The following is a 41,068-nucleotide window of genomic DNA, read 5'->3' as shown; positions in this document are numbered from 1 at the left end:
GCTTTAATTTGTTGAGCAGCGGCTATTTGGCTAAATAAAATGGCAGAAATAGTCAGACAGAGTGTTGGTAGTGGCTTAGGAAATTTCATTCAGTGGTCTCCAGAAGTCATTAAAACAATAAATAAAAAGGCGATATTTCTCATAGTGGAATAGTTATATAAAGGGCTTTTCCTTTATCCCCAGGGTATTCAACCTAGCTGTTTACATTTGCTTTTAAATTGACCATTGTCACAGAAAAAGAAACGATAGGAACTGCGTTTCAATAATTGTGAAGTTGCATTTCATGATCACATAAACCCTATTAAATGCAGGAGAAAAGAGAGGGTTTATCGGGTAATAAATGTGACGCAACTTGAAATGGCTAACGTTTTAGTCCAAATGGCGGGGTTCTGATATTGTGACAAGCGAGGTTAGCTACTAATATAAAACGCTATAAATCAACATGAATAGGACAACGCGTGACCTCGGTATTTATCCGTAATTTTACCTTTGCTGCACTCCCAGCCGCCGGTTTGAATGACCAACCCCTGTTTCATGGGCTTTTGGCTAAATGTGATTTTGATGTGAATGAATATCGGGATGAGCTATTTGCCGTGTATGGCATCGCGTTTCCTGGCAGTTTACAAAAAGCCGTTGCAAAACGGCGTGCTGAATATCTGGCAGGGCGCTTTGTTGCCAGACAGGTATTGAATATGTTGGAGGCTCGCGATTATCCATTGGCAAATGGTATCGACCGCGCGCCACTGTGGCCGACCGGTTTGATTGGTAGCATCAGCCATAATAACCAACGTGCTTTGTGCACTGCACAGATAATCACACCCGCCGGAGAGCCTATTGAAGCCAGTTCCCGTCGGCATGGTATTGGTCTGGATATCGAAAGTTTAATTGCTGTTGAAAGAGCCGCTAACTTATGGCCGGGTATTCTCAGTGAAGAGGAGCATCATTGTTTCCAGGATGGGCTATTACCTTTTAACCATTTGCTGACATTGGCTTTTTCCGCGAAAGAGAGTTTATTTAAAGCCGTCTATCCGCAGCTTGGGCGTTATTTTGATTTTCTCGAAGCGAAGCTATTGAGTTATTCATTAGACACCGGGCGTTTTGAATTACAGTTGTTGCGAGAATTAAGTGAAGATTTTCCTTCGGGCCGTTGTTTTACCGGATGTTTCACATTAAATGACAGTGATGTACAGACCTTTATTGCTTATTAATCATGGTATTATTACTCTTGTCATTATTTTTAATGTTTTTAAGTTGGAAAGTTCAATGAGAATAGACTAGATATTTAGCTATCTGAAATATTTATTGATAGGAAATCATGAAATATATCGTCTTATTTATTTTCATCTTATGCGTAGTCTATGTGCACTTTCGCGGAAAGGTTCGTTATAAGTTCTGGCGTCAACTCTCAGACCATTCGACATTTGTCTCACCAATCAATGTCTTTATGTATTTATTCTCGCGCGTTCCTGGCACGCCTTATTTAAAACAAGACTTGTTCCCTGAACTTGGCGTACTGCGAGATAACTGGTTAAAAATCAGGGAAGAAGGTAAGGCATTAATGGAAGTCCAGCAAATCAAAGCATCGGATAAATATAATGATGCCGGTTTTAATTCTTTCTTTAAAACGGGGTGGAAGCGTTTTTATTTGAAATGGTATGAAGATAGCCATCCATCAGCAATGACATTGTGCCCCCACACCACCACCTTATTGAAAGGGCTGCCATCGGTGAAAGCGGCGATGTTTGCTGAGTTACCGGACGGCAGCCGTTTGCCTCGCCACCGAGATCCTTATGCGGGTTCCTTACGTTATCATCTTGGTTTAATCACTCCGAATGATGACCGCTGTTTTATTGATGTTGATGGTACAACCTACAGTTGGCGTGATGGCGAGGGTGTATTGTTTGATGAAACTTATATTCATTATGCTGAAAATCAGAGTGGGCAGGATCGGCTGATTCTCTTTTGTGATATTGAACGCCCGATGCGTTATCGTTGGGCGCAATGGGTTAACCATTGGTTGGGGCGCAATTTGATGAGTGCCGCCACTGCCCCCAATGAAGAAGGGGATAGGACTGGTGGGGTTAACCGTGCTTTCAAATATATCTATGCGGTACGTAAGGTAGGTAAGCGCCTGAAAGCCTGGAATCGCAGAATTTATTATTTGATCAAATGGCTATTATTTGGTGGCATTGCCGCATTGATTTTTTATGCGTTGTAGCTCCAGGTAAGTAAAAAAGTGATCAAATAGCAAAAAGCCCGCATATCTTTCTTTAAGCGGGCTTTATCATTAACATCCGATAGCTCCCACTTTTAGTCCTCCAATCGTGTTATTTGACCCAGGTTTAGGCCAAATTGCACGGCAAAATCTCAGCAATGAGCCGTTAAACTTCAAATGCAAATTTTTATTCCATAAAAAATTATTTTTGAAATAAAATGGTTAGCTGGGTCACAAAAGAACCAACTTTCTTTACTACTCCTTCACTAAAAACCTACCCGTTTTGTCATCTACTTATCATTTTTTTTCATTTAATATCAAATGGATATTTTTTATCGGTGCTGTTGAATAGAGTGTTAGTCCTGTTTTTACTCACCTCAAGTTAGAATTTAAGTATCATATTGTGATCGATATAGAATTTTAATTTCAATATGAATGATATGTTATGTCACAGTTAAGTTATTCAGGTGTTGCTGTGAGTTGTCAGGTGGACAGGCAAGAAATCGAAAATGTAAAAGGGGCGTGCTAAATAGAAAAACACATCATAAGTAATATAACGTCACACTCTGTAAGAAAGTTTATTTGGCTTCAATAACTGCATTTATCTAATTAATAAATCAGAGTGTCAAAAAGTTTTTTCACTTTCTCTTTTGAAAGTGCGGAGACGTTTTTTTTTAAAAACCTTTTTGGCATTAAATGGATACTCAAATAAAAGGTAAGGATATGTCGTTAATGATGAATCTCAACGCACAACAGAGAAAACGATTACATCAAATAACATTAGTCGCTACCTTTGGTGGCTTGCTTTTTGGTTACGACACGGGTGTTATTAATGGTGCATTTTCGTCATTGAAAGAAAACATGGCGCTGACACCGACAACAGTCGGCCTGGTAATGAGTGTACTTTTGGTCGGTGCCGCTATTGGTAGTATCTTGGGCGGAAAACTGGCTGACTTCTTTGGCCGAAGAAAATATTTACTCTATCTCTCCTTTGTTTTCTTCATTGGTGCACTATTATGTGCATTGTCCCCTAATATTACCTGCCTGCTAATTGCCCGATTTTTGCTCGGTTACGCAGTCGGTGGTGCATCGGTTACTGCGCCCACATTTATATCCGAAGTTGCACCAACAGAAATGCGGGGCAAATTGACGGGATTAAATGAAGTAGCAATTGTGTTTGGTCAATTAGCGGCATTTGCTGTGAATGCGGTGATTGGTATTGTTTGGGGACATCTTCCTGAAGTCTGGCGCTATATGTTATTGGTTCAGACTATCCCCGCGATTTGTTTATTGGTTGGAATGTGGCGTTCGCCAGAAAGTCCTCGCTGGCTGGTCAGTAAAAATCGCCGTGAAGAAGCATTAGCCATATTAAAACAGATTCGCCCCGAACAGCGTGCGATTAAAGAATTTGAAGATATCGTCACGTTGATTGATGTTGAAAAAGAAAAGCACTTATATGCGAAGAAAGATTGGGCTATTATTTTTCATACACCGTGGATCTTAAAATTAATCTTGGTGGGTATTGTTTGGGCAGCATTGCAGCAAACAACCGGGGTTAATGTGATTATGTATTATGGCACTGAAATACTGAGAACTGCCGGGTTCTCTGAAAGAATGTCATTGATTTGCAATGTGTTAAATGGCGTCTTTTCTGTCGGTGGTATGGTCATTGGGGTGCTTTTCCTGGTTGACCGGTTTAAACGGAAGACATTAATTATTTATGGTTTCGCACTCATGGCAACATTACACCTGATTATCGCCGGTGCAGATTATTATCTGATGGGTGAAATCAAGGCGACTGTCATTTGGTTGCTGGGCGCGTTATTTGTCGGTGTTATGCAAGGGACTATGGGCTTTCTTACCTGGGTGGTATTAGCTGAGCTTTTCCCATTAAAAATTCGTGGATTATCTATGGGGATTTCGGTGTTTTTCATGTGGATCATGAATGCAATAGTTAGTTACTTATTCCCGGTATTACAAGCGAAGTTGGGCCTAGGCCCGGTATTCCTGATTTTTGCACTTATCAACTATCTGGCGATTATCTTTGTGGTCGCAGCCTTGCCAGAAACAGCTAATAAATCATTAGAGCAACTAGAAGAAGAACTGTCTTCCGGTAATTAATAGGTACTGCTTTATATGAGACAAATGAGTCATAGCGCAAAGGGGACAGGTCATGCTAGATAATATTACTGCTGAAAATATCCATTTAGGGCGTCATGCAAAAAATAAGGCTGAAGTTTTATCCATGGTAGGGAAAGAGTTTAAAGCTAAAGGGTATATTAACCAGGATTGTATTGCTTTCCTTAATGAAAGAGAGCAGCAAGTCTCTACGTTTCTGGGCAATGGTATTACCTTACCTCACCTACCAAAATCAGCTACCAATATTATCGTTAAAACAGGTGTTGAGATCTTCCAATTCCCGGATGGTGTTATTTGGGATAGAAGCAATGTAATGTTTATTGCCATTGGCGTTATCGCGAAAGAAAAAGAGCATATCGATGTGCTAAAAGATATTGCCTCGATCTTTAGTGATGAAATTATTGCTAATGCACTTTCGCTGATTTCAAATAAGCAGGATTTTCTACGTATTCTTAATCGAAAATAGCGGTGAGCTTATATCGATAATACTCAAGCCGGAGAAAATTATCAGATAGCCAAAAGCCCGTTTAAGTTTCCTTAAGCGGGCAGCGCCAATTGTAATGCCAAATGGCGTTTATTCTTGTGGGCCATCGCCTGATATTTTCACTTGGCCGGAGGTAATACCATGAATTTCAATGCCCTGGAAAAAAGCCTGCCCTGGCGTCACCTCTACTTTCTGTGGCGGTGAGTTTGCTGTCTGACGATAGATAACATAGGTGTTCCCTGAGTCATCCCTGTGTAGCGCTGCGGGAGGCACCGCAATGCCTTGTTCATTGCGATAGAGAACGACCATGAGTTGGGCGCTCATACCTATTCTTACGCGTTGTGCTGGCTGAATTGATGATGAGTCAACATCAATTGTGACATCAAATTTAGCGCCAGCCTGTTGACTATCACCAACATTCCCTTGCATACCAATGGCGGCGATATGTCCCGTTAACTCCAGCCCGGCAAACCCATCACCGGTGATTTGCACCGGCATACCTTCCCGTAATAGATGTAAATCGATCTCTTCTACGCGCGTTAGTATTCTGAATGTATCTTGATTAATAATATCGATCAGCGGGGTGCCTACGTTGACGGGCATTCCGGATTGTATGAGAAGCGGGCGACTATGTTCTGGGATTATGGGGCTGACAATATAACCTGCTACGGGAGCTTTCACTTCCTTGCGGGAAAAAGCGGCCTGTAATGTATCGTATCTGGCCCGCGCGTTGGTTAGCTCTATATCTGCTATCTGGCGCTCCAGCCCCTGACTATGCGCAAGTGTTGTCATTAATTCATCTTGCGCCGCAATAAGGTCCTGCTGCTGAACTTCCACTTGCTGAGTGAGTGCGTCAACCTCCATACGAGCAACTATTCCTCGTTTAAATAGGGATTGCGTATCCCGCAAACTGTTCAGGCTATTTTTTAGCGTTTGCTGGGCCGTGCTGACAGCTCGTCGTGCGCGGGAAACCTCTGTGCTATGTGTCCAGTTTTGCAGTTGTTGCGTTTCACGCTGCGCCTTCATAAGTTCAGCCTGCGCCTGACGAAGCTGTATTTCAAGTTGTGACGTATCCAGCGTCAGTAGGATTTGGTTTTTTTCGACGTATTGCCCCTCATGTACATTGACCTGTTGCAGGACGCCGTCAAAGGGAGCCGTAATAGCGACTTGAGTTGCCGCCTGAATACGGCCAACCAACCCGAGCTGGTTTTCCAGGGGCTGCGGAACGATGTGCAACCAGTGAGTTACCATATGAGGGGCTGATTGACGGGAAGACCAGGCTGATAACCCTGACATGACACTTAGCACCAATATAAACAGCGCTACGCCACATTTATATTTGTGCAGGATTAACTTATTAAAGTAGCGGGTTATCGCAGACATTATTTTTGTTATTCATCGCCAATATGCATTTTATTAACCACGCTGTAATCACAGTGATTATCTGTTGTAACTGACAGCTTATTTGATGTCAGCCGCCCAAGCGGAAGTGTATTTTTTACTGCTTTCAATGCTATTTGCCATCAACATATCCCAGACAGTTTGGCGCTGCTCTTTGCCGTTACCGGATTCGCCGGTGACAAAGTTGAAATCCATTTTAATCAGATATTGCAGTCTGGTCAGATAATCCTCGGGATACTGAGCCTGTTCTATTTTGGGTAATTCTTCATAATGCTGCAAAACTGATTTAAAGAAATTGGTCTGTTTGAATTCGCCCTGAGCCCATTCTATTTTACTCTGAGCGACGGCCATAACCCGCCAACTCTCTTCTTGGTCATAGGATTCTTGCCACGCGGCCCGACGCTCATTAATGGTAAATGAACCGCTGTCATCGTAGGCAATCAAATCTAATTGCTCCCGCGACATACCCTGAAACGGATTGCTCGCAGCACCATTAGTAAAAGCGGTTGCCTGCTTTGCTCGTGCCAGCCGTTCGGGATTATTGGTATCAGGTACTTCTTGATCGTAAGATTTTCGACTGTTGTAATATCCCATTCCGGTTATTTGATTTAGTAAGGAATTCGACTTTGCGGTTAATTCCTGTCGAGACATTTTTGCATCGCGTTCTTCCGCACGCAAAGCTGCATCGCTTAATTGCTGGGCTAAAGAGGACAAGTTACTATTGGTGGCTGAGCCAGTAGAATTAGGCAGATCTTCCGCCTGAAGGTTTCCACTATTATTTTTAGTATCGCTATTTTTATTTGCATACTGGGTATTGGGTACGGAAGAAAAAACGTTAATTTTAATCACTCTGACCTCCTGGAAGTTAAGCAGAACATGAATTAAACAGAACATAAGTTAAACCGAACACTGATAATTTGAATATCACAACGATAAATAATAAAAGCAGGCACCCATAGAGATGCCTGCTCATTGTTATCTCATGGTAATCTGCACATCTGAATCATAAGTAGTTGGATTAGCATAAGTTACGGTTAGATTACATCTTGCCCCATTGGTAGGGGTGGAGCTTTTAGTCCATTGTGGTACTTTATTCCCCAAGACATATTTCACAGTATATTGCATATCGAACTGGCAAATTTTAGTCCCTATTTTGTAACGAACATGCATTGCGCCAACATCAGCGACAGGGTTGGATATTGTGTAAGTATTTGAACTACCGCCTGGAACTGATGCCTGCGGTTTAGGGGTCGAATTAGCCTGGGACATTATCTCTGCTGTTGTTGTTGGTGAAAATACGGCATCCGGCGCCGTCGCTGCACCCAGATTTTTAAACGTGACATTAAATTTCGGACCGGCATGAGCGGCCGTAGAAATTAAGGCAGTCGAGGTGATGACAGCAAACAAAACAGCTTTATTAAATTTCATTTAAAACTCCATTTTAAATTATTTGGCCGCATTGATAATGCCCAGGAAATATCACCGATATGTTGCAGCCAATGACATAAGAATTTCCTGTGTGAAAGAATATCGGTAGGTCAGGCAATAACTTTATATTTTTCTAACTAAGGAAAGATGTTTTTTTTAAGTTAAATCATCCTAAAGTGAAATTTATAAACCAATGGCGTATTAATTAATAATCGATATGAAATAATATTAAATGATATTATTAGACATATTAGTCATCTAAGGAAATATCCCAGCTTTCTAATGTGGTACCCAAGGTTTGGTCTAGCTCGGCTTGGGCGTTGAGATAGCTAATTTGCGCATTGAGTCTGGCGTTTTCGGCGTTGCGGAGATCGTTTTCAAAGCTGAGCACCTGAAAGTTACTTGAGCGCCCAACGCTGAGTTTTTCTCGCTCAATGTCCAATTTTCGTTTCGAGAGGTCTCGCGCCCGCTGAGCTATTTCGAACTGCCGCCAGCGTACGCCAATATCCCGGACGGCATTGATAACCTCGCGTTCCAACTGCTGTTGTGCCTGCGCGAGCAGTATGTCCTGATTACGCAAGTTAACCTGCATTTGCACTTCCGCCTGACGAGCCGCCAGATCGTTGATGGGGATTTCTACCTGTACTCCGACATAGTTTTCCCAGTTGCGAGATGAGCCGGTTTGCGCATTACGCGCTTGCATCTGATTTGCTCCGCCAACCAGTGATACATCCCACAGACGGCCATTTTGAGCAACCGTCAGGTTAATATCGGCTTGCTCTCGGGCAATAATTTGAGACAAATAGGCCGGTTGTAGCGCTAGCGCCTGCGCCATAGCTTGGGCGGGTTTAATCTCAATACGCTGGGCTTGAATTTTCTCTGTCGCCACAATTGGCGTGTTTAAATCCAGTGCCAACTGTTGCAATAAGGCAAGGCGTGCGGTATCTACCTGGTTCTTCGCTTCTTCATACGACAGTTCCTGTGTGGCGACATCAGCCTCGGTTTGGACAATTTCATATTCAGCCATCCGACCTGCATCAATCATGGCGCGATTGACCTCAACCAGTTTTCTCGATCGCTCAAGAGCATCATAGGCAATTTGCAATTGTTCCTGCGCTTTGAGCAATTCGCGATACCCTGAGATAATTTGAGTAATGCTTTGTGAGACGGTTGACTTAAGTGCCAACAGATTCAGCTGTTCGGTCAAACGAGCCAGACGCACCGGTGCCGTGGCAACTTCGTGTCCAGCCCCACGTAACAAAGGCTGAATGACGGCAATGTTGGCACCATCATTATTTGATTGTCCGGCGACGTTTGCTTTGGTTTGGCGGTAGGTCCAACCCAAACTGACCCTTGTGCCATAGGGTGTCAGTAATGTTGTGGTGGGGGCTATATTTCTTTGTTGATAATTATCTGATTGATTGCGGTTGGACAAATAACTACCACTCACCACCATTTTAGGCGTAAAGCTGTCCTCAGCTACCCGCAAGTCGAATTTTTGTCCAATACGCTCAAGATAGGCACTGCGAATGGTGCGGTTATCGCGCAATCCAAAATAAATGGCATCACTGAGTGTTAAATTGATAGGCTCAGAATCGGTAGGCACATTTTTAAGTGTTACCGAAGGTGCTCCGGGCCTTGAGGCAAAGGCTGGGCTTAGCGATGTCTGCGCTCCATCCGACCGAGAAGCGAGCATCAGGGTGGCCAGTAACATTAGATTTACGCCGTAATTATTCATCCCGCAGCGCCTTTGCCGGTTGCAGCCGTGATGCTGTCAGCGCCGGATATATGCCAAAAAATAGCCCGGTTAGCACCGAACTGACTATGCCTAACGGCAATGATAGCGGAGAAAGCGAAAATGCAGCCCATCCAGAAAAGTAGACAAACAACCAGGCGGCACCGGTGCCACATAGCGCGCCGATCGCCGCACCGGCTAACGTCAGGGTGATGCTTTCAAAAAGAAATAGGTTAGCGATATCACTGGCGCGTGCGCCGAGTGACATGCGCACACCAATTTCTCGCTTGCGCTGTGAGACATTCATTAACATCACGTTCATCACCCCAACGCCTCCCACGAGCAGTGATATGCCGCCAAGCCCTGCCAGCAACCCCGCAAACATACGTGACTGTTGCGCCATACCTGCCAGCAATTGTTGAGGAATATGAATCGCGATATCCCTATCGGGTAGTAGAGCAGCAAGATATTGCTGTAACTCTGAAGCAATGTGCTGTTGGTCATCGCCACCACGGGTTCGCGCCAGCAATATTGTGGGCAGAGAAGAGGGGGTTACGCGATGCATCCCGGCAATGGGGATTAAAATACTGTCATCGATAGATATCGGAATCATTGGGTTTGTCCCCCAGGGATGCAAAATACCGATAACCTGATATAGATATCCTTCTAGTTGTAGCTGAGCGCCGGGGAAAATTTGAATATCGTTGGCTGCCATTTCAGCAACGACATTCGCACCGAGCACCACATAGGTATTTTGATCATCATAACGGCTTAAAAATCGGCCTTGCGCGATCTGTAAATCCAGCACCTGAGCTAATTGTGCATTGACGCCTGCCACCATTAAATTTACCGAACGCCCATGAGTTCTCACTTCAGACGATGCTACGGTGAGAGCAGAGACTGACTGTATTTCTGGTAATGCTTTTCGCAGCAGATATTCATTCAGGGCTGATGATTGATAGCTCAGCGGCTTAGCCGTAGGTGGTAGCTCAATATTAGCGACCAGCAGATCGCTGCCCATTCCTTTAAATACACTCATGGCCTGTACTTCGGCGTTATGACCAATATTAATCAGAGCCACCACAGCGGCGCATCCGACAGCTATCCCTAATAGAGCCAGAAGTGCGCGTCGCCCAAGCAATCGCAGGCTATCAAGAGATTCAATGAGCAGTTGAAGAAGAGTGGGCCCATAACGTGGGATATCACTCATGTGACGCCTCATAAACCTGACCATCCTTGACCTGTAAGCAGCGCTGCATTCTCGCGGCGATGCCCACATCATGCGTCACAATAACCAGCGTCACTGCATGCTCTCGATTGAGAGTTAGCAATAAATCGATGATCTCCTGTGCGGTCTGGCTGTCTAGATTACCGGTAGGTTCGTCGGCCAATAGCAGAGAAGGTTCACCGACCAAGGCTCGAGCAATGGCAACACGCTGGCGTTGACCACCAGATAAATCCGCCGGGTGATAGAGCAGGCGGTCACCTAGCCCCACTTGGATCAATTGCTTTTGGGCCAATTGTCGGGCCATTTGTCGTGAAACACCGCGATAAATCAGCGGTAGCGCTACATTATCCAGTGCATCCAGTCGAGGTAGTAGATTGAAACTTTGAAAGATAAATCCGATGGTTCGGTTACGTGCCATCGCGCGTTGGTTGGCGCTGGCCGCAAACATGTCCTGCCCGTTCAGCAGATAGTGACCAGAGGTTGGTTTATCCAGCAAGCCAAGAATAGTGAGTAGGGTACTTTTACCCGAACCCGATACTCCTACGATGGCGCAATTTTGGCCTTGGGGAATGGAGAACGAGACATTATGCAAAACGGGATGTACGGTTTTTCCTGAGTAGAAGGTGCAGGATATATCTTGTAGACAAATTAAGTCTGTCACTGATGCTTCAATCATCTGCCATCCCTTTCGCTTTTATGCTTTCGACCAATTCCTTGCTGGCCTAATCAGACTGCATGGCCCGGTAAAAAGCCATGCAAGGTGCATCAAATTGATAACCCAAAGTCCCCCGGTTAATTAACGGCTGTAACCGGCTAAAACTTCAGTTTTTTCTGTAATGACTCATTATTGATATTGGGAGAGGGTAGGGAACTCTGGGATGGGTTGAATAGAGGGGGCTGGTGGGGCTTATCTAAATTTGGCTTTCTGGCTGGGTACAGCCTCAAAAATAACAGGTATAATCCCACAAATTATTCAACTGACTTAGAAACGAAGATGACAAAACTTACCTTACAAGAGCAAATGCTAAAAGCTGGATTAGTGAGCAGCAAGAAAATGGCTAAAGTCCAACGAACAGCTAAAAAGTCACGAGTTCAGGCTCGTGAGGCGAGAGAAGCTGTGGAAGAAAATAAAAAAGCACAACTTGAGCGTGATAAACAGCTAAGTGAACAACAAAAACAAGCTGCTTTATCTAAAGAATATAAAGCTCAGGTGAAGCAGCTTATTGAAATGAACAGAATCAACCTTGCAAAAGGCGATATTGGTTTTAACTTCACAGATAATAATTTAATTAAAAAAATAGTTGTGGATAAGATGACGCAAGCTCAGTTGATTAGCGGTCGTCTCGCTATTGCTCGAGTTGTTGCGGATAACAATGGCGAAAGTGAATACGCTATTATCCCCGCGAGTGTCGCCGATAAAATTGCGCAGCGAGATGCGAACAGTATTGTCTTAAATAGTACTCTAAGTCAGGAAGAGCAAGATGAAGAAGATCCGTATGCTGATTTTAAAGTGCCCGATGATTTGATGTGGTAATTAGCCGTTCTCAGAACGGGCTGGCATGACTGATTTTGATCCATTCCTCGCTAATGGGATGAACAAAATGTAACTCACTGGCGTGCAGCATCAGTCGTGGTGTCTGCTCGGTTCCCGGCAGCAAGCGGCCGCCATACAGGTCACAGCCCCAAATCGGGTGGCCCAACTGCTGGCAGTGGATGCGCAGTTGATGGGTACGCCCGGTTTCTGGGATGAACTGTACCCGCGTCAATGGTAGTAACCTTCCGTCTTCCAACTCATGATAAAAACGTTCAACGACCCGATAGCCGGAGCGAGCGGGCTTGCCGTGAGTTGCGCAAATCGACATCAGTGGGAACAGCGCCGGATCTTTGGCAATTGCTGCGTCTATCACCCCTTCGTTGTCATCCAGATGCCCGCAAAGCAAAGCGCTGTACACTTTGGTCACTGTACGCTGGCTGAACTGTTGGCAGAGTGCGGCATTGATAGCTCTATTGCGCGCAATGATCATCAGCCCGGAAGTACCGAAATCGAGGCGGTGGACCAGGGTGCAGCCGGGGAATATCTGAACCAGCCGATGATGCACCGAATCGAGATTTTGCGGATTTTTCCCCGAGAGGCTGAGTAACCCAGTGGGTTTATTGATAAGCACCAGGTGATCGTCCTGATAGAGCGTCTCTATCTTGTCATGGCACAGCGGGGCAATAAAAGTATCGACGATCTTAGACATTATGTAAGTACACCCGTTTAGTTCCACGCATTTTTGAGACTTCCACATTTTCAACCATCAGGTGCTGGCCTTCTGATATCAGGTTATGAGTAAAGCAAAAAGCCCGCTTAAGTTTCCTTAAGCGGGCTTCTCTAATTTGGCTCCTCTGACTGGACTCGAACCAGTGACATACGGATTAACAGTCCGCCGTTCTACCGACTGAACTACAGAGGAATCGTGTGAACGGGGCGCATGATATCTAGCATACCCGATACTGTCAACGCTAAATTAGTACATTTGGGTCGACTGCTCAGCATCTGAGCAAAGAAGGTGTTTATTGCGGTTAAATAAAGCTAGCCTGGTGTTTTTATTCTTCCTCGCATCTTGTATTACCTAAAGTGACGAGTGGATAACTAACCCATTGGAGATGAACTTTCAATATTTTGGCTCTCGTTTTCCCAGCGTTTTAGTCTGGCCAGCGGATCCTGGCGATAGAAAGTACAGAAATGCCGATACACCGCCGGGAAACGGTTTTCTAATAGCTCAGGTGCGCTGAAAAAATATTCAGATAACACAGCAAAACATTCTGCGGGATCACTGGCGGCGTAGGCATCCATACTGGCAGCGTCAACTCCCACCATATCTATCTCATCTTGAATGTTGTCCATCGCCTGGTGTAAGTCATATTCCCATGCTGCAACATCACGCATAGCGATAGGTGGCACGCCGTTTGAGTGCCCGCCGTTGCGCATATCCAACTTATGAGCTGCTTCATGGATAACCAGATTAAAGCCTGATAAATCGAATGAGTCTTGAATATCTTGCCAGTTCAGAACAATAGGCCCTTGCTCCCAGCTTTGGCCGGACTGCACGGTTTGCCCAGAATGAACCAGGCCGGCATCATCTTGCCAGTCGTCGTCAACCACAAAAGGGGAGGGATAAATCAGCACTTCATGAAAGCCATCTAGCCATTTCGCTCCCAGTTCCATAACTGGCAGGGCGAATAGCAGTGTCAGACGGGCCTGCATCAGCGGTGTTAATACTAACCCTTGTAGTGGCACCAGGCGCTTTTGCTGCAACAGGTGACTTGCGACAGAAACCAGCCGCTGTTGTTCCTCCTCATTTAAAGGTGCCAATAGGGGGATATTCAGCGCTTCACGCCACTGTGCAAGCATCTCCGCTTGCGGTTGGTTTGCTTTCCACAGCCACTTAATCATCAGGTTGCTCACAAAGTGATAATTCGAACGTCTAAAGCAGGGAAGTGTTGTTGTAAACATGCCGCAAAAGTGGGCATGAACGCAACCGTTTCATGGAGAGATACCCGAGCACTTGAAAGGGCCGCCTCGAAAACCAGTGAGAAGCTCATCTTGCGGAGGAGTAAAATTTCTCACGCTCTTTCATTATTCAAGCACTTATAGAAAAAAAATTCAGCGATCCTTATCACAGTAAGTGGGTGAAATCAGGCGATATATCTTCGTCATACGTCAAGCTACAACTGTGTTAGCGGCTTTACTGCAACTCGAATAAGTGGCCTGATACACACTATAACCTTCAGCTCGCTGCGACCACTGTGGGCTATTTAAATATTTCTGGTTAATCGATTGTAAAATACAATCCCGCTTTTTAACTTTCCTTTATCACTTTTGTTATTTCGCTTTATCTGACTGCATTGCTAGCTTCTAGGTGCTTTACCAGGGGATTGCACAAAGAAAAAGTGGCAAATAACAAGCAGTGAATAAAAGGATAATAACAAGATGACAAAGAAGAAGACGCTGAATACCGCGATAGCTGCCGGTCTTTCTGGGCTGGTTTTATTGGCGGGTAGTGTCCAGGCACAAGCTGAAGCACTCTCCCTTCAAGGGAAAACAATCGGTGTGGCGGTGGTTGGCACACAACACTTTTGGGATCGCGAAGCCTTTAAAGGGGCATCCAGTGAGGTTGAAAAACTGGGAGGGAAAGTGGTGGCGGTAGATGGTGGGCGTGATAACCAAGTGCATGCCGATAACCATGATATTTTGCTGGCGCGTAAAGTCGATGCGGTTATCAGTATTTTAGGTGACAGCGCAGTTGAGCCTAAATTTAAAGCATTACAGGCAGCAGGTATCCCGATATTCACTGTCGACCATGTGTCACCTTATTCCATCAATAACACCACCTCCGATAATTACACCATCGGCAGCACCATTGGCCGCTATACCGCAGATGCGTTGGGGGGAAAGGGCAATATAGCGGTATTTAATGCTTTCTCTAATTCATTGCGTATTTGTGGTATTCGCTACGATCTGTGGAAATATGTACTGCAGGATTATCCCGGTATTAAAATTATTCAGCCGGAATTGGCGGAGCAATATGCTAACTCGCCGGAAGATGCCCGTAAAAAAACGTTGGAGTTATTGAGTCAACATCCGAAAGGTACCTTGGATGCTATCCATGTTGCCTGCTGGGATCAGCCTGCTATTGGCATTGTGCAGGCATTGGAAGAGAGCGGGCGCGCAGGTGATGTCAAAGTGACGGCGATTGATGCCGGGCCAGAAACGCTGGAAATCATGGCAGAAAAGGGCAGCCCACTGGTTGCCAACGTCGCGCAACAACCTAATCTGATTGGCAAAACTTCTGCGGATAACGTAGCACGCTACTTTGCCGGTGAAAAATTACTGCCACAAACTTTCGTACCGGTGCTGCCAGTTAACGGGCCAGAAGAGGCGAAGGCAGTCTACAAGCAGCTTGGTTACGGCGATTTGAAATAACACCATGACATATTCTGCTTATTCAGGCACCCACGCTGTGGGTGGCCTTGAAATGAACAATATTAGAAAGTCGTTTCCGGGAACTCTGGCACTGGATGGCGCAGTGCTGCGGGTTCTTCCGGGAGAGGTACACGGTCTTATTGGCGAAAATGGTGCTGGCAAATCAACCTTGATCAAAATTCTGGCTGGGGTTTATCAAGCTGATAGCGGAGAAATTCTCGTTGATGATAAACGGCTTAACCCCGTTACAGCTAAAACTGTCCACGCCAGTGGTGTCCGCTTTATCCATCAGGAATTGCACTTAATCCCGCATTTTACTGTGACTGAATCGGTCTTTATGGGACAAGAATTACGTCACCCGTGGCTGGGGCTGGATAAACGTGCGATGCGGCAAAAAACAGAGCAATTTTTCAGGCAAATTCTGAATACCGGGATTGACGGCAATACTTTGATCAGCGAACTGAGTATTGCTGAACGCAAATTAGTACAAATTGCCCGAGCGCTGATTGATGGTCAGGCGCGATTGGTGGTGTTTGACGAGCCGACGGCCCCGCTGGAAGCCAGTGAAGCACAACGGGTGTTTGCCGCTATTAGTGAATTAAAAGCACGCGGTATCGCCATTATTTATATCTCACATTACTTGTCGGAAATAACGGCGTTATGCGACCGCGTAACAGTATTTCGTAACGGGAAGGATATCGAAACCTTATCTCCGGTGACTCAACAGGATATTGTGCCATTAATCCGTTTGATGATTGGCCGAGACCTTGATGCGCTGTTTGCCCCGCGACGCGCTAAAACGGCATTAAAACCCCGACTTGAAGTTAACCAACTACGAGTTAATCGTGCATTTTCTTCTCTGAGTTTTCAGGTTGCTGAAGGTGAAGTCGTCGGGATTGCCGGTCTATTGGGCTCAGGGCGAGACGCGCTCATTGACACCCTTTACGGCCTGCGACGGCCAAGTAGTGGGAACATCACTATCAATGGTAGATCGCAATCAATTCTCTCTCCCGCTGAGGCTATTGCACAGGGCATTGTGCTGGTGCCACGAGATAGGCGCCATCAGGGATTGGTGCTGGAAATGCCAGTGACCGATAACATTAATTTGGCGTCATTATCCGATGTGGCCTTGGCTGGTTGGGAACAACGCGGTAAAGCGGCGGTGCGCGCCGAGGGGTTAGCAAACCGTCTACGTATTCGGCCCAATAATCTTCGCCAGCCGGTTCGCTTCCTCAGCGGCGGTAATCAACAGAAAGTGATTTTAGCCCGTTGGCTGGCAACAGATGCCAATCTGTTTATTTTGGATGAACCAACATTGGGTGTGGATATGGGGGCCAGAGCTGAGATTTATCAATTGGTTGAATCATTGGTGACCAGCGGCAAAAGTGTGTTGGTTTCCTCCAGTGATGCCAGCGAGCTGATCGGATTATGTGACCGAATTTTAGTGATGTTACGCGGTGAGTTGGTGGCAGAAGTCTCAACACAAGACTTAACTCAGGAAGCTTTATTGGCATTAACCACCGGCAGCACGCCCTCTACGTCGCCACTGTCAGAACAGGAGGCACTGATATGAGCCAACTCAGTCACGGGCAGGTAAAAAATAAGCCTTTTGTTGGCAAGCGTTTCTTGCCGAATCAACGGCAATTCATTGATAACATACCGATATTACTGTTCGCGGCTTTATTACTCTTTCTCTGTGTACAGGCACCTTATTTTCTCGGATGGCAAAATATCACCACCATTCTGCGCCAGACGGTGCCACTGGCTATCCTCTGTTTCGGTTTAGTTTGTGTGGTGACCGGCGGCGGAGATGATGTGGTTTCGGGTGGTATCGATATTTCGCTACCCGCAATTGCGGTTTTGGCGGCGGCCATCATCAGTGATGGCCTGACCAATCAAGGTGCAGGTTATTTGACCATCGCTATCTGGGCGGTGGGTGCCTCATTACTGGCGGGCGCAGTCAATGCCGTGTTGGTGGTCTGGGTCAGATTGCCGCCATTACTGGCGACATTGGCCAGCTCCGTCGCCTTTATCGGCATAGCTAACCTAATAACTCAGCAACGACGCATAAGTGTGACCGATAGCGCGATGGTGGCTTTTCGCGATAATCGTTACTGGCAATTGCCGGTTGCCGTTTGGTTTATGTTGCTCATATTTGCCGTATTGCTCTTTGTTCTCTACCGAACTCGCTGGGGGTTACATTTACAGGCGAGTGGTGGCAATCGCGAAGCCGCAGAAATGTCGGGTTTACCGGTTAAACGGCTGGTGGCGCAATCATATATGCTGGCCGCGCTCACCGCCGTGTTGGCCGCATTAGCGCTGGTAGCTCGGGGATCTGGAAGCTCGCCAGGGACTGAAGAGTCATTATTGCTAGAAATGGTTCTTGCTACTTTTATCGGCTCTGCATTTTCACGTCGGCGGGTCGTGACGATTGGCGGCGCATTGCTCGGCGCTTTGCTAGTGAATGCGTTATCGAATGGGTTGGCGTTATTGCGCGTCGACATTTTCTGGGTTGGGGCGATAAAAGGTGCGCTGATATTACTGGTGCTGGCGACCTCGGCATTGAAGTCTGGCGGGCGTTACTGATGAAAAATGTGAACATTCAATACCGTCAACGGGCCTTGCCTGTTCTGAAGTACTTACTCATTCAGTATGGGTTTGTTTTAATATTAGCCGCTTTTTTTATTTTTTTCTCATTGAAAACACAGGCCTTTTTCTCGACTGGTAATCTGCAAAATCTATTACAAGGGAATGCCATCCTACTGATTGTGGCGCTGGCGATGACCTTGGTAGTGACGGCTGGCGGGATAGATCTGTCGGTCGGGGTGGCACTGGATTTTGGTGCAGCTTTTGCGCTTATCGCCCTCAAGCAATACCAATTATCTTGGCAAGTGGCGATATTGGCCGCTCTGGCGGGAGGAGCATTAATTGGTTTACTGAATGCCTTCTTAATTGTTTGGTGTAACGTTAAACCCTTTCTGGCGACATTGGGGACTTATTTCATCGGTAGCAGTGTGGAGCGGATTTATACTGATGGCGGTGGGCCGATCGCTTTCCGGCGTATGGCGCAGGAATATCACAATCTGGCGGTGGGGTCATGGGCCAATATTCCCTTACCGGTGATTTTTGCCGGGGCGCTGTTTCTGCTCTATTTTATCTTTTTTGAACGCACCATCTTTGGTAAGCGCATTCATGCACTGGGGCTGAACAGTCAGGCGGCAAATGCAGCTGGTATTCGGGTAAAACGCTATTTGTTCTGGACATTAATTATTACCTCCGTGACCTGTGCATTAGGCGGGGTGATCTTATCCGCAAACTTGCGCCAGTTTACGCCCCTTGCGGGTCAGGCCTATTTACTGGACGCCATTGCTGCCGTATTTATTGGTACCGCTTTCCATGCTCAGGGGCGGCCGAATGTCCCAGGCACTCTCGTCGGCGTGTTATTTCTTGGTATGGTTGCCAATGGTTTAAATCTATTAGGTCTTGATTTTATTGTTAAAGATGCATTGACTGGCATTATTTTGGTTGGTGCGTTGGCACTGTCATTTATCCAGCGCAATCTTAAACGCTCCCAACGTGCAGTAGCATACGAATAAGGAAATGCAGTGAGTAAATTTGATGCGGTGTTTGTTGGCCTGACCATTTTAGATATTGCCGGGCGTCCGGTCACCGGTATTCCTGAAAAGGGCGGGGTGCATTTTATCGATCAAATTCGTCTTAACCCGGCGGGGACTGCCAGTGGTGCGGCGATGAATGCTGCCAAGTTGGGTATTCATACCGCGACTTCTGCTTGTCTGGGAGAGGATGAGAAAGCCGATTTTATTCTAAGTGTTTATCATAAGCTGGGGATTGATAGCTCACTTATCCAGCGCACTACGCAAGCAGAAACCTCGGCCACAATTTTGACTATTCGACCCGATGGTGAGCGCCCCGCATTGCATTGTCGAGGGGCATCTGACCATTGGTATGTCGACGATATTGATTTTGATAGGGTATGCGATACCCGATTTTTGCACCACGGCGGCAGCGGGTTACTGGCTGCGATGGACAAAGGCCAAAGCGCGCGGCTTTTGCATCATGCAAAAAGCAAAGGCGTGGTCACCAGTTTTGACCTCATCGCGCCCAACACACAAACGCTATCATTATTAAAACCCATGCTCGCTGCTATTGATTATTTTATGCCAGCATTAGAAGAGGCTGCTTTTATCTCTGGTCTGGATAATCCGCAGGATATTGGGCAGTTCTTCCTCGATTTAGGCGTGGGTACCTGTATCTTTAAAGCCGGATCGCAAGGGTCTTATGTGATAAGTTCGCACCATAATTTCCGTGTGCCTGCCTATCAGGTGGCAGTGTCAGATACTACCGGTTGTGGTGACAGTTACTGCGGTGGATTTATTGCCGGGTTAGCTAATGGCTGGTCACTGGAACAGGCTTGTGAACTCGGTTCGGCAGTCGCGGGATTAGTGGCAACCGGTTTAGGATCGGATGCCGGAGTGGTTAATTGGGCGCATACGCTTGATTTTATGGCACATACCCCCAGATTGAACTGAAAAGCACTACTCAATATAGCCGGCTCAGTTATAGCGATATAATAAAGGCTCATTGCGTAGAAAACGTTCAATATCCTGTGCAATCATAGCCGTATGTTTAACCAGCGTCTCATGTGTAGCACCGGCAATATGTGGGGTGATAACCACATTATCAAACTCATGAATAAAAGGATGATTGGCGTGGATCGGCTCATGGGCATAGACGTCTAACGCCGCACCAGCCAGTTGTTTGTGGCGCAAGGCATCAACTAAATGTTGCTCAACGACCACCGCCGCGCGTGAAGTATTGATAAAATAAGCCTCTGGTTTCATTAATGAAAACAAGTGCATACCAATTAATCCTTCGGTTTGTGGGGTGACTTTCACATGTAGAGTGACAAAGTCAGACTGACTAAAGAGCAGCTCCAATGTGGTTTTGTGGATGCCTGGTTCGTCCAATTCGACCGCTGAAACATAAGGGTCGGCTACCAACAGCCGCATGCCGAAAGCTCGCGCAATACGCCCAACGCGCTGTCCAATACTGCCATAACCGACAATCCCCAAAGTTTTATTGCGTAATTCCACCCCTTTAAACACTTCATAAGGGCTGTCTTTGGTCACATCCCACACTACATCGGTTTTAAGCCCAGCATTGCCCGGCGTGGTTGCCGTGAATTGCCCCTGCTTCAGAGCGCTATGCGCCTGCGGAATGTGGCGAGCCAGATTCAGCATCAGTGCAATCGTTAATTCTGCCGCCGCATCAGAATTGCGCCCCGGAGTATAAATAACCGGAATTCCCCGCTCTGTTGCCGCATTCACATCAATATTGACCGGATTGGCACGAGTGCAGGCAATGAGCTTCAGTTGCGGGCAAGCTTTAATCACCCGGGCAGTAATATCGTCATAACTGGTGACCAGAAAATCAGCATCGTGGCCGAGTGCAATCAACTGTTCCTCACTCAGTTTGGGTTTCCCTGCCGCCCAACCACTGATAACCAATTCGCCAAGCTGATGGAAATGGTCCAGACTGCCGGCATATTCTGCGGTAAAAAGCGTTTTCATAGATTGTCCTGAGAAGGAGGAGGATATTTAGCGCCATTAAGTTGGCTTAAGGCCTGTTCTCTGGCTTGCCATACGGGCTGTAGCGCATCGCGTAGCTGACGGAAAACTGGGTAAAGCGCGTTATAGATAGCCATTTGTTGTGGGTCGGGTGTGTAGGTCGTGATGTTATCGAGTGAATCTACCAGAGAAGCCGTTTGTCCGATGGCTTGGGCTGCCAACATGGCGGCCCCGCGGGCACCCAATTCTTTTACTTGCCGGGTGACGACCTCGCGGCCAGTGCAATCAGCAATAATTTGCAACCACAAGCTGGAGGCCGCACCGCCACCAGCCAAGTACAGACGCCCACCCGCAGGATAATCAGCGAGAGAATCCTTAATGGCATACGCCAGACCTTCAAAAACCGCTCGTAACAGGTGGCTGTCAGTGGTGTGTTGACTGATACCGAAAAAACCGGCGCGCGCTGATGGGCTGTAAAATGGTGCCCGTTCGCCATTGATATAGGGCTGATAAAATACTCCACCGCAACCGGCTGGCACGGCCTCAAGTTGGCTGCTGGTTTGCAAGAAATCCTTGCTGTCGGTGAGTTCTGACAGCGCCCAATCAATATTGGGAGTGCCAGATTGCAGAGCAAATAGATTGATATAATTGCCACTTAACGCATGAGGGACAAAGCGGGTTTGCCGATTAATACGTTTGAGATCATTGCAAATAATGCCGGTACAGCAAGTGGTGCCAAGGATGGTATACACATCGCCATGATTCACTGCCCCTATTCCTAGTGCGGTTGCCGATACATCCAGCGCACCGGCACAAACAGGGATACCCACTGCTAATCCGGTAATTTGCGCGACCTGCGTGGTGATGTGGCCTGCAATAGCAGCTGATGGCAACAACGGGGGGAATAATCGGGCAGTATGCGTTATTCCTAGTTGCGACAGAACCTCATTTGATAACTCACCGCGCTGCAAATCGAGTAATGAGGTACCGGTATCACTGATTTCTAGCCAGGATTCCCCGGTCAGTTGATAGCGAATCCAGTCTTTGGCAAAAAAGAAGTGGTCTGCTTGCGCCAATGTTTCAGGTTCATATTGCTGTAACCAACGGAGGATCATGCTGCTATTGCACGGCAATAATGGCGTGCCGCTGATGGCGAACAGTTGCTCTTCCAGACCCGGTTTTTGCTTAAAATACTCAACCAATGCAGCGCTACGCGTGTCACTCCACAAGATAGCATTACGCACCGGTCTCCCTTGTTTATCCACTAACCAGACACCTTCTCCTTGCCCGGTTATGCCAATAGAACGAATTTTATTTTGCCGTAATAAAGGCGAGTTCATTACCGTTTTCAAGGTGGAAACCACCCCAAGCCAAAGGCTTTGCATATCTTGTTCTGCATAGCCGGAATGGGGCGATAGAGTGAGGTTATCGACCGATGCAACCAGACACTCATTAAAATGGGTGTCAAATAGTACTGATTTTACTTTTGAGGTTCCTACGTCAATTCCGAGATAATAATCCATCGGGTATTACCATCATAAAAGTCATAATGTTCTGAGTATAAAGGGCTGTGCGCTTAGTAAGATACTGATCCAATATGCTTTTTATTGGATAGTAAAGTTGAAAATTAGCTTAGAGTTACGATGAGGGAATTGGCTTAAATAACACACCATCTCAATATTTAACTGTGATGAAAATGGAAAAAGATATAGTTAATCACAAATATAATGGCTAAAGCAGGTTTTCGATTTTAATCAGTGACCGCTGGAATGCTGTTTTTATATTTCCACGGATAGTACTGGCTATACAATATAAAAATGAGTCTGAGCTGGGGATAGGATGGTTAATTTAATCTATTGATTTAGCATGCATTTATATTTTTATATAAATTATCCCTTCGAGATATTCTCTGGTTTTTTCTTAATTAAGCACAGATTAAAGGATTTTATTCACCGAAATCATGCGATAAAGCGTCGATGCGTAAGACCTTTCCTACACCAAGTCAGCCCTAAGTCTCATATACAAGGAAAGTCTTAAATCGTTTAATAGCAGCATAAATTTTGAGCTCATATTTTGATTTGGATCAACCATATTAAAAATGAATTCAACTCCCAGGCACTAGGCCTATAAAGTTTGGGTATCGCAACGCGATAAACATTATATATCAGGATTATTTAAATGAAAAAGCAACTGGCTAAAATTACTGTACTGTCTTCTTTGATTTTTGGTATTAACGCTGCCAATGCAGAAGCACCTACTGCGGAATTAAAAGTTATCGGTACTTTAACTGTGCCAAGCTGCACCGTGAATGCACCGGATGATGGTGTTTACGACTTTGGTAAATTATCTTCATCTTTGATTAAATCAGGTGCGACCACCACCGCACTGACACCAATCACTAAAAACTGGACAGTAAACTGTGATGCGGAAACTTATCTTAACTTTACACCAGTGGATAACCGCGCAGCATCTGTCAGTACTGCGGGTACGACTAACTTTGGTATGGGTAACGTGAATGGCACCGGTAAAATCGGTTACTACATGGCGCAAATTAAGAATGGTACTGTTGATGGTAAACCATCTAACCTATTCTCTTCTGCAAACGCAGTCTTCACCGCCACTACTTTTGCTAACCTGACCACGGGTATGCGTACCGGTTGGTCATCAGCTGCCAACACCCAAAGCGTTGGTAAAGTGTTCACTGCTGATATTACCGTTAGCCCAATTTTGGGTGGTACTACCGTTATGGCTGGCCCAATCACTGAAGATGCAGAAATCGACGGTTCAATGACTATGAACTTTGCATTCGGTATCTAATTACCCGTACATCAGGGTATAAAATAAGGGCAGACTTATATTTCTGCCCTTTATTTTGCCTGAAGCTCTATTTCAGAATAAGTGCTAATAACATTAATGTATCCGAGTGGTTCTCATTTTATGAAAACGTATATTTTCAAATTCACTCTTTTTACCTCAATAATTTTATCTGTGGCAGCACAGGCGGCTCCGCCTTCGGCAGAATTAAAAGTTAAGGGTAAATTGGGAGTGCCAAGTTGTACCGTCATCGCCCCAGATGGTGGTATTTACGATTTAGGTAAGATTTCAGCCACGAATGTGAAATCGGGTGTCACCACTACAGCATTGCCAACGATGACTAAAAATTGGTCAGTTGCATGCGATTCTCAAACTTATTTGAGTTTTGGTTCTGTTGATAACCGAAATTCTTCTGTCAGTGATACTTCTAGTACCAGTAACCATGGATTAGGATTTATCAATGGTACGGGGAAAATAGGGTATTACACATTAGCAATGAGTAACCCAATGGTTGATGGTGTTCAAACATCTGTGTTTAGTGTTTCTACCAGTGGTACTGCTGGCACAGGTGGTCAGTCATTGGTATTAGCTACGAACGGCCCTCGCAGGGCTTGGTCTATCGCTGGGACAAACACACAAATCGCGGGCAAGGTATTCAGTGCTGACTTCAAAGTGACTCCAACGCTGGCAGGTACGACAGCAATGAACGGCCCAATTACCGAAGATGCGAATATTGATGGCTCAGTTACGATGAACTTCGCATTTGGTATTTAATCGCTATGAAAAGCCTGATTATAAATTCTGCCATCTTATCTTCTTTTCTATTAAGCGTGACCGCCCATGCGGCAGCACCGACTGCTGAATTGAAGGTTAAAGGGAAGATTGGTCTTCCAACTTGCACTATCAATGCCCCTGATGGCGGTATTTATAATGTCGGTGAGATTTCAGCAAGCCAGGTAAAAAGTGGTACCGCAGTAACAGTATTGCCATCAATCACAAAAACCTGGACGGTCACCTGTGATAGCCTGACGTATCTGAGCTTAACCGCGATAGATAACCGTAAAGCTTCTGTTAGTGATAGCACTATTCATAACTTTGGTTTGGGTTTTGTGAATGGTACTGGGAAACTGGGTTTTTATAAAACGACGATGAGCAATGCTACGGTCGATGGTATCAGCAGCTTACTGTATTTTATCGATGCGAATAACGTATTGCAGGGTGGGCATACTCTGGAAACATTAACCAATAACTTCCGTTTTGGCTGGTCTGAAAATGCCACCACAGCGAAAGCAGGTAAAGTATTCAGTGCCGATTTTACAGTAATACCGACATTGGCAGGCTCAACCACCATGGGTGGTGCCATCACTGAAAATATCAATATTGATGGTTCTGCTACAATGAATTTTTCTTTTGGTATTTAATTCATAAAAATCCTATACACAAGGTTGTTTTCGATTCTTAATAGCCTTGTGTACTTTTTATTGTATAAAACAATATTGCTTCTTCACTCATCTGTTTTCCTTACTTTTAAGGACACCACTGTGTTTGCGCGTTGCGTATCGTTTTCGTTTACAGCATTCCTCTTATCTCTTTTCTCTGTAGCGGCTTTTGCCGCCACAAAAGAGGGGGCAGTGACGTTTGATATAAAAACACTGGAAGGATTGGGGTATTCGGCTGAATTAGCGAATTTTTTTAGCCAGCAAGATAAATTTTTACCCGGTCAGCATGATGTCGCTATCATTGTTAATGCCAATAAAACCTACCATATTGCAGCCACCTTCGACAGTGAAGGTAATTTGTGTGTGGATCGTAACTTACTCATTGCACTGAAGTTGCGTCATAAAGACAGTGGCGATAGCTGTGAAAATCTTGAAGCTTTGTGGCCGGGTGTCGCAATAAAGTTATTCCCTGGTCAATTTCGTGTGGAAATGACCTTGCCGCAAGAGGCATTTGATCCCGAAATGGAAAGCAGTGACTACCAAAGTGGCGGTCATGCCTTATTACTGAATTACAATTTGTTCGGCCAGCGGATCGAAACTAATAGCGATAATCTTAATTTATTTCAAGGGCAGTTTCAGCCGGGTATTAATCTGTATAACTGGGTACTGCGTAACCGGGGTTCTTATACCTATAATCAAGGGGTAGGCCACTACGATAATCAGGAAACCTACGCATTACGCGCGGTGGAATCACTGAAATCAGTCGTGCAGCTGGGTGAATTTGGTTTAGTCGGTGACACTTATTCGGGCCTGCCGATCGTAGGTACCCAACTATATTCCGATAATGCTCAACTGAATAATACACAGCTGGTGGTGCCCATTGAAGGGATTGCTAATACCAACGCCACTATTGAAATTCGCCAACGTGGACGTGTTATTTACCGGACCGTCGTGCCACCGGGGCCATTCTCGTTGTCCAATATCAGTAATTTTTCCAGTGGCGTGGTTACTGATGTTGATGTGATTGAAGAAGATGGTACCCAGCAGCATTTTACGGTATCAAATTCTCTTGACCCTAATTTTGAACAGCAGGCGACCACATACCAACTGGGATTGGGCCGTTATCGGGATAGTTTGAATGAAAGTGAAACTAAATCGCCGTTATTAGCATCGGGTGAGGTCTCTTTTAGCCCGGTAAATGCATTGCGTGTCACTTCGGCTGGGCTGGTTTCCCCTGATTATCAAAATCTCAGTGTACAAAATCTTTATAGCGGGCTGGAGAGTGCCTGGTTTTCAGCGGCGGCAAGTTACTCTAATACCAAAGATGCCGGGCAGGGGTATCAGCTGACGTTACAAAATCAGGTAGCCATTAATGGCAATTTAAGCGCTTCATTGTCGACATTATATGACTCATCGAGCTATTGGTCGCCGGATAATGCCCTGAGCAGTGGCAATAATCTGAATGAACTGAAGTACGGCAAACTGAAGAACTCGACATCGGCCGCCGTATCCTGGGCGCATCCTCGTTGGGGCGCATTTTCCTACGTTTTGTCTAATAATATGTATTATCAGGCCGCAGACAGTGTTTCCCATACATTTTCTGCGAGCGAACAATTTGGCCGAGTGACTACCACGCTAAGTTTTCAGTCAACTTCGCAGGGGCAAAATTCAGTCTACATTGGCATCAATATGCCATTGGGTAATGGATCCCTCAGCGGGCGGATGCAACGCAACAATGGCAATATGACCTTAGGTAGTACTTACCAAGGCCGTTGGGGTGATAACAAAGGGTATCAGGTCGGTATAACAGGTAGTGATAGTCAGCGGCGTATTAATGGGGCACTGAATATGAACACGGCGTATTCGCAACTGGCTGGTGGGGTTTCTCAGGCCACTAACAATAGCCGGTCAGCTTATGTTTCGGCAAATGGATCAATGGCTTATGCGAATAACACCTTTGCGACGTCTTCATCGGCAATCGGCGATACCTTTGCGGTGATAAATGTGCCTAGCCAATCTGATTTACGTGTTTCTTCGCCTAGTAGCGGAACGTCAATCACCGATTATGCTGGAACCGCCTTATTGCCATCCGTGATGCCTTACACGGCATCAAAAGCACAGATAAGCACCAAAACACTACCACTGAATATTCGTCTTAACAGCACCAGTGCAGATTTGAAGATGACACGCGGCACAGTGGCAACCCGTAATTTTGAAGCAACCGAGACCCGCCAGTTGCTGCTCAGTATTCGTGATAGTAATGGTGAAATGTTGCCGATAGGCGCTAACGTGCTCGACGAAAAGGGCAACTTCCTGGGAACGATTATTGGTGATGGCAACTTTATGTTGGAAAACAAAGCGATTGGGGCAGCTTTGCGTGTTAAGGCTACCAACCGCAGTGAATGTATTGTGAGTTATGTTGAGCCGGAGAAATTTGACCCGGATGCATTGTATGAAGTTGCCGACGCTGTATGTCATTGATTTTAAATATTGTCGAGCAAGCAGATACTCAGTAACGATTTTTTAGACATAGGATCTATTATGAAAAATATCATGGTTAATAATGGCAGTGTTGGTGCAATGACTGCATACACTCATCTCATCAAACGTGTTAAATCATTTTTGATGTTTAATTTACTGGTGCTGTTAAGTTGCTGGAGTTTGGCATCCTATGCATCTTTCAAATTAGAAAGCACTACGGTTATTTTAAAAGAAAATGAGGGTCGCACCAGCTTTACTATCGAAAACACATCGGCAAACCCAATATTGCTGGTGACTAAATTGGTCGACTTGGATGGCAAAAATCTGAGTAAGCAAATTTTGATTTCCCCACCGGTAACCCGAATTGATGCCGGGCAAAGCCAGCAAGTTAACTTTGTATTGAAGAAAGGCACCGCATTGGATTCAGAAGTTCTGTTAAAAGCTTCGTTTGAAGGTGTTGAGCAGGTGCCGGGTAATGCGACTGTAATGCCAATACGTCAGGAAATTGGTTTTCTTATCCAGCCAAATTCTGTGCCACAGATTAAAACCCCATGGCAAGAATTGGTTTTATCCATCTCAGGTAATAACTTAATGATTAAAAACCCGAGCAAGCATGTGGTTCGCCTTGGCCCTCAGGTGATTTTAGTCCCAAGTAATGAGGTTGTTCCTTTGGGCAGCCCTTATATTATGCCGGGCCAAACCAAACAATTTGCCATTAAGTCATCACCCACTTCAGTGAAAGTCACACCACTGAGTCGCTATGGCTTTGTACAACCCGAAGTTACTGTACCGGTTACACGTTAATAGCAATGAGTCAGTTAACACAAAAAGCGGCCGATTATGGCCGCTTTTGAATTAATGAGGGAACTGAGAGGGCTAGCTGTCTTTTTTCTTGCCAAAAATTTTCAGTAAGGCACCAACGGCACAACCCATCACCACACCTAAAATCACCCATTCAGTAAATGACATATTCAGACCCTTTTATTCGTTTGGGCTGATTATATAAATTATTCCCTGCTTGTCCATGTCTGCCCGACCCTGAATTAATAACATCCCAGCGCTATAGCTTCGCCAGCATCTCTCGGGTAACCAAGACAATACCGCTTTCAGAACGATAAAAACGGCGAGCATCTTCATCAGCGTTTTCGCCAATGACCATGCCCTCGGGGATAATACTGGCGCGGTCTACGACACAGCGGTGCAACCGACAAGAGCGGCCTACATTGACGTCGGGTAGTAATACACAAGAATCAATATTACAGAACGAATTGATTCGCACTCGGGAAAATAGTACCGAGTTGACTACCACGGAACCGGAGATAAAACAGCCACCGGACACCAAGGTATTCATGGTCATGCCATGACTACCAGAGCGATCCTGAACAAATTTTGCCGGTGGCAATGGCTCCGCATAGGTGCGTATTGGCCAATGTGAATCATACATATCCAGCTCTGGTGTAATAGCTGCCTGATCGAGGTTAGCTTGCCAATAGGCATCTAACGTCCCGACATCACGCCAATAATCAGGGGCGTCGGGCGAGGTGGAAACACAAGATAATGAGAACGGATGTGCCCAAACATGACCCTGTTCGGTGATTTTCGGCAGAATATCTTTGCCAAAGTCATGGCTGCTATTTTCGTCCGCGTGATCGCTTTCAAGCAGACCAAACAGGAACTCTGCGTTAAAGACATAAATCCCCATGCTGGCCAGACTACTATTGGGTTTACCAGGCAGAGTAGGAGGATCTTCAGGTTTTTCCCAAAACATTTTCACCTGTAGCTGTTCGGAGACTTCCATCACACCAAAGGCCGTTGCTTCCGTCTTGGGGACTTCAATGCAAGCTACAGTACAAGCCGCACCACTTTCTACGTGATCGAGCAGCATGCGCGAGTAATCCATTTTATAGATATGATCGCCTGCCAAAATCACAACATATTCAGCACGATAGCGGCGGATAATATCCAGATTCTGGAAAACAGCATCTGCGGTACCGGTATACCAATGTTCTCGTCCTTGACGTTGTTGTGCCGGCAACAAATCAACAAACTCGTTCATCTCTTCACTGAGAAATGACCAGCCATGTTGGATATGTTGCACCAAGGTATGAGACTGATACTGAGTTATCACACCGATACGGCGAATGCCTGAATTAAGGCAATTTGATAGTGCGAAGTCGATAATGCGGTATTTTCCGCCGAAGTGAACAGCGGGTTTTGCTCGGACAGACGTAAGGTCTTTAAGGCGTGAACCGCGGCCGCCTGCAAGAATCAGGGCTACGGCTTTATTGGGAAGTTGTCTGGCCGACATGACTCTGTCGATATCGCCTGCTTTCCGCATGTCAGACTCCTTATAATTTGTATGTATAGCCGCTGGATGACAGGCTATTTCCATCAACCCTATTGCGCTAAATACTGTCCGGTCAGTGACCGGATTGATAGTGCGGGCTTATACCTCCTTTAAGTATTAGTGTCGTTAATAACATAATCGGCTAAATATCGTTCTAACAATGAGAAGCGAATCAAGTTTAGCGCGTTCCAGCTTAAAATTTTTCGTCCTTCTATCCCATTTGACGCGGATGTTTGTTGCTTTTCCGCATTGTGAGGCCAGCGATCGTCGACCATACTCGATAGGGCAAAAATATTCGTAGTTTTAATAAGGATATAAAATTATGTCAGTTGCAAAGAAATATCTGCACTTATCCGCAGTCACTTTGATAATGGGCTGTTTTACAGCAGGCGCTGCCCCGATTGTTACAGCGCCGACCGGCTACACATTAGAGCGTGTGGTTATTTTGAGTCGACATGGTGTTCGCTCCCCGACAAAACAAACCCAGCTAATGAATGATGTCACACCTGATAAATGGCCCCAGTGGCCAGTAAAAGCGGGTTATTTAACACCGCGAGGGGCTGAGTTAGTGACGTTGATGGGGGGGTTTTATGGTGATTATTTCCGTAGCCAAGGGTTGTTGTCTGCGGGGTGTCCGGTCGATGGCTCCGTTTATGCACAGGCAGATGTTGACCAACGAACCCGCTTAACCGGACAGGCATTCTTGGATGGAATCGCACCGGATTGTGGTCTGAAAGTACATTATCAGGCTGATTTGAAAAAAGTTGACCCGCTATTTCATACCGTCGAAGCGGGGGTATGTAAACTGGACTCAGCGAAAACTCATCAGGCTGTTGAGGAGCGATTGGGCGGGCCATTGAGTGATCTGAGCCAGCGCTATGCCAAACCCTTTGCCCAGATGGGCGAGGTACTGAATTTTGCTGCATCGCCTTATTGCAAGTCACTGCAACAAAATGGAAAAACCTGTGATTTTGCCACTTTTATGGCAAATGAAATTAAGGTAAACGAAGAAGGTACTAAAGTTTCTCTGAGTGGGCCATTGGCACTATCGTCGACATTGGGCGAAATTTTCCTGTTACAAAACTCACAAGCTATGCCGGATGTGGCATGGCATCGGCTCAGCGGTGAAGAGAACTGGGTTTCGCTATTGTCGTTGCACAATGCGCAATTTGATTTGATGGCCAAAACACCTTATATCGCTCGCCATAAAGGGACTCCGCTGTTGCAACAAATTGATACGGCATTAGTGCTGCAACGCGATGCCCAAGGGCAAACACTGCCGTTGTCACCGCAAACCAAATTGTTGTTCCTCGGCGGGCATGATACCAATATTGCTAATATCGCTGGTATGTTAGGGGCCAATTGGCAATTACCACAACAACCTGATAATACCCCGCCTGGGGGCGGATTAGTCTTTGAGCTATGGCAGAACCCAGATAATCATCAGCGCTATGTCGCCGTGAAAATGTTCTATCAAACGATGGATCAGCTGCGAAATGCCGAGAAGTTAGATCTGAAAAATAATCCAGCTAAAATTGTTCCAATTACCATTGAAAGTTGTGAGAGCGAGGGTGATAACAAACTTTGCCAACTTGAGACTTTCCAAAAGAAAGTTGCCCAAGTGATAGAGCCAGCTTGCCATATTTAAGCTGAGATTATCGAATGCTCATAAATACCCATCGGGTAAGATAAAAGCCCATCATGTAATAGGATGTTGCACTATGGGCTGTTTAGTATCGGTTATTATCCTGGGATTTAATAATCTCTGGCATTATATAAATAAAAAAACCGGAGCTTTCTGGTAAATATAGAAAACTCCGGCGAAAAAGTGACTAACGCACTGAAAGCAATGTTGCAATTAGCGGAAGTACTACAGTTTAACTACTACAGTTTAAATATGATTAACCGAGTCTGACTAAATCGAAAGGCACATAGCGCTCACCGGTATGTTGTAACTCTACAACCGGCTCCCGCTCTGCCTGTACAGGTGCCAGGCCTTCAGTATGAATAGCTTTTGCTACGTCAATTTCCCCAGTTTGTGCGACCATCACACGTTTGCCAGGAATAATTTGGTTTCTGTTTCTGTCATAGACCTTAACCATATTAACCTCCAATAGTTATCTGATAAGGTTCAATAACTGCCGGGCGCAATGTTCACACCTAAGTATTATGGAGTTGGCTTACATTCTGCGAAAAATGATATTTATTTTTTTCTCAGGGATCAAGTCGTATAAACATTTTTTTTTGGAAAATATGCCTACTGAAAATCTACTTCGCCAGCGGATTTTCAGTAGGCACTCGACAACAGAAAGCGGTGCGTTATATCAGTGGCTTCTGCGTTAATGATTCCAGTATTTTTAGCGGGGATTGTTGGGGGTCTTTCATCCCTTTAACGGGCAGAAGGAAAGTTTGCTCTAGCATAAATTGTCCTCCCATCGCTGCATGGGGGGTTTGATCTGAAAAACAGATCCAACTACTACCTGCTGGGAAATCAATAGCTTGTTGCTTGCCATTTTTTTGGTAATCGGCATCTGATTTCATTTTATCATGTAGCTGAAGCATCAGATGATCGTAATGGCTCCTGCGGCGCTTGGTGATCCCAACTTTATGCTGCAACCAACTGCTGAAAGGAGAATAGCTATCGAGTTGCGGCAAATAGCGGCGGGCTAATTGCGTAAAGTCTTCACCTACACGCCACGAACGGGGTTCATTATCAGGGTTGATATTGGTAAAAATACGAATGATTCGCTCACCATAATTAGGTCGCGAAGGGAAAGCATCAACATGCAAGCGGCTATCATCCTTTCGCCACGATGTTTTATCGCGCCAGGCGGTAACGGGGTGCAAGCGTAGGCTATTGGTCGGGCTGCGCAGTGCAGAGGTATACTCCGGTAGTAATTGATTTACCAGACTCAGGCAACTCTGATAATAGCGCTCCAGCAACTGGCGGGTTAACGCTACTTTGCTTTCATCAGTCACACCAGTTAGTGTGCCGTCCAGCGGTTTAAAACTGATATTTTTGCGTTTAGTATCAACCAGCGCGGGGTTAAGCAGTAGTTTTTCCTGTTCACTCAGTTCAAACGCCAGATGGGGTAGAAAAAGTACTTTACCTTGCTCCAGAGCCTCGACGGCACTGGAGCTTTGCACATTATCTTCGTCCCAACGGGTATAGGGGAGCGTAAGAATCGATGAATCTGACGCATTACTTTGATTATTACTCATCAATTATTCGCTTCTATAATTTTATTCAGGTAAAGAATAGCTCGTTATTATAGATAAAATGAGGGGTAGGGTACAGATTTCAGATTTTACTTTCCCTGGGCCCCCTTATTAAGGGGGGCAACCGTCGCATGATTGGGGAGGATTTGACGATTGATGTCTGGATTTCGGCATATTCTGACCAGCGGTCAATGATAGTATCCAGTTGTTCCATCGAATGAATATATAAGCGGCTGATGAAACAATCGTCGCCGGTCACTTTGTCACACTCAACACATTCTGGAGTTTCTTGAATCATCTCTTCTGCTACGCGCAGCATTCCGGCTAAGGGTTTGACGCGTACAATAGCTTGCAAATTGTAGCCGAATGCCTGCTGGTCCAAATCGAGTGTGTAGCTGCGAATGATATGACGTTCTTCAAGACGCCGTAGACGTTCGGAAGTACTCGGGGATGAGAGATTTACTTGCTGTGAGAGGTCTTTCAGAGATATCCGTGCATTTTTTGCTAAAATGGCAATCAATTGTTCATCAATCTTGTCCATGCCTATGTGCCTTTTATTATTAAAAACAATAACATTATTATAGGCATCATTTTAATTTGCCGATGATTCTTTCCTGAAAAATATGATTGGTTTGGTCAATAAAAAGTGAGTTTTCTAGTATACCCTGCTGATGATTCAGCAGGGTCAAATGAAACAGGATGCTTATAATTATTGCCTGATAGCAGAGGTACTGGCCAACGAGGTAGTTTGGTTGGGCTCATTGGTTCTCATCGACTTTTTTTGCAGATAGGCTAAATCATAGACATCATAGAAGTCTATTTCGCCTTTATTGCTAATAATATGTTTAAAGCGAATTTTAAAGTCATCACTGATATTTTTGCTATTTAGTATTTCATCAATTGCTTGCGTCGATAATGCACGGCTGAAGAACCATTCACCGTTATAGCAAACACGTAAGTCGAGGATACCAATATCCTCAAATTTAAACACGGGTTTGATTTCCATCATGAGCACGGCAGACATCAAAACAAAGAAAGCGGTAAAGGCAACCATATAGCCAGTACCAAAGTAAGGGGTTAAGTACATTAAAACTAGAACAAAAAAGTATGATATCAACATTGCAAGGCAAAGATAGGGATGCTTGTAGACAAAATCGCTGTTAAATTTTAACCGACCATCTCTTTTTTCTTTTTGATTTATTCTTGCGATGTCATCGATTAATATTTTCTTAATTATGTCCATAATTATGACCTTGTGATGAATAACTCATATAAGTTAAACCATAGCGGTTTGTTATAGAATAACATGAGAAGTTAAATTTAAGGTATATCAGTTTGATTAATTAGTTAGCAAAACTGTTATGGCCTAATAGGCAATAATGCGGAGTTATTATTAATTCATCAGATGAAAACAAGCACTTATGCTTGGATTCCACCTGATGAATTTTCATGGTACGGGCAATTGTAGTTCTGAACAACCTTAAGCGATCAGGACAATTTTACCAATATGCGTGCTGCTTTCCATCAATTCATGGGCTTTTGCCGCATCTTCCAGCGGGAACGTTTGGAAGATCTGTGGTTTCATTTTCCCATCATTTAACAACGGCCAAACTTGTTGTTCCAGCTCTTTAGCGATAAGTGCTTTTTCTGCCACGGTACGTGAGCGCAATGTTGAACCGGTGTGAGTCAGACGTTTTAGCAACATTAACATCAGATTCAGATCCTTGGCATGCCCATTCTGGGTACCAATTTGAACAATTCGACCATTCATTGCAGCAGCTTCATAGTTACGCGCGACATAATCACCCGCAATTAAATCCACGATTACATCAGCTCCTTTACCTGCGGTGGCTCGCTTTGTTTCGGCGACAAAATCTTCAGTGTGATAGTTAATGGCGATGTCGGCACCTAATGTCAGACATGCTTGCCGTTTTTCTTCTGACCCCACGGTGACAATAACCATTTTTGCGCCAAATGCTTTGCTCAACAATATTGCCGTAGTACCTATACCGGAAGATCCACCGTGAATCAATACGGTTTCACCCGCTGTGAAATGACCACGTTGGAACAGGTTTGTCCACACAGTAAAGAAAGTCTCTGGTAATGCTGCCGCTTCGATTTCAGTCAGACTGGGCGGGATAAATAAGGCATTGGTTTCATGGATAACGCAATACTGAGCATAGCCGCCACCTGCGATTAAACCACACACTTTGTCGCCAATTTTAAATCGCGTGACATCAGCAGCGACTGCAACTACCACACCTGCAATTTCTAATCCTGGGATATCGGAGGCCCCTGGCGGTGGAGCATATTGACCTCGGCGTTGCATGACATCAGGGCGGTTAACTCCTGCGGCTGAAACCTTCACTAAAATTTCACCCGCAGCGGGCATCGGTGTAGGGCGCTGAATGGGCGTTAAGACTTCAGGGCCACCAGGCTGAGTAATCTCAATGGCGACCATGTTCACTGGGAGATGGGTTAACGATGTCATAATATTCCTCTGGTAACATGAATATACTGAGTCAGGAGCTGTGCCGATGACGAAGTAATTATCTTAGCCCCGTAATCTAAATAATTCATGGAGTGAATGTGCTTAAGTTATGACAAGGTCGCAAAAGGGAGAGAGCGGCGAGTGAAAGCAGAAAACAAAAAAAGCGCCCAATAGGGTGGGCGCATAAATTTGCAAAGGAGTAGTACATGTATGACTCGTTGCATTGCAATAAGCGAGACTAAGAGATGTTTAGAACATATTGATACTAGGAATATTTCCTTAAGTTCGATATAGGGATAAATCTGAAACTGGGCGTATTAGAAATTCTGTGTTTATATTGTTACAAAATCTGTTGCTATCATCAGATTGAGTCTTTGTATTGCCAACAGACTTGATATTGATAAATCTCATTAGTCAGTAAGTAATCAGCATGGACGCTAGGGCTCCATGAGTCATCACCACCCACCCCCATATGGAAACTATCGATATTTAGCCAGGTACCTGCTTCTGATCTAAGTAAGTGCTGATGGCTGGCTGCCATAAGTTGCTGAGTACTGTAACGGCTGATACCAAAATGGAATTGACCTGTTAACTGCCAATTTCCATAACTCAACATCCTGGTGTTGCAACGTAGCCCATTTTCACTGGGGAATATGTAGGGAGTATGCATTTGGTCAAGTGGTTGCGACCAATGACGATGCTGTGCCGATAGCTGACGGTCAGGATAGTTTTCGTGAGGTCCTAACCCTAACCACTCAACATTTTCATAAACATCAGATAACTGGCAACACATGCCGACTCTTGCTAAAGAGGGTAGTGAAGTTGCTACCTGGACTCGGACATCAATAGTCATGCGCCCTTGTTGATCAAAACGGTATAACCAATGAGTATGTAATAACTGTTCTTGGGCAAACTCGTAGATATATTCCGCGCTGATTTGTATTGTCTGAGACAATGTATCTGCATGTAGTGATAAACAACGTTGCTCCAGTTGATACATGCCCGCTTTTTTCCAGCGTTCAACCCAAGCATTTGGGTCAATCCGCGTTGTTTCACTGATGCCAATATCGTTATCTAGCGGCGCACGAACAAATTGATCTCGCAATGGGGTTAGTAACCTGTTTTTTCCACCTACACACCATTGTTCAAGTAATCCGGTTTGACGATTAAACTGCCAATGTTGTTGCTGGTGGGTCACCGTAATATGCTGTGTATCTTGGTGCAACTTGAGGTTATTGGACGTAGCTGAATCAGTTAAGCCGTGACCTAAGACCGTTAAAGAGTGTGGTAAACGCCATTGGGACCAAGCGCAACGATGATTACCTGGTGACCATGCGGTCTCTTTTACCTGTCTAACCTCAACATTCAACCATAAATCACCTGGTCCACTGATAGCGGGTAATCGCTCGGTTAGGCTGAATTGTTGTGTGCTTTCAGGTAATAGATCTAGCGGGAAACTCCCTTCCAGAACTGATTTACCCGCTAACTCGATGCGCCAGTACAGATGTTCGTTGTCGCTGTTTCTGAACAGGTATTCACTGGTTACATTGATTACCAGCGGTGAGGTGCTAACCAATGAGAGTTGGAAGAACTGCTGCGCGCATTGCGCCTCATACAAGCTGGGGTGAGGGGTACGGTCTGGGAAAACTAACCCATTCATGCAGAATTGGCGATCATTGGGGCTATCGCCAAAGTCTCCGCCATAAGCCCAATAAGGCTGACCATTTTCATCATTACGGGTAAGGCTTTGGTCGACCCAATCCCAAACGAATCCACCTTGTAGTCGGGGATATTGGCGAAACGCTTGCCAATAGCGGGCAAATCCACCAAAACTGTTCCCCATAGCATGGGCGTATTCACACAAAATCAATGGGCGAGATTCATTCGGTAGACCAATCCATTTCTTAATGGCCCACTTAGGCACCGCCGGGAAAGGTTGATCCTCATCTACGCGGGCATACATGGGGCAAACAATATCGGTAGCCTGAGTATTCGCACCACCCCCCTCATATTGTACCGGGCGCGTGGGGTCATTGGTTTTTATCCAACGATAGAGTGCATCGTGTGTGGCACCATGACCAGATTCGTTACCCAATGACCAGATAATAATGCAAGGGTGGTTACGATCACGCTGAACCATCCGTGTAACTCGTTCGCTAAAAGCGGAAAACCACTGTGGATCATCTGCCAACCGCCCCATAGGTTGCATCCCATGAGTTTCAATGTTGGCTTCATCGACAACATATAAACCATAGCGATCGCACAGGCGGTACCATAGCGGATGGTTGGGATAATGTGAGCAGCGTACGGCATTAAAGTTATGCTGCTTCATCAGAATGATATCTTGCAGCATTCCTTCTTCATCAATAGCTTGCCCTGTTTGTGGGTGATGTTCATGACGATTCACCCCTCGAATCAGTACTGCTTTGCCATTGATTTTGAGCAAACCTTGATGAATGGCGACTTGCCTGAAGCCAACATCATAGGCTTCTGCTTCTATCAGTTTTTGCTGACTATCCAGTAGCGAGACGACAGCCCTATATAACGTAGGTTGTTCTGCGCTCCATAATAAAGGATGTTCTACTCGCAAGCTTAGATGAGTGCGGTCGGTATAATGGCCTCGTTCGTCAATTGGCTGAGTACCCAGGGGCTGTCGCAAACTGGCGACTAACGAATCCGCTAGCCAGAGCTGAACCTGGATTTGATAGGTTCTCGTTACTTGTGAGTTATTAATATCGAGTAGAGGAATGTTAATGGCGGCCATTACCTCTAAATGTGCGTAGCTAAATTCTGGTGATAAATGTGTAGAGATGTGAATATCCCGCAAATGAATATCTGGTTTGTGCAGTAGGCTGACATCGCGGAAAATTCCGCTCATCCGCCACATATCCTGATCTTCCAGATAGCTACCATCACTCCAACGTAATACGAGAACAGCAATACGGTTATTTCCAGCTTTCAGATATGGAGTGAGATCAAACTCCGCGGGTAGGCGGCTATCTTGGGAATACCCGACCCACCGGCCGTTGCACCAGAGATAGAAAGCGGAACTCACGCCATCAAAAATAATGCGAGTTTGTCCCGATAAGAGCCAGTCAGGCTCTAAGGTGAAATTATATGAATAGCAACCGGTTGGATTATTTTGCGGTACCCGTGGTGGATCAACGGGAATAGGGTATTGCACATTAGTATAAATCGGGATGTCATAACCGTGGCGTTGCCAATTGGAAGGCACTGGCATAGATACAGCTTCTGGTAAATCGTGATCAACCCATTCATCGGGCACGGATTCTGGTTGGGTAAAATAGCTGAATGACCACTGTCCATTGAGTAACTGCCGCTGCGGAGAAGGTGCATCGTTTTGAGCTGCATCGAGATGACGCCAACTGTAAAATGGCGGGTGTGCTTCCAGGCGGTTGTACTGTGTTATCTGCGGATTTTTCCAATCCCGGCGAAACAGAATCTGCGATAAGGCTGGTGTAGCCTGCGGTTTAACTTCTTGCTGTGCCGTCATAATTTCAGCCTTATCTTTTACGAAAGTTAGCTTGCTTGCGCTAACACTATTAGTTAATCGTGAAAATGTTATGCGCTCACAATTGCAATGACATCAAGATGAGTTCAGCTGAAAGTAAAGTAAATAGCGGTTGGTTAAATAGTCGAGAGTGATCGCATTTATTCGTTTTTGTGCCGTGTGGGGTTAACCGGGGCGGTGGTCTGACGGATTATCAGCTCAGTTGCTAATGATAACGAGTGAGAAGGCGGCTCAATGGTATGGTGTAATCTGACGATTAGGCGGGATACACACTCTTCCCCTAATAACCTGAAATTCTGCCTGATTGTGGTGAGTGGCGGCTGAAAATAAGCACTGTCCGCTGTGTCATCATAACCGATAACAGAAACCTCCCTCGGGATATCGACATTAATTTCATGCAGAGCTCGCAGGACACCCAGTGCCATTTGGTCGTTAGCAACCAAGATGGCGCTAAATGGGGTATTGCTGGCAATCAATTTCTGTGTTGCCTGATAGCCACTCAATGCACTCCATTCTCCGTAGTAGACTGCTTGTGGTGTCAGTGAGGCATGAGTCAATGCCTGTAACCAGCCCTGATGACGTAATTGGGCTGAAATCGCGTCTTTGGGCCCGCCAATAAGCACTATTTTCTGGTGGCCCAATGCAATGAGGTGGTTGGCACCTTGAATTGCGCCTATTTTAGGATCAAATAGAACACTGAATGCAGCAGACTGTGGGTCAACATCAAGAAAAAGTACCGGAGTATCAGCACATTGTTCGGTAATTTTCTGGCTGCGTTTGGGCTTCAAAGGAACATTGACTAAAATCCCATCAACACGTTGAGCCAGTAACTCGTTTATAGCTTGCTGGCAGGCGTGTTCGCCGTGGTCATCAGCCATGGCGATAACCACATTATACCCCAGTTCACGGGCTTTCCTTTTTACTGCGGCAGCTATTTGCGAGGGCGCATGCAAAGAAAGGTCGGTGGTGGCTAGCCCGAGTGTCAGGCTATGTTTACCGGCTAATTGCTGGGCGACCCGGTTAGGAACATAGTTCAGCTCAACCATAGCCAATTCAACCTTATGACGGGTTTTAAGCGAGACATGAGGGGCCTGGTTTAAAACGCGTGATACGGTTTGATAGGAAACACCAGCCTGGCGTGCAACATCATCTAAAGTGGCAGACTTGGGTTTCATGTATTTATCTCAAGGATAGGTGACGGCTTATCATAGCAAATTCAAAGGATAAATTTTCAGCATCAAGCTGCAAATAGAATCAAAACAGGCGATTGAAGGTTTTTTTGACTTTGTTGATGCTAAAACCAGGATAAGTGTTGGGGAGTATTTACAATGTTTTTACTGATTATTCTGCCTAATACCGAACAGCAAGAGTATAATAAATAGCTTTTTTGGTTTTATTTTAGTCATGTAAACAAGAATCTTCCGTTTGCCTGCTAAAAAGAGTTGCTATTAAAAGCCGGTCATGAGTTAATGCGTCTCGGCCTGTGGTACAGACCTATTTATGCACGACATCTTGAGTAAAGTGGTTCATATTTAAAGCGTTATCGTTGATAGCTCTT

At 45.4% G+C, this 41,068-nt stretch carries 34 protein-coding genes and 1 tRNA gene; 16 read left to right on the top strand and 19 right to left on the bottom strand.

Features of this window, described 5'->3' with window-relative positions:
* Positions 1-458 precede the first annotated feature (458 nt).
* The 4 genes from ACNSO8_RS20865 to ACNSO8_RS20850 all read left to right on the top strand — a co-directional run bounded on the left by ACNSO8_RS20865 (position 459) and on the right by ACNSO8_RS20850 (position 4,820).
* Positions 459-1,208, top strand: coding sequence for a 4'-phosphopantetheinyl transferase family protein (locus tag ACNSO8_RS20865; RefSeq protein ID WP_019080902.1), 750 nt, complete (start codon positions 459-461; stop codon positions 1,206-1,208).
* A gap of 107 nt (positions 1,209-1,315) precedes the next feature.
* Positions 1,316-2,218: a lipid A hydroxylase LpxO gene (lpxO, locus tag ACNSO8_RS20860; RefSeq protein WP_019082835.1), complete on the top strand. Its 903-nt coding sequence runs from the start codon at positions 1,316-1,318 to the stop codon at positions 2,216-2,218.
* A 720-nt stretch (positions 2,219-2,938) separates the two neighbouring features.
* A complete protein-coding gene (locus tag ACNSO8_RS20855; RefSeq protein WP_026018007.1) occupies positions 2,939-4,336 on the top strand; it encodes a sugar porter family MFS transporter in 1,398 nt (465 codons plus the stop codon).
* Between the two features lie 52 nt (positions 4,337-4,388).
* On the top strand, positions 4,389-4,820 hold the full coding sequence (locus tag ACNSO8_RS20850; RefSeq protein ID WP_418395769.1) for a PTS sugar transporter subunit IIA: 432 nt from the start codon (positions 4,389-4,391) through the stop codon (positions 4,818-4,820).
* A 108-nt stretch (positions 4,821-4,928) separates the two neighbouring features.
* On the opposite strand, the gene ACNSO8_RS20845 is transcribed toward ACNSO8_RS20850, so the two are convergent.
* From ACNSO8_RS20845 to ACNSO8_RS20820, 6 genes are all read right to left on the bottom strand, one after another.
* The gene (locus ACNSO8_RS20845; protein ID WP_418395768.1) at positions 4,929-6,221 is read right to left on the bottom strand and encodes an efflux RND transporter periplasmic adaptor subunit; all 1,293 of its coding nucleotides are present in this window, start codon (positions 6,219-6,221) and stop codon (positions 4,929-4,931) included.
* 78 nt (positions 6,222-6,299) lie between these two features.
* Positions 6,300-7,088: a hypothetical protein gene (locus ACNSO8_RS20840; RefSeq protein ID WP_411928107.1), complete on the bottom strand. Its 789-nt coding sequence runs from the start codon at positions 7,086-7,088 to the stop codon at positions 6,300-6,302.
* A 126-nt stretch (positions 7,089-7,214) separates the two neighbouring features.
* Positions 7,215-7,667 (bottom strand): hypothetical protein, encoded by a 453-nt coding sequence (locus ACNSO8_RS20835; RefSeq protein ID WP_418395767.1) that lies wholly within the window; start codon positions 7,665-7,667, stop codon positions 7,215-7,217.
* A 250-nt stretch (positions 7,668-7,917) separates the two neighbouring features.
* Positions 7,918-9,405 (bottom strand): TolC family protein, encoded by a 1,488-nt coding sequence (locus tag ACNSO8_RS20830; RefSeq protein WP_418395766.1) that lies wholly within the window; start codon positions 9,403-9,405, stop codon positions 7,918-7,920.
* A complete protein-coding gene (locus ACNSO8_RS20825) occupies positions 9,398-10,612 on the bottom strand; it encodes an ABC transporter permease (RefSeq protein ID WP_050917290.1) in 1,215 nt (404 codons plus the stop codon). Before ACNSO8_RS20825 ends, ACNSO8_RS20830 begins: the two co-directional genes overlap by 8 nt.
* The gene (locus ACNSO8_RS20820; RefSeq protein WP_019080894.1) at positions 10,605-11,306 is read right to left on the bottom strand and encodes an ABC transporter ATP-binding protein; all 702 of its coding nucleotides are present in this window, start codon (positions 11,304-11,306) and stop codon (positions 10,605-10,607) included. The genes ACNSO8_RS20825 and ACNSO8_RS20820 overlap by 8 nt, the downstream gene beginning before the upstream one ends.
* A gap of 318 nt (positions 11,307-11,624) precedes the next feature.
* Here ACNSO8_RS20820 and ACNSO8_RS20815 point away from each other — a divergent pair, with 318 nt between their 5' ends.
* Positions 11,625-12,164 carry a DUF2058 domain-containing protein gene (locus ACNSO8_RS20815; protein ID WP_057621401.1) on the top strand — a complete coding sequence of 180 codons (540 nt, stop codon included), beginning with the start codon at positions 11,625-11,627 and terminating at the stop codon, positions 12,162-12,164.
* Positions 12,165-12,174: 10 nt separating this feature from the next.
* Here the strand turns inward: ACNSO8_RS20815 and ACNSO8_RS20810 are convergent, their stop codons facing one another.
* From ACNSO8_RS20810 to mtfA, 3 genes are all read right to left on the bottom strand, one after another.
* Positions 12,175-12,873, bottom strand: coding sequence for an RluA family pseudouridine synthase (locus tag ACNSO8_RS20810; RefSeq protein ID WP_019082842.1), 699 nt, complete (start codon positions 12,871-12,873; stop codon positions 12,175-12,177).
* Positions 12,874-13,010: 137 nt separating this feature from the next.
* Positions 13,011-13,086 (bottom strand) — tRNA-Asn (locus ACNSO8_RS20805).
* Between the two features lie 179 nt (positions 13,087-13,265).
* A complete protein-coding gene (gene mtfA, locus ACNSO8_RS20800; protein ID WP_019082843.1) occupies positions 13,266-14,069 on the bottom strand; it encodes a DgsA anti-repressor MtfA in 804 nt (267 codons plus the stop codon).
* A 537-nt stretch (positions 14,070-14,606) separates the two neighbouring features.
* Here mtfA and ACNSO8_RS20795 point away from each other — a divergent pair.
* From ACNSO8_RS20795 to ACNSO8_RS20775, 5 genes are read left to right on the top strand one after another with little or no spacing between them, the layout of a single operon-like run.
* Positions 14,607-15,599, top strand: a complete 993-nt coding sequence (locus ACNSO8_RS20795; protein ID WP_019080890.1) for a sugar ABC transporter substrate-binding protein — start codon at positions 14,607-14,609, stop codon at positions 15,597-15,599.
* A gap of 4 nt (positions 15,600-15,603) precedes the next feature.
* Positions 15,604-17,172 carry a sugar ABC transporter ATP-binding protein gene (locus ACNSO8_RS20790; RefSeq protein WP_263700524.1) on the top strand — a complete coding sequence of 523 codons (1,569 nt, stop codon included), beginning with the start codon at positions 15,604-15,606 and terminating at the stop codon, positions 17,170-17,172.
* A complete protein-coding gene (locus ACNSO8_RS20785) occupies positions 17,169-18,185 on the top strand; it encodes an ABC transporter permease (protein ID WP_057621398.1) in 1,017 nt (338 codons plus the stop codon). The genes ACNSO8_RS20790 and ACNSO8_RS20785 overlap by 4 nt, the downstream gene beginning before the upstream one ends.
* Positions 18,185-19,195 (top strand): ABC transporter permease, encoded by a 1,011-nt coding sequence (locus ACNSO8_RS20780; protein WP_057621397.1) that lies wholly within the window; start codon positions 18,185-18,187, stop codon positions 19,193-19,195. The genes ACNSO8_RS20785 and ACNSO8_RS20780 overlap by 1 nt, the downstream gene beginning before the upstream one ends.
* A gap of 9 nt (positions 19,196-19,204) precedes the next feature.
* Complete coding sequence (locus ACNSO8_RS20775; RefSeq protein ID WP_019080886.1) at positions 19,205-20,149, top strand: carbohydrate kinase family protein; 945 nt, start codon at positions 19,205-19,207, stop codon at positions 20,147-20,149.
* 24 nt (positions 20,150-20,173) lie between these two features.
* Here the strand turns inward: ACNSO8_RS20775 and ACNSO8_RS20770 are convergent, their stop codons facing one another.
* Entirely contained in the window at positions 20,174-21,190 is a 1,017-nt protein-coding gene (locus tag ACNSO8_RS20770) for a 2-hydroxyacid dehydrogenase (protein ID WP_418395765.1), read from the bottom strand.
* Entirely contained in the window at positions 21,187-22,710 is a 1,524-nt protein-coding gene (locus ACNSO8_RS20765) for an FGGY-family carbohydrate kinase (protein WP_418395764.1), read from the bottom strand. The genes ACNSO8_RS20770 and ACNSO8_RS20765 overlap by 4 nt, the downstream gene beginning before the upstream one ends.
* 655 nt (positions 22,711-23,365) lie before the next feature.
* Between ACNSO8_RS20765 and ACNSO8_RS20760 the strand changes: the two genes are divergently transcribed.
* The 5 genes from ACNSO8_RS20760 (at position 23,366) to ACNSO8_RS20740 (ending at position 28,725) form a co-directional block, all read left to right on the top strand.
* Positions 23,366-24,004, top strand: a complete 639-nt coding sequence (locus ACNSO8_RS20760; RefSeq protein ID WP_019080883.1) for a DUF1120 domain-containing protein — start codon at positions 23,366-23,368, stop codon at positions 24,002-24,004.
* 120 nt (positions 24,005-24,124) lie between these two features.
* Entirely contained in the window at positions 24,125-24,775 is a 651-nt protein-coding gene (locus ACNSO8_RS20755) for a DUF1120 domain-containing protein (RefSeq protein WP_408576993.1), read from the top strand.
* Between the two features lie 5 nt (positions 24,776-24,780).
* A complete protein-coding gene (locus ACNSO8_RS20750) occupies positions 24,781-25,422 on the top strand; it encodes a DUF1120 domain-containing protein (RefSeq protein ID WP_050122731.1) in 642 nt (213 codons plus the stop codon).
* Between the two features lie 120 nt (positions 25,423-25,542).
* Positions 25,543-27,921, top strand: a complete 2,379-nt coding sequence (locus ACNSO8_RS20745) for a fimbria/pilus outer membrane usher protein (RefSeq protein WP_418395763.1) — start codon at positions 25,543-25,545, stop codon at positions 27,919-27,921.
* A gap of 99 nt (positions 27,922-28,020) precedes the next feature.
* Positions 28,021-28,725 carry a fimbria/pilus chaperone family protein gene (locus tag ACNSO8_RS20740; RefSeq protein WP_373368297.1) on the top strand — a complete coding sequence of 235 codons (705 nt, stop codon included), beginning with the start codon at positions 28,021-28,023 and terminating at the stop codon, positions 28,723-28,725.
* 256 nt (positions 28,726-28,981) lie between these two features.
* Here ACNSO8_RS20740 and glgC read toward each other — a convergent pair whose 3' ends face one another.
* A complete protein-coding gene (gene glgC / locus ACNSO8_RS20735; protein ID WP_011816633.1) occupies positions 28,982-30,259 on the bottom strand; it encodes a glucose-1-phosphate adenylyltransferase in 1,278 nt (425 codons plus the stop codon).
* A gap of 331 nt (positions 30,260-30,590) precedes the next feature.
* On the opposite strand from glgC, the gene ACNSO8_RS20730 reads away from it, so the two are divergent.
* Positions 30,591-31,916 carry an AppA family phytase/histidine-type acid phosphatase gene (locus ACNSO8_RS20730; protein ID WP_263700526.1) on the top strand — a complete coding sequence of 442 codons (1,326 nt, stop codon included), beginning with the start codon at positions 30,591-30,593 and terminating at the stop codon, positions 31,914-31,916.
* A 253-nt stretch (positions 31,917-32,169) separates the two neighbouring features.
* Here ACNSO8_RS20730 and ydfZ read toward each other — a convergent pair whose 3' ends face one another.
* The 7 genes from ydfZ to ACNSO8_RS20695 all read right to left on the bottom strand — a co-directional run bounded on the left by ydfZ (position 32,170) and on the right by ACNSO8_RS20695 (position 40,685).
* Positions 32,170-32,370: a putative selenium delivery protein YdfZ gene (gene ydfZ / locus ACNSO8_RS20725; RefSeq protein ID WP_019082853.1), complete on the bottom strand. Its 201-nt coding sequence runs from the start codon at positions 32,368-32,370 to the stop codon at positions 32,170-32,172.
* A 217-nt stretch (positions 32,371-32,587) separates the two neighbouring features.
* A complete protein-coding gene (locus ACNSO8_RS20720; RefSeq protein WP_268215669.1) occupies positions 32,588-33,490 on the bottom strand; it encodes a Kdo hydroxylase family protein in 903 nt (300 codons plus the stop codon).
* A 79-nt stretch (positions 33,491-33,569) separates the two neighbouring features.
* Complete coding sequence (locus ACNSO8_RS20715; RefSeq protein ID WP_263700528.1) at positions 33,570-34,028, bottom strand: Lrp/AsnC family transcriptional regulator; 459 nt, start codon at positions 34,026-34,028, stop codon at positions 33,570-33,572.
* A 168-nt stretch (positions 34,029-34,196) separates the two neighbouring features.
* Positions 34,197-34,730 (bottom strand): YlaC family protein, encoded by a 534-nt coding sequence (locus ACNSO8_RS20710; protein ID WP_019082856.1) that lies wholly within the window; start codon positions 34,728-34,730, stop codon positions 34,197-34,199.
* Positions 34,731-34,967: 237 nt separating this feature from the next.
* Complete coding sequence (locus tag ACNSO8_RS20705; RefSeq protein ID WP_046051176.1) at positions 34,968-35,978, bottom strand: NAD(P)H-quinone oxidoreductase; 1,011 nt, start codon at positions 35,976-35,978, stop codon at positions 34,968-34,970.
* 361 nt (positions 35,979-36,339) lie between these two features.
* On the bottom strand, positions 36,340-39,492 hold the full coding sequence (locus tag ACNSO8_RS20700; protein WP_050160623.1) for a beta-galactosidase: 3,153 nt from the start codon (positions 39,490-39,492) through the stop codon (positions 36,340-36,342).
* A gap of 158 nt (positions 39,493-39,650) precedes the next feature.
* Entirely contained in the window at positions 39,651-40,685 is a 1,035-nt protein-coding gene (locus ACNSO8_RS20695; RefSeq protein WP_046695184.1) for a LacI family DNA-binding transcriptional regulator, read from the bottom strand.
* Between the last annotated feature and the right edge of the window lie 383 nt (positions 40,686-41,068).

It is taken from the genome of Yersinia sp. LJYL362 (assembly GCF_048323875.1).
Note: the sequence above shows the minus strand (reverse complement) of the source record. Positions and strands in the feature narration are given on the sequence as shown.

Coding starts and splice junctions, on each gene's coding strand:
- mtfA (WP_019082843.1), bottom strand. CDS start 14,069: ATGATTAAGTGGCTGTGGAAAGCAAACCAACCGCAAGCGGAGATGCTT.
- ACNSO8_RS20765 (WP_418395764.1), bottom strand. CDS start 22,710: ATGGATTATTATCTCGGAATTGACGTAGGAACCTCAAAAGTAAAATCA.
- ACNSO8_RS20750 (WP_050122731.1), top strand. CDS start 24,781: ATGAAAAGCCTGATTATAAATTCTGCCATCTTATCTTCTTTTCTATTA.
- ACNSO8_RS20760 (WP_019080883.1), top strand. CDS start 23,366: ATGAAAAAGCAACTGGCTAAAATTACTGTACTGTCTTCTTTGATTTTT.
- ACNSO8_RS20770 (WP_418395765.1), bottom strand. CDS start 21,190: ATGAAAACGCTTTTTACCGCAGAATATGCCGGCAGTCTGGACCATTTC.
- ACNSO8_RS20855 (WP_026018007.1), top strand. CDS start 2,939: ATGTCGTTAATGATGAATCTCAACGCACAACAGAGAAAACGATTACAT.
- ACNSO8_RS20850 (WP_418395769.1), top strand. CDS start 4,389: ATGCTAGATAATATTACTGCTGAAAATATCCATTTAGGGCGTCATGCA.
- ACNSO8_RS20700 (WP_050160623.1), bottom strand. CDS start 39,492: ATGACGGCACAGCAAGAAGTTAAACCGCAGGCTACACCAGCCTTATCG.
- ACNSO8_RS20720 (WP_268215669.1), bottom strand. CDS start 33,490: ATGAGTAATAATCAAAGTAATGCGTCAGATTCATCGATTCTTACGCTC.
- ACNSO8_RS20695 (WP_046695184.1), bottom strand. CDS start 40,685: ATGAAACCCAAGTCTGCCACTTTAGATGATGTTGCACGCCAGGCTGGT.
- ACNSO8_RS20730 (WP_263700526.1), top strand. CDS start 30,591: ATGTCAGTTGCAAAGAAATATCTGCACTTATCCGCAGTCACTTTGATA.
- ACNSO8_RS20715 (WP_263700528.1), bottom strand. CDS start 34,028: ATGGACAAGATTGATGAACAATTGATTGCCATTTTAGCAAAAAATGCA.
- ydfZ (WP_019082853.1), bottom strand. CDS start 32,370: ATGGTTAAGGTCTATGACAGAAACAGAAACCAAATTATTCCTGGCAAA.
- ACNSO8_RS20755 (WP_408576993.1), top strand. CDS start 24,125: ATGAAAACGTATATTTTCAAATTCACTCTTTTTACCTCAATAATTTTA.
- ACNSO8_RS20785 (WP_057621398.1), top strand. CDS start 17,169: ATGAGCCAACTCAGTCACGGGCAGGTAAAAAATAAGCCTTTTGTTGGC.
- ACNSO8_RS20820 (WP_019080894.1), bottom strand. CDS start 11,306: ATGATTGAAGCATCAGTGACAGACTTAATTTGTCTACAAGATATATCC.
- glgC (WP_011816633.1), bottom strand. CDS start 30,259: ATGCGGAAAGCAGGCGATATCGACAGAGTCATGTCGGCCAGACAACTT.
- ACNSO8_RS20815 (WP_057621401.1), top strand. CDS start 11,625: ATGACAAAACTTACCTTACAAGAGCAAATGCTAAAAGCTGGATTAGTG.
- ACNSO8_RS20790 (WP_263700524.1), top strand. CDS start 15,604: ATGACATATTCTGCTTATTCAGGCACCCACGCTGTGGGTGGCCTTGAA.
- ACNSO8_RS20835 (WP_418395767.1), bottom strand. CDS start 7,667: ATGAAATTTAATAAAGCTGTTTTGTTTGCTGTCATCACCTCGACTGCC.
- ACNSO8_RS20795 (WP_019080890.1), top strand. CDS start 14,607: ATGACAAAGAAGAAGACGCTGAATACCGCGATAGCTGCCGGTCTTTCT.
- ACNSO8_RS20705 (WP_046051176.1), bottom strand. CDS start 35,978: ATGACATCGTTAACCCATCTCCCAGTGAACATGGTCGCCATTGAGATT.
- ACNSO8_RS20810 (WP_019082842.1), bottom strand. CDS start 12,873: ATGTCTAAGATCGTCGATACTTTTATTGCCCCGCTGTGCCATGACAAG.
- ACNSO8_RS20740 (WP_373368297.1), top strand. CDS start 28,021: ATGACTGCATACACTCATCTCATCAAACGTGTTAAATCATTTTTGATG.
- ACNSO8_RS20845 (WP_418395768.1), bottom strand. CDS start 6,221: ATGTCTGCGATAACCCGCTACTTTAATAAGTTAATCCTGCACAAATAT.
- ACNSO8_RS20780 (WP_057621397.1), top strand. CDS start 18,185: ATGAAAAATGTGAACATTCAATACCGTCAACGGGCCTTGCCTGTTCTG.
- ACNSO8_RS20710 (WP_019082856.1), bottom strand. CDS start 34,730: ATGGACATAATTAAGAAAATATTAATCGATGACATCGCAAGAATAAAT.
- ACNSO8_RS20830 (WP_418395766.1), bottom strand. CDS start 9,405: ATGAATAATTACGGCGTAAATCTAATGTTACTGGCCACCCTGATGCTC.
- lpxO (WP_019082835.1), top strand. CDS start 1,316: ATGAAATATATCGTCTTATTTATTTTCATCTTATGCGTAGTCTATGTG.
- ACNSO8_RS20825 (WP_050917290.1), bottom strand. CDS start 10,612: ATGAGTGATATCCCACGTTATGGGCCCACTCTTCTTCAACTGCTCATT.